At 71.5% G+C, this 57671-nt stretch carries 43 protein-coding genes and 2 pseudogenes (2 of these 45 cut by a window edge); 29 read left to right on the forward strand and 16 right to left on the reverse strand.

All coding sequences use genetic code 11. The annotated features are described in order from the left end of the window. Nucleotides 1-902 carry the 3' portion of a GTPase HflX gene (hflX, locus tag IE255_RS32910; protein ID WP_190054062.1) on the forward strand. Its footprint begins 592 nt before the window's first position, so the window shows 902 of its 1494 coding nt (coding positions 593-1494); its start codon lies off the left edge, out of view; its stop codon occupies nt 900-902. Between the two features lie 62 nt (nt 903-964). Here the strand turns inward: hflX and IE255_RS32915 are convergent, their stop codons facing one another. Then, complete coding sequence (locus IE255_RS32915) at nt 965-2170, reverse strand: trypsin-like serine peptidase (protein WP_190054063.1); 1206 nt, start codon at nt 2168-2170, stop codon at nt 965-967. 401 nt (nt 2171-2571) lie between these two features. Continuing rightward, entirely contained in the window at nt 2572-3795 is a 1224-nt protein-coding gene (locus IE255_RS32920; protein ID WP_190054064.1) for a trypsin-like serine peptidase, read from the reverse strand. Between the two features lie 339 nt (nt 3796-4134). On the opposite strand from IE255_RS32920, the gene IE255_RS32925 reads away from it, so the two are divergent. From IE255_RS32925 to IE255_RS32940, 4 genes are all read left to right on the forward strand, one after another. Continuing rightward, a complete protein-coding gene (locus IE255_RS32925; protein ID WP_190054162.1) occupies nt 4135-5595 on the forward strand; it encodes a diaminobutyrate--2-oxoglutarate transaminase family protein in 1461 nt (486 codons plus the stop codon). Nucleotides 5596-5730: 135 nt separating this feature from the next. Then, entirely contained in the window at nt 5731-7731 is a 2001-nt protein-coding gene (locus IE255_RS32930; protein WP_372487613.1) for an IucA/IucC family protein, read from the forward strand. Between the two features lie 82 nt (nt 7732-7813). Next, entirely contained in the window at nt 7814-8809 is a 996-nt protein-coding gene (locus IE255_RS32935; protein ID WP_229906691.1) for a GNAT family N-acetyltransferase, read from the forward strand. Nucleotides 8810-9071: 262 nt separating this feature from the next. Further along, a complete protein-coding gene (locus IE255_RS32940; RefSeq protein ID WP_190054065.1) occupies nt 9072-11048 on the forward strand; it encodes an ATP-dependent DNA helicase in 1977 nt (658 codons plus the stop codon). Nucleotides 11049-11229: 181 nt separating this feature from the next. Here the strand turns inward: IE255_RS32940 and lexA are convergent, their stop codons facing one another. Beyond that, the gene (gene lexA, locus IE255_RS32945) at nt 11230-12009 is read right to left on the reverse strand and encodes a transcriptional repressor LexA (RefSeq protein ID WP_030845416.1); all 780 of its coding nucleotides are present in this window, start codon (nt 12007-12009) and stop codon (nt 11230-11232) included. 621 nt (nt 12010-12630) lie between these two features. On the opposite strand from lexA, the gene nrdR reads away from it, so the two are divergent. Further along, nucleotides 12631-13191: a transcriptional regulator NrdR gene (gene nrdR / locus IE255_RS32950; protein ID WP_190054066.1), complete on the forward strand. Its 561-nt coding sequence runs from the start codon at nt 12631-12633 to the stop codon at nt 13189-13191. A gap of 164 nt (nt 13192-13355) precedes the next feature. Further along, nucleotides 13356-16235 (forward strand): vitamin B12-dependent ribonucleotide reductase, encoded by a 2880-nt coding sequence (locus IE255_RS32955; protein ID WP_190054067.1) that lies wholly within the window; start codon nt 13356-13358, stop codon nt 16233-16235. Between the two features lie 77 nt (nt 16236-16312). Here the strand turns inward: IE255_RS32955 and IE255_RS32960 are convergent, their stop codons facing one another. After that, a complete protein-coding gene (locus IE255_RS32960; protein ID WP_190054165.1) occupies nt 16313-16846 on the reverse strand; it encodes a TerD family protein in 534 nt (177 codons plus the stop codon). A 156-nt stretch (nt 16847-17002) separates the two neighbouring features. Here IE255_RS32960 and IE255_RS32965 point away from each other — a divergent pair, with 156 nt between their 5' ends. From IE255_RS32965 to IE255_RS32975, 3 genes are all read left to right on the forward strand, one after another. Further along, nucleotides 17003-17608 carry a YdbC family protein gene (locus tag IE255_RS32965; protein ID WP_190054068.1) on the forward strand — a complete coding sequence of 202 codons (606 nt, stop codon included), beginning with the start codon at nt 17003-17005 and terminating at the stop codon, nt 17606-17608. Nucleotides 17609-17772: 164 nt separating this feature from the next. Next, complete coding sequence (locus IE255_RS32970; RefSeq protein WP_190054069.1) at nt 17773-18432, forward strand: histidine phosphatase family protein; 660 nt, start codon at nt 17773-17775, stop codon at nt 18430-18432. A gap of 12 nt (nt 18433-18444) precedes the next feature. Then, nucleotides 18445-19350, forward strand: a complete 906-nt coding sequence (locus IE255_RS32975) for an ADP-ribosylglycohydrolase family protein (protein WP_190054070.1) — start codon at nt 18445-18447, stop codon at nt 19348-19350. 345 nt (nt 19351-19695) lie between these two features. Here the strand turns inward: IE255_RS32975 and IE255_RS32980 are convergent, their stop codons facing one another. Then, a complete protein-coding gene (locus IE255_RS32980; protein ID WP_190054071.1) occupies nt 19696-21243 on the reverse strand; it encodes an MFS transporter in 1548 nt (515 codons plus the stop codon). Between the two features lie 187 nt (nt 21244-21430). Here IE255_RS32980 and IE255_RS32985 point away from each other — a divergent pair, with 187 nt between their 5' ends. The 3 genes from IE255_RS32985 (at nt 21431) to IE255_RS32995 (ending at nt 23521) form a co-directional block, all read left to right on the forward strand. Beyond that, nucleotides 21431-22051, forward strand: coding sequence for a TetR/AcrR family transcriptional regulator (locus IE255_RS32985; RefSeq protein ID WP_190054072.1), 621 nt, complete (start codon nt 21431-21433; stop codon nt 22049-22051). Between the two features lie 82 nt (nt 22052-22133). Then, nucleotides 22134-22835 (forward strand): ribonuclease HII, encoded by a 702-nt coding sequence (rnhB, locus tag IE255_RS32990; protein ID WP_031116907.1) that lies wholly within the window; start codon nt 22134-22136, stop codon nt 22833-22835. Nucleotides 22836-22903: 68 nt separating this feature from the next. Beyond that, a complete protein-coding gene (locus IE255_RS32995) occupies nt 22904-23521 on the forward strand; it encodes a hypothetical protein (RefSeq protein WP_190054073.1) in 618 nt (205 codons plus the stop codon). A gap of 296 nt (nt 23522-23817) precedes the next feature. On the opposite strand, the gene IE255_RS33000 is transcribed toward IE255_RS32995, so the two are convergent. Both IE255_RS33000 and IE255_RS33005 read right to left on the reverse strand, forming a co-directional pair. Next, a complete protein-coding gene (locus IE255_RS33000) occupies nt 23818-24432 on the reverse strand; it encodes a hypothetical protein (RefSeq protein WP_190054074.1) in 615 nt (204 codons plus the stop codon). A 383-nt stretch (nt 24433-24815) separates the two neighbouring features. Beyond that, nucleotides 24816-26981 carry a RecQ family ATP-dependent DNA helicase gene (locus IE255_RS33005; RefSeq protein ID WP_190054075.1) on the reverse strand — a complete coding sequence of 722 codons (2166 nt, stop codon included), beginning with the start codon at nt 26979-26981 and terminating at the stop codon, nt 24816-24818. A 143-nt stretch (nt 26982-27124) separates the two neighbouring features. On the opposite strand from IE255_RS33005, the gene IE255_RS33010 reads away from it, so the two are divergent. The 7 genes from IE255_RS33010 (at nt 27125) to IE255_RS33040 (ending at nt 38989) form a co-directional block, all read left to right on the forward strand. Beyond that, nucleotides 27125-29161, forward strand: a complete 2037-nt coding sequence (locus tag IE255_RS33010) for a DUF4192 domain-containing protein (RefSeq protein WP_190054076.1) — start codon at nt 27125-27127, stop codon at nt 29159-29161. A 623-nt stretch (nt 29162-29784) separates the two neighbouring features. Then, on the forward strand, nt 29785-31701 hold the full coding sequence (locus IE255_RS33015) for a glycogen debranching N-terminal domain-containing protein (RefSeq protein WP_190054166.1): 1917 nt from the start codon (nt 29785-29787) through the stop codon (nt 31699-31701). A 131-nt stretch (nt 31702-31832) separates the two neighbouring features. Then, nucleotides 31833-32591, forward strand: coding sequence for an NUDIX hydrolase (locus tag IE255_RS33020; protein WP_190054077.1), 759 nt, complete (start codon nt 31833-31835; stop codon nt 32589-32591). 127 nt (nt 32592-32718) lie between these two features. Further along, entirely contained in the window at nt 32719-35001 is a 2283-nt protein-coding gene (locus IE255_RS33025) for an ABC transporter ATP-binding protein (RefSeq protein WP_190054078.1), read from the forward strand. 161 nt (nt 35002-35162) lie between these two features. Further along, complete coding sequence (locus IE255_RS33030; protein WP_190054079.1) at nt 35163-36050, forward strand: FadR/GntR family transcriptional regulator; 888 nt, start codon at nt 35163-35165, stop codon at nt 36048-36050. Nucleotides 36051-36477: 427 nt separating this feature from the next. Then, nucleotides 36478-38016, forward strand: a complete 1539-nt coding sequence (locus tag IE255_RS33035) for an RNA polymerase sigma factor (protein ID WP_190054080.1) — start codon at nt 36478-36480, stop codon at nt 38014-38016. A gap of 136 nt (nt 38017-38152) precedes the next feature. Beyond that, on the forward strand, nt 38153-38989 hold the full coding sequence (locus IE255_RS33040) for a S1 family serine peptidase (protein ID WP_190054081.1): 837 nt from the start codon (nt 38153-38155) through the stop codon (nt 38987-38989). A gap of 133 nt (nt 38990-39122) precedes the next feature. On the opposite strand, the gene IE255_RS33045 is transcribed toward IE255_RS33040, so the two are convergent. Further along, complete coding sequence (locus IE255_RS33045; protein ID WP_010034922.1) at nt 39123-39353, reverse strand: DUF7455 domain-containing protein; 231 nt, start codon at nt 39351-39353, stop codon at nt 39123-39125. 442 nt (nt 39354-39795) lie between these two features. On the opposite strand from IE255_RS33045, the gene IE255_RS33050 reads away from it, so the two are divergent. The 6 genes from IE255_RS33050 to IE255_RS33075 all read left to right on the forward strand — a co-directional run bounded on the left by IE255_RS33050 (nt 39796) and on the right by IE255_RS33075 (nt 46924). Continuing rightward, nucleotides 39796-41919: a DNA gyrase/topoisomerase IV subunit B gene (locus tag IE255_RS33050; protein WP_190054082.1), complete on the forward strand. Its 2124-nt coding sequence runs from the start codon at nt 39796-39798 to the stop codon at nt 41917-41919. Nucleotides 41920-42352: 433 nt separating this feature from the next. After that, complete coding sequence (locus tag IE255_RS33055) at nt 42353-42877, forward strand: DUF1453 domain-containing protein (protein ID WP_190054083.1); 525 nt, start codon at nt 42353-42355, stop codon at nt 42875-42877. Further along, nucleotides 42874-44025, forward strand: a complete 1152-nt coding sequence (locus IE255_RS33060) for a sensor histidine kinase (RefSeq protein WP_190054084.1) — start codon at nt 42874-42876, stop codon at nt 44023-44025. The genes IE255_RS33055 and IE255_RS33060 overlap by 4 nt, the downstream gene beginning before the upstream one ends. Next, nucleotides 44022-44705, forward strand: coding sequence for a response regulator transcription factor (locus tag IE255_RS33065; RefSeq protein ID WP_190054085.1), 684 nt, complete (start codon nt 44022-44024; stop codon nt 44703-44705). The genes IE255_RS33060 and IE255_RS33065 overlap by 4 nt, the downstream gene beginning before the upstream one ends. A gap of 69 nt (nt 44706-44774) precedes the next feature. Next, nucleotides 44775-45335, forward strand: coding sequence for a DUF485 domain-containing protein (locus IE255_RS33070; RefSeq protein ID WP_190054086.1), 561 nt, complete (start codon nt 44775-44777; stop codon nt 45333-45335). After that, the gene (locus IE255_RS33075) at nt 45332-46924 is read left to right on the forward strand and encodes a monocarboxylic acid transporter (RefSeq protein ID WP_190054087.1); all 1593 of its coding nucleotides are present in this window, start codon (nt 45332-45334) and stop codon (nt 46922-46924) included. The genes IE255_RS33070 and IE255_RS33075 overlap by 4 nt, the downstream gene beginning before the upstream one ends. 43 nt (nt 46925-46967) lie before the next feature. Here the strand turns inward: IE255_RS33075 and IE255_RS33080 are convergent. Further along, nucleotides 46968-47135 (reverse strand): annotated as a pseudogene (locus IE255_RS33080) (two-component system response regulator); the annotation flags it as partial. A 1-nt stretch (nt 47136) separates the two neighbouring features. Between IE255_RS33080 and IE255_RS39570 the strand changes: the two are divergent. Beyond that, nucleotides 47137-47262 (forward strand): annotated as a pseudogene (locus IE255_RS39570) (ABC transporter substrate-binding protein); the annotation flags it as partial. Nucleotides 47263-47395: 133 nt separating this feature from the next. Here IE255_RS39570 and IE255_RS33085 read toward each other — a convergent pair. The 4 genes from IE255_RS33085 to IE255_RS33100 all read right to left on the reverse strand — a co-directional run bounded on the left by IE255_RS33085 (nt 47396) and on the right by IE255_RS33100 (nt 52156). Further along, nucleotides 47396-48076 (reverse strand): response regulator, encoded by a 681-nt coding sequence (locus tag IE255_RS33085; RefSeq protein ID WP_190054088.1) that lies wholly within the window; start codon nt 48074-48076, stop codon nt 47396-47398. Then, nucleotides 48076-49746, reverse strand: a complete 1671-nt coding sequence (locus IE255_RS33090; protein WP_190054089.1) for a sensor histidine kinase — start codon at nt 49744-49746, stop codon at nt 48076-48078. The genes IE255_RS33085 and IE255_RS33090 overlap by 1 nt, the downstream gene beginning before the upstream one ends. A gap of 155 nt (nt 49747-49901) precedes the next feature. Beyond that, nucleotides 49902-50846 (reverse strand): ferredoxin family protein, encoded by a 945-nt coding sequence (locus tag IE255_RS33095; protein WP_190054090.1) that lies wholly within the window; start codon nt 50844-50846, stop codon nt 49902-49904. Nucleotides 50847-50899: 53 nt separating this feature from the next. Continuing rightward, entirely contained in the window at nt 50900-52156 is a 1257-nt protein-coding gene (locus IE255_RS33100) for a citrate synthase (RefSeq protein WP_190054091.1), read from the reverse strand. A gap of 110 nt (nt 52157-52266) precedes the next feature. Here IE255_RS33100 and IE255_RS33105 point away from each other — a divergent pair, with 110 nt between their 5' ends. Beyond that, entirely contained in the window at nt 52267-53427 is a 1161-nt protein-coding gene (locus IE255_RS33105) for a citrate synthase/methylcitrate synthase (protein ID WP_190054092.1), read from the forward strand. 81 nt (nt 53428-53508) lie between these two features. On the opposite strand, the gene IE255_RS33110 is transcribed toward IE255_RS33105, so the two are convergent. Together IE255_RS33110 and IE255_RS33115 are read right to left on the reverse strand one after the other, a co-directional pair. Continuing rightward, nucleotides 53509-53748 carry a hypothetical protein gene (locus tag IE255_RS33110; protein ID WP_190054093.1) on the reverse strand — a complete coding sequence of 80 codons (240 nt, stop codon included), beginning with the start codon at nt 53746-53748 and terminating at the stop codon, nt 53509-53511. Nucleotides 53749-54109: 361 nt separating this feature from the next. Next, nucleotides 54110-54646 carry a DUF6082 family protein gene (locus tag IE255_RS33115; protein ID WP_308280912.1) on the reverse strand — a complete coding sequence of 179 codons (537 nt, stop codon included), beginning with the start codon at nt 54644-54646 and terminating at the stop codon, nt 54110-54112. 341 nt (nt 54647-54987) lie between these two features. On the opposite strand from IE255_RS33115, the gene IE255_RS33120 reads away from it, so the two are divergent. Beyond that, complete coding sequence (locus IE255_RS33120; RefSeq protein WP_190054095.1) at nt 54988-56046, forward strand: CobW family GTP-binding protein; 1059 nt, start codon at nt 54988-54990, stop codon at nt 56044-56046. 66 nt (nt 56047-56112) lie between these two features. On the opposite strand, the gene IE255_RS33125 is transcribed toward IE255_RS33120, so the two are convergent. Then, nucleotides 56113-57671: the 3' portion of a DNA gyrase/topoisomerase IV subunit A gene (locus IE255_RS33125; protein WP_190054096.1), read on the reverse strand. Its footprint extends 898 nt past the window's final position; the window shows 1559 of its 2457 coding nt (coding positions 899-2457); its start codon lies beyond the right edge, outside the window — the gene reads right to left on this strand; its stop codon occupies nt 56113-56115.

Consider the following 57671-nt stretch of genomic DNA (forward strand, 5'->3'; position numbering starts at 1 on the left):
TCGCGCAGATGCAGTACATGCTGCCGCGGCTGCGCGGCTGGGGTCAGTCGCTGTCCCGGCAGATGGGCGGTGGCAAGGGCGGCGGCCTGGCCACCCGTGGTCCCGGTGAGACCAAGATCGAGACGGACCGGCGGCGGATCCGCGAGAAGATGGCGAAGATGCGCCGGGAGATCGCGGAGATGAAGACCGGCCGCGAGATCAAGCGCCAGGAGCGCAAGCGCCACAAGGTGCCCTCGGTCGCCATCGCGGGCTACACCAACGCCGGCAAGTCCTCGCTGCTCAACCGCCTCACGGGCGCGGGCGTGCTGGTCGAGAACGCCCTGTTCGCGACCCTCGACCCGACCGTGCGCCGGGCCGAGACCCCGAGCGGACGGCTGTACACGCTGGCCGACACGGTCGGCTTCGTCCGCCACCTGCCCCACCACCTGGTCGAGGCGTTCCGCTCCACGATGGAGGAGGTCGGCGAGTCCGACCTGATCCTGCACGTGGTGGACGGTTCGCACCCGAACCCGGAGGAGCAGCTGGCCGCGGTCCGCGAGGTGATCAGGGACGTCGGCGCCACCGACGTGCCCGAGATCGTCGTGATCAACAAGGCCGACGCGGCCGACCCGCTGACGCTCCAGCGGCTGCTGCGCGTCGAGAAGCGGTCCCTGGCCGTCTCGGCCCGCACCGGCCAGGGCATCGCGGAACTGCTCGCGCTCATCGACAACGAGCTGCCGCGCCCGTCGGTCGAGATCGAGGCGCTCGTGCCGTACACGCACGGCAAGCTGGTCGCCCGCGCTCACGCCGAGGGCGAGGTGATCTCCGAGGAGCACACCCCGGAGGGCACCCTGCTCAAGGTGCGGGTGCACGAGGAACTGGCGGCGGAGCTCACGCCGTACGTTCCGGCGCCGCTCGCCTGACCGGCCACCTAAGAGGCCCGCCCCCGAGCTGATCGGGGACGGGCCTTCTTGGTGTGCGCGGGTCAGCGGCCGCCGTACGTCCTGCTCATGTTCTGGTAGAGCGCCTCGGCGTCCCGGCCCAGCTGCGGGCCCGCCAGCCAGCTGTTGTCGGCCGGGCCGATCGACGTGTTGGAGACCAGCACGGACTTGCCGTTCAGCACCCGGAACCAGCCGCCGCCGGACGAGCCGCCGGTCATGGTGCAGCCGATGCGGTACATCGTCGGCAGGGCCGGGGAGAGCGAGAACCGGCCGGGGACGTCGACGCACTTGAACATCTTCAGGCCGTTGTAGGGCGGCGCGGCCGGGTAGCCCCAGGCGCCCATCTTGGCCGCCTCGGCCGCGCTCGGGGCGGAGAAGTCGACGTCCAGCGCGGCGCCGACCGTCTCCTCCAGGGACTTCGCGCCCTGCTCCGGCTTCACATGCAGCACGGCGTAGTCGTACGCGGCCCCGTCGCCGCCGGTCTCCGAGCCGCCCTGGATCCACTGGTTCGAGGTCGAGGCCCAGTCCGCCCACCAGTTGCCGTACGGGGCGATCTCGGTCGGGTTCGCGTTGCTCAGCTCCGCCTCGGACTTGCCGAGGTCGTTGTAGGCCGGGACGAACACGATGTTGCGGTACCAGCCGCCGTTGCCGCCGGCGTGCACGCAGTGGCCCGCCGTCCACACCAGGTTGGACTTGCCCGGGTGGTTGACGTCCTTGACGACCGTGCCCGAGCAGACGGCCGGGCCGTCGGGGGAGTCGAAGAACACCTTGCCGACCGGCGCCGCGTTGCGGTGGTACGGCGTCTTCTCGGCCTGCGCCTGGACGGGCGCCGGGTCCGGGTCGCTGACGCCCTGGCCGGCCGACGCGTCCTTCGTCGTGACCGTCTTGTTCGCCTCCTCGGCGGACTGCATCCGCTCCGGCTTCCAGAGGCCCTCGATCACCGGGTTGACGAAGTCCTTGGCCTCACTGAGCCACTTGTCCCGGTCCCAGTCCTTCCAGCCGCCGTCCTTCCACCGGTCGACGTCGATCCCGTGCTCCTTGAGCTTGCCCGCGAGGTCGGCCGGGATCTCCACCTTGCCGCCGCCGTCCGCGGCGGCCTGGGAGGTGGAGGCGTCGGGCTTGTCGCTCTCCGAGTCCGCCGAACCGCCACAGGCGGTCGCGGTGAGCGCCAGAGCGGCGACGAGCCCGGTCGCGGCGAGCGCGGTACGCCACCCGCGCCGAGGTGCTGCGGGCGTACGTGTGGAACGCATGGTGCGATGACCCCCGTTGGTGCGTACGAATGTGGTGCTGGTGTGTATGCCATGGGCGTGGGCGCCGGAGCCAGCCCCGGCGCGACACCCCACTATGCCGGTGGAGTTGAGGGCGTACCGGGGTGGGGTGGTGAAGGTTTCCGTGAGCCCGGGGGCCGGTGCGCTGGGTACTTCGCCGGGGCGCCGGGCGCGTTCGGGGGCGCGTTCCGGGGCGCGCTGTGGGGCGCCTTTCGGGGGCGTTCGGAGGGCGGCAGGCTTGGTGGCGGTGCGTGGGCGCCGGGCGTGGTGGCGGTGGGTGGGCGCCGGGCGTGGGGCGCCGGGCGCGTTGCCGGTGCGAGGGGCGCCAGGCGCGTGGCCGATGCGCCGGGCGCCGCCCCACCGCCGAGCTGCTCAGCCGACGCTCACCGGCCCGCGAACTTCTCGCTGACCGAGTCGTACACGCCCTTCGCGACCTCACCCAGGCGCGGTCCGGCCAGCCAGCCCGACGTCACCGGGCCTATCGAGGTGTTGGACACCAGGGCCGGCTCGCCGTCCGAGCCCGTCGCGACCCAGCCGCCGCCCGACGAACCGCCGGTCATGGTGCAGCCGATGCGGTACATCGTCGGATCCGACGCGGTGACCGACAGCCGCCCGGGCCGGTCCTGGCACCGGTACAGCTTCTGCCCGTCGTACGGCGGCGCGGCCGGGTAGCCGATCGCCGTGATGCCGGCGACCTTCGGTACGGCCGGAGCCTTGAAGTCCACCGGCAGCGCCGAACCGACCGTCTCCTCCAGCGACTTCCCGCCGCTGCCCTTCTCCGGCGTCACATGGATGACCGCGAAGTCGTACGGCGCGCCGTCGCCGCCCGTCGAGCCGCCCTGCTCGATCCACTGGTCCGAGGTCTGCGCCCAGTCGCCCCACCAGACACCGTAGGGGGCGACGTCCTCGCGGGTGGCGTTCTCCAGCTCCTGCACCGGCTTGCCGTCGTCGTTGTACGACGGCACGAACGCGATGTTGCGGTACCAGCCGCCCTTCTTGCCCGCGTGCACGCAGTGGCCCGCCGTCCACACCAGGTTGGACTTGCCCGGGTGGGCCGGGTCCTTCACCACCGTCGCCGAGCAGACGGCCGACCCCTTGGGGGAGTCGAAGAACACCTTCCCGGCCGTGGGAACGGCGGCGTGGTACGACGGCGGCACGGCCTGCGCCTCGACCGGCTCGGGCGTGGGGTCGGTGACGCCCTGGTCACCGGAGAGGTCGCTGTCGTCGACGCCCTGGTCGGGCTCCTCGGCCTCCCGCATGCGGTCCGGGTCCCAGAGCCCCTCGATGATGGGGTTGATGTACTCGTTGGCTTCGCGCAGCCAGTCGTCCCGGTCCCAGTTCTTCCAGGCGCCGTTCTTCCACTTGTCGATGTCGATCCCGCGCTCGCGGAGCCGGTCCCTGATGTCGTCCGGGATCCTGAGCTTGCCGTCGTCGGAGGCGGTGGCGGACGCGGAGGCCTCGCCGCCCGCCGCGGCGTTCCCCGACTCGCAGGCGGTGGCGGTCAGCGCGAGCGCCGAGGCGAGGGCCATGGCGGCCAGCGCGGGGGAGTTCCTGCGGCGCGCCCTCCCCCCTCGGCTGGCGGTGGACGACGGCCGTGTGGATCGCATGATCTGACTCCCCCTGATGGTGACGAACATGGACGAAACCGGTGCTTCGGCCGTGGATTTCCGCTGTCTCACGGGGACTTGGGGCCGACTCACCGCGTCGGGAACGGCACCACACACTATGCGGTGGCTGTGGGGGAGGCCCGACGGAACAGCAACAGTTCCGTCACGGAAAGGATCTTGAGACAACCCGTAACCGCGTGAGCGGTCCGGGGTTGGTAGCGGTGGGGGGCCTGCTGTCTGTACGCGGTCCTCTGTGCCCGTGCCCAGTGGGAGGTCAGGGAAGTCGTGGCGGAATCCACCCATGGGGGATGTGCGTCAGAGGAGGCCGCTGTGGGGCGTATGCCGGTGAAGGACCTCCCAGGCGGTGCCGTCGGCGACAACGGATCAGGTACGCGCGCCGCGCACGAGGGGATCCAGCGCCGCCAGTCCGCGCGCGAGTCCGCGGCCCGGACCTACGCCCGGGCCCTGCCGATCGTGCCGGTGCGCGCGCGGGGGCTGACCATCGAGGGCGCGGACGGCCGCCGCTACCTGGACTGCCTCTCGGGCGCCGGCGCGCTCGCCCTCGGGCACAACCATCCGGTCGTCCTGGAGGCCATCCGCAAGGTCCTCGACTCCGGCGCGCCGCTGAACGTCCTCGACCTGGCGACCCCCGTCCGGGACGCCTTCATCACCGAGCTGTTCCACACCCTGCCACCAGGGCTCGCCGACCGGGCACGTGTGCGGTTCTGCGGGCCGGCCGGCAGCGACGCCGTGGAGACCGCCTGCGCACTCGTACGCGCGGCGACCGGCCGGACCGGCATCGTCACGTTCACCGGCGCCTGCCACGGGAGCACCACCGGGCCGCTCGACGCGCCCGCCGGTGCCCACGAACAGGTCGTCCGTCTGCCCTACCCGCGCGACTACCGCTGCCCGTTCGGCGTCGGCGGCGCACGCGGGGCCGACCTCGCCGCCCGCTGGACCGAATCCCTGCTCGACGACCCCGGGCCGGGCCTCCCGCTCCCCGCCGGGATGATCGTCGAGCCCGTCCAGAGCGAGGGCGGGGTGATCCCCGCACCGGACGCCTGGCTGCGCCGCATGCGGCAGCTCACGGCCGACCGGTCCGTCCCGCTGATCGCCGACGAGATCCACACGGGCGTCGGACGGACCGGCGCCTTCTGGGCCGTGGAGCACAGCGGCGTGACCCCCGACGTGATGGTCCTCTCCCAGGCCATCGGGGGCAGCCTGCCGCTGGCCGTCGTGGTCTACCGCGACGACCTCGACGCCTGGGAACCCGGCGCCCACGCCGGCACCTTCCGCGGCAACCAGCTCGCCATGGCCGCCGGCACGGCCACCCTCGCCCACGTCCGGGAGAACCGCCTGGCCGAGCGCGCGGCGACTCTGGGCGCGCGGATGCTCGGCCGGCTCCAGGAGCTGGCCAGGGAGCTTCCGTGCGTGGGGGATGTGCGCGGGAGGGGGCTGATGATCGGCGTCGAGCTGGTGGATCCGGAGGCGGAGCCGGGAGTCGGGCGGGCGCCGGGGCACGCGGGCGACGGTGAAGCGGAGTCGACGGTGACGCCGGACAGCGTGCGCCGTCCGCATCCCGTCGCCCCCGAACTGGCAGCCGCGGTCCAGCGGGAATGCCTGCGGCGTGGCCTCATCGTCGGACTCGGCGGCCGTCACGCCGGCGTCGTACGGCTGCTGCCGCCTCTGACGATCACCGACGAACAGGCGGCCGCCGTGCTGGACCGTCTGGCCGAGGCGGTCCGGGCGGCGGCCCGGTGCCGCGAGGCGACCCGGCAGCAGCGCCGTACCCGCGAGTGAGCCTCGCCGGAGCGCGAGTTCGTGGCATGAGCGCTCACGCCGCGAGTCTTCGCGCTCCCCCAGCCCGCCGAGCCGGACTCCACCGCTCGCGGACCCCGACCGTACGACCAGGAACCACCCCACGAGGTAGCCGTCTTGAACGCCATGCCCGAGCCCGACGCCCACGCCGCGACGCCGGGAGGAGGCTCCCTCGACGTCCGCATGCCGGAGGCGCCGGTGACATCCTCGGTGCCCCGCCAGGGGTATGCGGAGCAGCCCGTCGAGGGGTTGGGCGCCGGTCCGACCCCCGACCTCCTGGAACATCCCGACCCGGACGTCGCCGCCCGGGCGGCAGCCGTGGAGACCCTGCTGCGCTGCTGGGTCCGCGAGACCGGCCGGCCTCGCCCCGCCGACGGCGTCCTGCGCATCCCCCTTCCCGCTAGCGGCACGGCCCTGCTCGCCCCGGTCCGCTACTGGTCCCCGACGGGCTGGCACCGCTTCGGCCTTCCGCGCCTGGCCGACGCCTCCGACCACGCCGCACCGGCCGACGCCGTCATGGTCGCCGCCTTGCTCAGCAGGGAGACTCACACGGACACCTCCGGCACCTGCCGCGCCCACGACTCCGGTCTCACGGCCGCCCCCGACTCGGCCGCCGGCGACGGCACCGGCCTCGTCGCGGGTGTTGCCGACTCCCTCCGCCGCGTCGCCATGTTCGTCAGCGACCGCCGGGCCCACCCGGCCGACACCCCCGACCTCTTCCTGGCCGCGGAACAGTCACTCGTCCTCGGCCACCCCCTGCACCCGGCCCCGAAGAGCCGCGAAGGTCTGTCCGACGCCGAAGCCCGGCTGTACTCGCCCGAATTGCGCGGCTCCTTTCCCTTGCACTGGATGGCTGTCGCTCCTTCCGCCCTCGCCACCGACTCCTCCTGGACCGAACGCGGCCGCCCCGTCGCAGCGCCCCGGCTCACCGCACGCCTGGCCGGGGCGGGGCTGCCGCTGCCGGACGGCTACGCCTTGCTGCCCCTGCACCCCTGGCAGGCGCGCGAGGTCCGGCACCGTCCGGAGACCGCCGCCCTGCTGGACAGCGGACTGCTCCGCGACCTCGGCCCGCACGGCACTCCCTGGTACCCCACCTCCTCCTTGCGCACCGTCTACCGAACCGGCGCCCCCGCGATGCTCAAGCTGTCGCTGGGCCTGCGCATCACCAACTCCCGCCGCGAGAACCTCCGCAAGGAACTCCACCGCGGCGTCGAGGTCCACCGCCTGCTCCGCAGCGGCCTCTCCCAGCAGTGGCGGGCCGCGCACCCGGGCTTCGACATCGTCCGCGACCCGGCCTGGCTCGCCGTCGACGGCCCCGGCGGCGCCCCGTTGCCCGGACTGGACGTGGTGATCCGCCACAACCCGTTCGGCCCCTCGGACGACGTCTCCTGCGTCGCCGGACTCGTCTCGCCGCGCCCTTGCCCCCCGACCGGCCCGGGAACGACCCGATCGGGAACCGTCCCCGACGGCCCGGAGACACGAGGCCCGGTCCCGGTCCTGCGGTCCCGGCTGGCCGAGGTCGTCACCGGCCTCGCCCGCCGGACCGGTCGTCCCAGCGGAGCCGTCGCCGCCGAGTGGTTCCTGCGCTACCTCGAGCACGTCGTCCGCCCCGTCCTGTGGCTGGACGGCGCGGCCGGCATCGCCCTGGAGGCGCACCAGCAGAACACCCTGCTCCTGCTGAACGCCGACGGCTGGCCCACGGGCGGCCGCTACCGCGACAACCAGGGCTACTACTTCCGCGAGTCCCGGCGCGCGGACCTCGACGCCCGGCTGCCCGGGGTCGGAGAGCGCAGCGACACGTTCGTCTGCGACGAGGTCACCGACGAGCGCCTGGCGTACTACCTGGCCGTCAACAACGTGTTCGGCCTCATCGGCGCCTTCGGATCCCAGCACCTGGCCGACGAGCGGCTGCTGCTCGCCGCCTTCCGCCGCTTCCTCGGAAACGTCGCCTCCGGCCCGGCCCGGCTGCGCACCTCGTTGCCCGCGCTGCTGCTCGACTCACCCGTCCTGCGCTGCAAGGCCAACCTGCTGACCCGGCTGCACGGCCTGGACGAACTCGTCGGCCCGGTCGACACCCAGTCCGTCTACGTCACCATCGCCAACCCCCTGCACTGCTGATCACCCTGACCCTTCCTGACCACAACCGACCTCCTTCACCGCTGAGGACATGCCCCACCCGCCTTTCTGAGAGGAGCGTTTGGTGCTTCCCGCCGAGCCGACCGCCGATACCGGTACCTCTGCCCCTGCCCTGGCCGGCGCCGAGACCGCGCCCGAGGTCACGGCCGCCGCCGAATCCGGTGCCGAGTGCGGTGCCGAGTCCGGTGTTGGCCCCCGTCGCGGCTCGGACCTCGACTCCAGCATCGGAACCGAGGCGGACTCAGGGGCGGTTCCCGGTGCGGGCCTCGGCACGGATCCCGGCACGGATTGCGGGGCGGATCCCCGTGTGGGCGGGCACGGCGAGGACACCATGGATCTGCGGCTCCCGGACGAACTCATCGCCCTTGTCGCGGGGGAGGAGCCGGACGGCCACGGAACACGGCGATGGGACCAGGACACGGCACAGCCCTCCGCCTCCGTCACCGCGAGCCGAGACACGCCCGTCCGTTCGGTCCTCCCGCACGATGACGACCTCCTCGACCGCGTCGCCGACTGGGGCCCGGCCGACACGCCCGCGGGCGTCTTCCACCTCGTCCCCGTGCGCGTCGAACGCGATCTGCCGCTCATCAGCCGCTGGATGAACGACCCGGCCGCCGCGGCGTTCTGGGAGCTGTCCGGACCCCGGAACGTGACCGAGGACCACCTGCGGGCCCAGCTCGCCGGCGACGGACGCAGCGTGCCGTGCGTCGGCGTGCTGGACGGAACGCCGATGAGCTACTGGGAGATCTACCGGGCGGACCTGGACCCGCTGGCCCGTCACTATCCCGCCCGGCCTCATGACACGGGAGTCCACCTCCTTGTCGGCGCAGTCGCCGACCGAGGGCGTGGTCTCGGCGGTCTGCTGCTCAGAGCCGTAGCGGATCTCGTTCTCGCGCAGCGGCCCTCCTGCGCACGCGTCATCGCGGAACCCGACATTCGCAACACCCCCTCCATCGCCGCTTTCCTGACCGCCGGCTTCCGGTTCTCCGCCGAGGTCGACCTGCCCGCCAAGCGGGCCGCCCTCATGGTCCGAGACCGGTCCCTACGGCACCTTCTGTAGCGCTGTGTCACCGCGTCATCACTCATTGAACGCAGGCCGGGCCGCCGCAGTTCCCACCCGCCGCAAAGATTTCCCGGACTGCTCGCCCTGTCCCCCGCGCGGCGACAACGGACGGCCCGCACCTTCCGATCCCCCTTGCCCGTCAGCCCACCCGGCCCACACCCTCCGAGGAATCCAAGGTCTTGATCCCAGTCCCTTCCCTCCCCTCCGCTCCCGCCTTGATCACCCGTTTGTCAGTGCTGGGTCGTAGGGTGGTCGCGCTATGACGAAGCCCTCACTCCCCGAACTCCTGCACGCTGCCGTCACTGCCGTCGGCGGCACGGAGCGCCCCGGCCAGGTGACCATGGCCGAAGCCGTCGCGGAGGCGATCGACGACGGCTCCCACCTGCTGGTCCAGGCCGGCACCGGCACCGGCAAGTCGCTGGGGTACCTGGTGCCCGCGCTCGCGCACGGGGAGCGTGTGATCGTCGCGACCGCCACCCTGGCCCTCCAGCGCCAGCTGGTGGAGCGCGACCTGCCGAGAACGGTCGAGTCGCTGCATCCCCTGCTGCGCCGCCGCCCGGAGTTCGCGATGCTCAAGGGCCGGTCGAACTACCTGTGCCTGCACCGTCTGCACGAGGGCGTCCCGCAGGACGAGGAGGAGGGCCTCTTCGACCAGTTCGAGGCGGCCGCGCCCACCAGCAAACTGGGTCAGGACCTGCTGCGGGTGCGCGACTGGGCCGACGAGACCGAGACCGGCGACCGTGACGACCTCACGCCCGGTATCTCGGACCGCGCCTGGGCCCAGGTGTCGGTGTCGTCGAGGGAGTGCCTGGGTGCCTCGAAGTGTGCCTACGGCGCGGAGTGCTTCGCCGAGATGGCCCGCGAGCGGGCCAAGCTCTCCGATGTCGTCGTCACGAACCACGCGCTGCTCGCGATCGACGCCATCGAGGGCGCCCCGGTCCTTCCGCAGCACGAGGTGCTGATCGTCGACGAGGCCCATGAACTCGTCTCCCGCGTCACCGGGGTCGCCACCGGTGAGCTCACCCCCGGCCAGGTGAACCGCGCGGTGCGCCGCGCCGCGAAACTCGTCAACGAGAAGGCCGCCGACCAGCTCCAGACCGCCGCCGAGGGTTTCGAGCGGCTGATGGAGCTCGCGCTGCCGGGCCGTCTGGAGGAGATCCCCGAGGATCTCTCGTACGCGCTCATGGCGCTGCGCGACGCGTGCCGCACCGTCATCTCCGCGATCGGCACGACCCGCGACAAGTCCGTCCAGGACGAGGACGCGGTCCGCAAACAGGCCCTGGCCGCCGTGGAGAACGTGCACGACGTGGCGGAGCGGATCACCAACGGCTCCGAATGGGACGTGGTCTGGTATGAGCGCCATGACCGCTTCGGTGCCTCCCTGCGCGTCGCCCCCATGTCCGTCTCGGGGCTCCTTCGGGAGAAGCTCTTCGCGGACCGCTCAGTGGTCCTGACGTCCGCGACGCTGAAACTGGGCGGCGACTTCAACGGCGTCGGCGCCTCCCTGGGCCTCGCCCCCGAGGGCACCGAGGGCGACGGCTTCCCGAAGTGGAAGGGCATCGACGTCGGCTCGCCCTTCGACTACCGCAAGCAGGGCATCCTGTATGTCGCCAAGCACCTGGCGCGCCCCGCCCGGGACGGCGATCGCGCGGACATGCTCGACGAGCTCACGGAGCTGATCCAGGCGGCCGGCGGCCGCACCCTGGGCCTGTTCTCCTCCATGCGCGGCGCCCAGCTGGCCGCCGAGGAGCTGCGTTCCAGGATCCCCGAGTTCCCGATCCTCCTCCAGGGGGAGGAGACGCTCGGCGAGCTCATCAAGAACTTCGCGGCCGACCCGAAGACCTGCCTCTTCGGCACGCTGTCGCTGTGGCAGGGCGTGGACGTCCCCGGGCCCAGCTGCCAGCTGGTCGTCATGGACAAGATCCCGTTCCCGCGTCCGGACGACCCCCTGATGAGCGCCCGCCAGAAGGCCGTGGAGGACGCGGGCGGCAACGGCTTCATGGCGGTCGCCGCCACCCATGCCGCGCTCCTCATGGCCCAGGGCGCCGGCCGCCTGGTAAGGGCGTCGGGCGATCGCGGTGTGGTCGCCGTCCTGGACCAGCGTCTGGCCACGGCCCGCTACGGCGGTTATCTCAAGGCGTCACTGCCCGACTTCTGGTACACGACGGACCGTAACCAGGTGCGGAAGTCGCTGGCGGCGATCGACGCGGCGGCGAAGCAGGCGGAAGCCGGATAGCCACGGGGGCCGGTCTGCGACGGCGAGCCACAGACCGGCCCCCGAGCGCGGCGCGGCACCCGGGCGACGGGCCCGGACAGCGCAGGACCCCGGAACCGGCGCAGGGGTTCCGGGGCCCGGTCAGAGGGCGGGCCGACTGGGCCCACCCGACGCGGTGCGCGGTGTCAGGACCGCGCCGGCGTCAGACGCGGCGCAGTACGGCGACCACCTTGCCGAGGATGGTCGCGTCGTCGCCGGGGATCGGCTCGTACGCCGCGTTGTGCGGCAGGAGCCAGACATGGCCGTCCTCGCGCTTGAAGCGCTTGACGGTGGCTTCTCCGTCGAGCATCGCGGCCACGATGTCGCCGTTCTCGGCGACCGGCTGGCGGCGCACCGTGACCCAGTCGCCGTCGCAGATCGCGGCCTCGATCATCGAGTCGCCGACGACCTTCAGGACGAACAGCTCACCGTCGCCGACGAGCTGGCGGGGGAGGGGGAACACGTCCTCGACGGATTCCTCGGCGAGGATCGGGCCACCGGCGGCGATGCGGCCGACCAGCGGGACGTAGGACGCGGCCGGCTTGCCCGCGGTGTCCGTGGGCTGCACCGAGGCGGCCTGGTCGGAACCCCGCACCTCGTACGCGCGCGGGCGGTGCGGGTCCCGGCGCAGGAACCCCTTGCGCTCCAGCGCCATCAGCTGGTGTGCCACGGAAGAAGTGCTGGAGAGGCCGACGGCCTGACCGATCTCCCGCATGGACGGCGGGTAGCCGCGCCGCTGCACGGAGTCCCTGATGACCTCGATCACGCGGCGCTGGCGATCGGTGAGTCCCGAGCTGTCCGCCCGGATGCCGGGAGGTCGGCCCGGCAGGGAGCGCTTGTGCCCCTCAGGGTTCGTGGCTTCGTTCATCGCATGCACCGGCTCCAGTCGGCCCTGGGAGCGGTCCTGGGCAGTGATGGCGGCACTGTCTGCGGTGGTGGTCACGTCGGCCCCTCTCGATGGTCTCCCTGCTAGCCAACGGTAGTTGCTTTCGAAAGGTTGCGCCAAACACACGTTCGAGTGAAAAATCGCGAATCGCCGGACGCGATCATGTGTCCGGGTGTATTGGCAGCCGTGCCACCTGGCGGGCAAAAGGGTCCATTGCTGTACTCTTCACCGCCGGGGTGATCGCCTCGTGGACTGTTGCCCAGTCTGCCATCCGGCATTCCCCTGCCCCGGGGCCAGCCCTCATCTGTGCGGGAGTCCCACGTCCCCTCCTCGCGGCGCCCACGGTATCTCCGCATGTGCCGTAGCGATACTGCTGTGCACCGAAGGGATGCGGCAGCAGGCGGATGGTGCCGTGAACAGCGGTGCCGCCGAGGGCTGTGCGAGGGCGGCGCGACTCCGTCCGTAGCCAGTCACCTGCGCCGACGCGCGCGACACGCGCGCACTGCCTGGATGTATGAGCCAACCCCCCATATCTAGTGGTTGGATTGCGTCAGCAGCCCAGAAGTTGTGGTCCCCGAGGTCTTCGGGCCCATGGTCATCGCCTATGCTTGGGGCTGCTTCGTGGGGCGCAAGAGGCCCGCGAGGCTATTGAGTCTGCTGTGAGGAGGGTTGGAGTTCATGCACTGCCCCTTCTGCAGGCACCCCGACAGCCGTGTCGTCGACAGTCGAACGACCGACGACGGCACGTCGATCCGCAGGCGCCGCCAGTGCCCTGACTGCTCCCGTCGTTTCACGACCGTGGAGACGTGCTCGCTCATGGTGGTGAAGCGGTCCGGAGTCACTGAGCCCTTCAGCCGTACGAAGGTCATCAACGGGGTGCGCAAGGCGTGCCAGGGTCGCCCCGTCACCGAGGACGCGCTCGCCCAGCTCGGCCAGCGGGTCGAGGAGGCGGTGCGGGCCACCGGGAGCGCCGAGCTGACCACCCACGACGTGGGGCTCGCCATACTCGGCCCGTTGCAGGAGCTCGACCTCGTCGCCTATCTGCGCTTCGCCTCCGTCTACCGGGCGTTCGACTCGCTCGAGGACTTCGAGGCGGCCATCGCGGAGCTCAGAGAAGAGACGGGGCGCCCCGACGCGGACGACGGCGACCGCGAGGGCACGGCCGCGGGGGGCCAGGAAGACGACCGCGGGTGCGGAGGGACGGCACAGGTCCCCGAGCCCGCAGGCGCCGCCGACTGACCGGCGGGCCGGACCCGGACGGCAGCTCCGGGCCCGGCCGGGCGGCGGCGATGTGAAGACCTGTTGCGGGCGATGTGAGTGGGTGCCCGCAATACCAGACAGAACACCGTGCCACGGGAACAACGGGGCACTTCAGGGCGTTTTCGCCCGTACAGGGAGGCGGCATGACAGAGACGGCGAGCGGTCCGGCACGGAGTTCCCGCGCCAAGAGCGCCAAGGCGAGCAAGGGCCTGCGTATCGAGCGCATCCACACCACCCCTGGGGTCCACCCCTACGACGAGGTGGCCTGGGAGCGCCGTGACGTCGTCATGACCAACTGGCGCGACGGCTCGGTCAACTTCGAGCAGCGCGGCGTCGAGTTCCCCGACTTCTGGTCGGTGAACGCGGTCAACATCGTCACCAGCAAGTACTTCCGCGGTGCCGTCGGCACCCCGCAGCGCGAGACCAGCCTCAGGCAGCTGATCGACCGCATCGTGAAGACGTACCGGAAGGCCGGAGAGGACCACAAGTACTTCGCCTCGCCCGCCGACGCCGAGATCTTCGAGCACGAGCTGGCGTACGCCCTCCTGCACCAGATCTTCAGCTTCAACAGCCCCGTCTGGTTCAACGTGGGCACGCCGCAGCCCCAGCAGGTCTCCGCCTGCTTCATCCTGTCCGTCGACGACTCCATGGAGTCGATCCTCGACTGGTACAAGGAAGAGGGCATGATTTTCAAGGGCGGCTCCGGCGCCGGCCTCAACCTCTCCCGGATCCGCTCCTCCAAGGAGCTGCTGTCCTCCGGTGGTAACGCCTCCGGCCCGGTCTCCTTCATGCGCGGCGCCGACGCCTCCGCAGGAACGATCAAGTCCGGTGGCGCCACCCGTCGCGCCGCCAAGATGGTCGTGCTCGACGTCGACCACCCGGACATCGAGGACTTCATCGAGACCAAGGTCAAGGAAGAGGAGAAGATCCGCGTCCTGCGCGACGCGGGCTTCGACATGGACCTGGGCGGGGACGACATCACCTCCGTCCAGTACCAGAACGCCAACAACTCGGTCCGTGTCAACGACGAGTTCATGAAGGCGGTCGAGCAGGGCGGCCGGTTCGGACTGCGCGGCCGGATGGCCGGTGAGGTCATCGAGGAGGTCGACGCCAAGGCGCTCTTCCGCAAGATCGCCCAGGCCGCCTGGGCCTGCGCCGACCCCGGCATCCAGTACGACGACACCATCAACAACTGGCACACCTGCCCCGAGTCCGGCCGGATCACCGCGTCGAACCCGTGCAGCGAGTACATGCACCTGGACAACACGTCCTGCAACCTGGCCTCGCTGAACCTGATGAAGTTCCTGAAGGACGACGGCAAGGGCAACCAGTCCTTCGAGGCCGAGCGCTTCCAGAAGGTCGTCGAGCTGGTCATCACCGCGATGGACATCTCGATCTGCTTCGCGGACTTCCCGACCCAGAAGATCGGCGAGAACACGCGCGCGTTCCGCCAGCTCGGCATCGGCTACGCCAACCTCGGCGCCCTGCTGATGGCCACCGGCCACGCCTACGACTCCGACGGCGGCCGCGCCCTCGCCGGCGCCATCACCTCCCTGATGACGGGTACGGCGTACCGCCGGTCCGCCGAACTGGCCGCGGTCGTCGGCCCGTACGACGGCTACGCCCGCAACGCCGACGCCCACAAGCGCGTCATGAAGCAGCACTCGGACGCCAACGACAAGGCCGTCCGCATGGACGACCTGGACACCCCGGTGTGGGCCGCCGCCAGCGAGGCCTGGGGAGACGTCCTGCGCCTCGGCGAGAAGAACGGTTTCCGTAACTCCCAGGCCTCCGTGCTCGCCCCGACCGGCACCATCGGTCTCGCGATGTCCTGCGACACCACCGGTGTCGAGCCCGACCTCGCGCTGGTCAAGTTCAAGAAGCTGGTCGGCGGCGGCTCGATGCAGATCGTCAACGGCACCGTCCCGCAGGCCCTGCGCCGCCTCGGCTACCTCGAAGAGCAGATCGAGGCGATCGTCGCCCACATCGCCGAGCACGGCAACGTGATCGACGCCCCGGGCCTCAAGCCCGAGCACTACGAGGTGTTCGACTGCGCCATGGGCGAGCGGGCCATCTCCCCGATGGGCCACGTCCGCATGATGGCCGCGATCCAGCCGTGGATCTCCGGCGCCATCTCCAAGACGGTCAACATGCCGGAGACGGCGACCGTCGAGGAGGTCGAGGAGATCTACTTCGAGGCCTGGAAGCTGGGCGTCAAGGCGCTCGCGATCTACCGCGACAACTGCAAGGTCGGCCAGCCGCTCTCCGCCAAGAAGAAGGAGGAGAAGAAGGCCGAGGAGCCCGCGGTCGTCGAGACCAAGGTCGAGAAGGTCGTCGAGTACCGTCCGGTCCGCAAGCGCCTCCCGAAGGGACGTCCCGGCATCACCACGTCCTTCACCGTCGGCGGTGCCGAGGGCTACATGACCGCCAACTCCTACCCGGACGACGGTCTCGGCGAGGTCTTCCTGAAGATGTCCAAGCAGGGCTCGACCCTCGCGGGCATGATGGACGCCTTCTCCATCGCGGTCTCCGTCGGCCTCCAGTACGGCGTGCCCCTGGAGACGTATGTCTCGAAGTTCACGAACATGCGCTTCGAGCCGGCCGGTATGACGGACGACCCGGACGTGCGGATGGCCCAGTCGATCGTCGACTACATCTTCCGCCGCCTGGCGCTGGACTTCCTGCCCTTCGAGACGCGTTCCGCGCTCGGCATCCACTCCGCCGAGGAGCGCCAGCGTCACCTGGAGACCGGTTCGTACGAGCCGTCCGAGGACGAGGTCGACGTCGAGGGCCTGGCCCAGTCGGCGCCGCGGGCCCAGGAGCTGAAGGCCGTCACCGCGCCGAAGAACGACGAGGCGGCCCAGCCCGCCCCGCAGCAGGCCCACACCAGTGCCGAACTGGTCGAGATGCAGCTGGGCATCCAGGCCGACGCCCCGCTGTGCTTCTCCTGCGGCACGAAGATGCAGCGCGCCGGTTCCTGCTACATCTGCGAGGGCTGCGGCTCGACCAGCGGTTGCAGCTGATACCGAGCGTCTGAGGAGATGACAGAGGGGCACCGTCCACGGGACGGTGCCCCTCTCGTCGTTCCGCAGCGCAGGGCTTACGGACGGTGTGCCGCGCCCATCGTCCTGGCGAAGGACACCGGGTCGCCCTCGAAGCCACGGATGCCGGGATGGAAGCTCCACGGGCCGGAGCCGTCCCGCGTGAACTCCGCGACCGTCGCCGCCGTCGCTCCCAGGACGCCGCCGAAGTCGTCCTCGGCGAGGACGTCGTACCCCTCGCGGATGCGCAGGCCGGGGTTGACCACGCTGACGAAGGTCCGTTCCGCCGGCCGCTGCTGGATGACGACACCGACCACCACGCGCGCGTACCGGCTGTCGAGCCGGTCGAGTTCCAGCGTCATGACCTCGTCGTAGCCGAAGCCCTGGCCGTCCTTGCTGTCCCGGTTGAGATAGATGGTGCCGTCGGGAGAGCGGCTGTCGAAGTGCACCACGTAGGCGGGATCGCCGTGCGGATCGTCCGCGGGATAGGTCGCCGCGACGAGATCCAGGTCGGTGGACGGCTGCCCCGCCGGACTGGGATCCCACCGCACCGCGATCTCGACCTTGCGAAGTCCCTTGTTGAGCCCGTCCACCAGAGTCCCCTTCCCCGTACCGGCCCGCCCGTTCGCCCCCAACTGCCGGGCGCTCACGACTGTTTGTCCATCCTGCCACGCGCGCGGGTGCGCGCGTGGCGGAGCGGTCCAGCCGAGAGTGACCGGCGCCACGCCCGGTGGCCTTACCATGGCGCGGTGCTGGTCAAGTGGATTCGCTGCACCGTGGTGGACCGCCGCGGTTTCGAGCGGGGGCAGCGGAAGTGGGCGGGGCTTCTGGGGGAGCCGGGGTTTCGCGGGCAGGGGGGTGGCTGGAGCCGGATGCGGCCGGACGTGGCGCACATCTTCGCGTTCTGGGAGAGCCGTGCCTTCTACGACTCCTTCATGGCACGGTCCCACGACCGGCTCGCGTCGGCCCAGTCGGGCACCTTCAAGGACGCGCAGGTCAGACTGTTCGACTACCGCTTCGATGTGAAGACGGGCTTCGAACCGCGCTTCACGGACGCCGACCTGCTGCGGGTGGCGCTGTGCCGGGTCCACGAGGAGCGGGCCGAGCACTTCGTGCTGATGCAGGAGAAGGTCTGGAACCCGGCCATGGCCGGCTCGCCCGGCATGGTGCGGGGGCTGTTCGGCGAGGCGCCCGGGCACGAGTACCTCGTGCTGTCGATGTGGCGGTCGGCCGCCGAGCACGGCAAGTACCGCACCGAACGCGTGGAACGCCTCGCCCTGCGGGCCCAGACGGAGGCGGATGTGGCGGCGCTCACCGGGGACGTCGTGGACATGGAGCCGAGCTGGACGGTGTGACTCCGGGCGCCCTGGGCGGTGTGGTCCCGAAGGGTCTGGACGGACGGGTTCCGATCGGGCAGACGTGCGACCTGTGTGATCTGCAGTGCAGAATCTGTGTGACCTACGCTGTATGAGTACGGTACGTGTGCTCGACGAGCCCTCACCCGATCTAGGGTTTTGGCATGGCACGACCACGGCGCATCGTCCTTGTCCGGCACGGCGAGTCAACGGGCAATGTTGATGACTCCGTGTACGAGCGTGAACCCGACCACGCCCTGGCGCTGACCGAGCGGGGCCGGCGGCAGGCGGAGGCGACCGGTGACCACCTGCGCGAGCTGTTCGGCGGCGAGCGCGTCAGCGTCTACGTCTCCCCGTACCGCCGTACGCACGAGACGTTGCGGGCCTTCCGCCTCGACCCCGGGCTGATACGGGTACGCGAGGAGCCCCGGCTGCGCGAGCAGGACTGGGGCAACTGGCAGGACCGGGACGAGGTCCGCCTGCAGAAGGCCTACCGTGACGCCTACGGCCACTTCTTCTACCGCTTCGCCCAGGGCGAGTCCGGCGCCGACGTCTACGACCGGGTCGGCGGCTTCCTGGAGAGCCTGTTCCGGAGTTTCGAGGACCCCGACCACCCGCCGAACGTCCTGATCGTGACCCACGGCCTGGCCATGCGGCTGTTCTGCATGCGGTGGTTCCACTGGACGGTCGCGGAGTTCGAGTCGCTGTCGAACCCGGGGAACGGCGAGGTGCGGATGCTCGTTCTGGGAGACGACGGCAAGTACACGCTCGACCGGCCGTTCGACCGCTGGCGTGATCCCGAACCGTACGGGATCACCGGATAGAGTGGCAGGGCGATGACCGCTGACTCCGCCCCCGATGTGCGCCTGGACCGCGCCCTGGCCGCGCTGCGCGGACTTTCCGTGGGGGACGCCCTGGGCTCCCAGTACTTCGTGCCGGTGAACTACCCGCTGCTGAAGCGTCGCGAGGTGCCGTCCGGGCCGTGGCAGTGGACCGACGACACGGAGATGGCCGCTTCCGTCGTCGCCGTCCTGGCCGTACACCACCGCATCGACCAGGACGCTCTGGCCCGCTCCTTCGCCGAGCACCACGATTTCGACCGGGGCTACGGTCCCTCGGTCAACCGCCTCCTGCGGCTCGTCGGGGAGGGCGGCGACTGGCGCGAACTCGCCGCCGGGCTCTTCAACGGACAGGGGTCCTGGGGCAACGGCGCCGCGATGCGGATCGCCCCGCTGGGCGCCTGGTACGCGGACGACCCGGAGCAGGCGACCCACCAGGCGGAGATCTCGGCCTACACCACCCACCAGCACCGCGAGGCCGTCGTCGGAGCCATGGCCGTCGCCGCGGCCGCCGCGTTCGCCGCCGCGCCGGGCGGGCCGCCCGGCGCCGAGGCTCTCCTCGACGGGGTCATCGACCTGGTGCCGAAGAGCGCGGTCGGCGCGGGGCTGCGCCGGGCCCGGGACATGCTCGACTACGGCGACGCGACCACGGTCGCGGCGGTGCTGGGATGCGGGCGGCGGACGACCGCCCATGACACCGTGCCCTTCGCTCTGTGGTCGGCCGCGAGAAGCCTCGGCGACTATGAGCAGGCCTTCTGGACGACCGCCCAGGCCGGCGGGGACGTCGACACCACCTGCGCCATCGTCGGTGGCGTGCTCGCTTCGGGGAAGGCGGGGACGCCGCCTGCCGAGTGGGTGGGGCTGACGGAGCCGCTCCCGGACTGGGTGCCCACATCGGGCTAGCGATCAGAACTCTCCGTGCATCTCGGGAACTCTCCGTGACCGACCGCTCGTTGTCCTGACAACCGCTGTGCGAGCCATCAGGGGCGCGTACACGTCGGAGGTCCGTTCGGGAGCGCAAGGGGGGTGGGCATGGAGGTCCTGCTCGCTGTTCTCATCCGTTGCTGGGGCGCGTTCGCACGTCGCCTGGGAAGGCGCGCGCGGGTGGCCGGACCGCTGCCCTCGCCGTTCGTCCCCCGGGCCCGGTCCGGCCACCCGCGGCCGGTGGCGAACCGGCCCGGCAGCCGCCGGCAGGCATACGTCACGCCCGCCGGTGAGCCGCCGACGCCGGCTCGCGGTGCCTCTTTGTCAGCCGAGCCCCGGCCCGGCCGATCCGGACAGCGCCTCCAGGTCGCTCTTGCGGACCCGGATCACCAGCCAGGCGGTGGCCAGGGCGAGGACGGCCATCGCGGCGGCCGGGATGAAGGCCGTGGCGATGCCCTGGGCCAGCACCTCGTGCCCCCACGGCGCCGGCAGCTGCTGGGTCCTGGCGAACTCCGCCTTCTGCTCCGCCGAGCTCTCGGCCATGAACTGCGGAATCTGCTTCTCCGCCTCGTCCCTGGTCGCGGTGCCGAAGACCGTCGTCAGGATGGACAGACCCAGCGATCCGCCCACCTGCTGCGTGGTGTTGAGCAGCCCGGAGGCGGCACCGGCCTCATGCTGGGCGACACCGGAGACGGCGGTGAGCGTCAGCGTCACGAAGTTCAGGCCCATGCCGAAGCCGAACACCAGCATCGGCCCGAGGACCCCGCTGACGTACGAGCTGTCGGAGCTGATGAGCGCCTGCCAGGCCAGGCCGATCATCGCGAGTGCCGAGCCCACGACCATGAACGGCTTGGGTCCCAGCACCGGGAGGAGCCGCTGCGACAGCCCCGCCCCGAGAGCGATCACGACCGTCACCGGCAGGAAGGCGAGCCCCGCCTCGATCGGGCCGTACCCGAGCACGTTCTGCACGAACAGCACGATGTAGAAGAACATGCCGAACATCGCGGCGGCCAGGCTCAGCATGATCACGTAGGTGCCCGAGCGGTTCCGGTCGGCGAACATCCGCAGCGGGGTGATCGGCTCCTTGGCCCGCGACTCGATGAACCCGAAGGCGAGCAGCAGGACCACAGCGGCGCCGAAGGACCCGATGGTGAGGCTGTCCCGCCACCCCTCGTCCGCGGCCCGGATGAAGCCGTAGACGAGGGACGCCATGCCGGCTGTCGAGGTCACCGCCCCCGCGATGTCGAAGCGGCCGGAGTGCCGTTCGGACTCGCCTATGTAGAGCGGTGTGAGCACGGCGATCAGCACGCCGATCGGCACGTTCACGAAGAGCACCCAGCGCCAGTCGAGCCACTCGGTGAGCATGCCGCCCGCGAGCAGGCCGATGGCGCCGCCCCCCGCGGACACCGCGGCGAAGACGCCGAAGGCCCGGTTGCGTTCCGGCCCCTCGGGGAACGTGGTGGTGATGAGCGCCAGCGAGGTGGGCGACGCGATCGCGCCTCCCACGCCCTGGAGGACCCGCGCGGCCAGCAACTGCCAGGGCTCCTGGGCGAGCCCGCCGAGCAGCGAGGCGACGGTGAACAGCAGGATGCCGGTCATGAAGACCCGGCGGCGACCGAGGATGTCACCGGCGCGTCCGCCCAGGAGCAGCAGTCCGCCGAAGGTGAGTGTGTACGAGCTGACGACCCAGGTGAGGTCGGTCGTGCTGAACCGGAGCGCGTCTTGAATGTGCGGGAGCGCGATGTTCACAATCGTCGCGTCGAGTACCACCATGAGTTGGCAGGCCGCGATGACGGTGAGCGCGATGCCGGGGCGCCCCTCCCGGCGGGCCGCACCTGGCTTCTGGTCCTGGAGCAATGGAGAGGTTGTCACTATGGGTCCCCCACGAGTGCATTAGTGAACGCTCGCGTTCACTGTCGCGTCAACCGTAGTGAGTCCCGGACAGTGAACGCAAGCGTTCACTTACTGCGTCGTCGTTCGGCACGTCCCCCGTCGGTGCCGTCCGGCGCTTTCCCCATCCCCGGAATCCCCGCTTCCTCTGCTTCTTGGAGAGAGTCCGATGGTTACCCCGAGCTGGGCGGATACCCCCGCTCAGACCGGCGCCCGCCGCCGCGGCGCGGTGCTCGAGCGCGCGATCCTCGACGCCGCGCTGGACCAACTCAGCACGGTCGGCTGGAACGGCCTGACGATGGAGGGCGTCGCCGCCGGTGCCCAGACCGGCAAGGCCGCGGTCTACCGGCGGTGGCCGTCCAAGGAGGACCTCGTCGCCGACGCCCTGCGCGCCGGACTGCCGCACTTCGACGCGACACCCGATGAGGGGAGCGTGCGCGAGGACCTCTTGGCGCTGTGCCTGAGGGCGCGCGACGCGATGTTCTCCCGTCCGGGTTTCGCGCTTCGCTCGGTGATTCACGAATGTGACACCACGCAGGCCGAGCGGTTCCATGCCGTGATCTTCGAAGGAGTCGTGGAGCCCACCATCAGGATGCTCCGGGAGGTCGTCGAGCGCGGGATCGAGCGAGGTGAGGTACGTCCGGACGCCGCGAACGGGTACGTCTTCGACGCCATCCCGGCGATGATGATGTACCGCTCCAAGATGTGCGGCAGTGAATGGCAGGACCAGGAAGTCGAAGAGATGATCGACCAGTTGATGGTTCCGCTGCTGCGGCCGAGGGGCGCCTGACAGGGGTCGGTGAGGGTCATGGCACCGCCCGTCGAGACCGGGGTGTCGCGGGTGGTTCCGGGCGGCGTAATCTAGGGGCGCCATGCCGTACGAACCGCCTACTCACACCGTCGAGCGCTCCCTTCGAGCCACGACCGGAGCGAAGATCGTTGCAGGTGTCGACGAGGTGGGGCGCGGCGCGTGGGCCGGCCCTGTCACCGTCTGCGCGGCGATCACCGGACTGCGCCGGCCGCCCGAGGGCCTGACGGACTCGAAGCTGCTCACCATCAAGCGACGCACCGAACTCGCCGAGGAACTGCGGAAGTGGGTCACGTCGTATGCCCTGGGGCATGCCTCCCCGGAGGAGATAGACGACCTGGGGATGACGGCCGCGCTGCGGCTCGCGGCGGGGCGTGCCCTGGATGCCCTGCCGGTCCGGCCCGACGCGGTCATCCTCGACGGCAAGCACGACTATCTCGGTGCGCCCTGGCGGGTCCGTACGGTGATCAAGGGCGATCAGTCGTGCGTGGCGGTCGCCGCGGCGTCGGTGATCGCCAAGGTCCAGCGCGACAAAATGATGGCCGAACTGGGTATCGACCATGCAGACTTCGGTTTTGCGGACAACGCCGGGTATCCCTCACCCGTGCACAAGGCCGCACTGGCGGAGCGGGGGCCCACCCCCTACCACCGGTTGTCGTGGGCGTATCTTGATGCGCTGCCCCAGTGGCGGCACCTCAAGAAGGTCCGCAGCTGTACGGACGGGAGCGTTCCGGAAATCGAGGGTCAGCTGGGCTTCGATTTCTGACGGTTTCGTTCGCACGCATGCGCCACCCGCCGACGCGGGTCGTACCAACGTTTGATAAACATCAACCCATGCCTCTCATTCCCGAGGAGCCTCAGATTCACGAGAGTGCCCAGGGTCCCCGCGCCACTCCGGCCAGCGGCCGTACCGCGCCGACCCCTCGTCCCGTACCCGGCCCCCGCCCCGCGGCTCCGTCGCGTCCCGGTCGTCCCGGCCCTCTCCGGCCCGCGCCGCCGGTGCAACGTACGCCGCGTGACGGGGCCGCGAAGCCCGCTCCGGCGGGTCCCGCCGCTCCGGCCACCCCGCAGATCCAGCTGATCCCGGCTTCCGTCGAGGGCGCGCTCGACGCCGCCGAGGAGGCCGTGGACCTGCTGCTGGACTCCGGTCGCGCCCCCGGCGACGTCCTGGTGATCACGACCGGGGAACAGCACCCGTGGGCCGCCCACGAGCTGTCCTTCGGCGAGACCTCCTACTGGGCCCAGCACGACGCCGGTGACGACGTCTTCTACACGGACGCCACCGTGGCGGCACGCGCCGCCTCGCGCCCGGTGGTCGTGGTCGCCGTCAACGGCGGTTCCGAGGCCGCAGTCGCGAGCGCCCTGCCCCTGGCCCACTCGCGGGCCGACGCCCTGCTGATCGTCTGCGGTGATCCGCAGCGGATCAACTCGGTGCTGGGTGCGGGTGTCTGAGCCGGTTCCGTAGCGTCCGGCAGGGCGCTGGGGGCTGACTTCAGGCGCCGGTTCGGCTGTTTCGCACGGCGGGTGGTTCGGCGTGCCCGGGGGCTGGTGCCACCGGTGCGTGCCGACCTTGTGCGGTTCGGGCGCGCCTTCTGCGGCCCTACGCGGCCTGTGGCGGGGCGGCGTATGCGTGGGCTCGCTTCAGGTGGCCGCCGCTCTGAAGTGGGTTGTCTCGGACGTTGATGGTGGCGCCGGTCTGTGCGGCGGGGGCGCTGCCCCAGGCCGTCTGGAACGGTCTGGCCGGGGCCTCAGCGTGCCGCCGCTGCGCGGCGCAGTATCTCGGAGGCGGCGCCGCCGGTGCGCGGCAGCGGCGGCGGTGCCTCCGACGTGTCGAACGGCTCCGGCGCCGAGCCCGAGTGAGGGCGCCGTCCGCCGCGGCCCTCGCCGAGGACCTGCCAGCCGTCACGGGTCAGCGTGATGTACGCCCCGCAGCGCAGCCCGTGCAGGGTGCAGGCGTCGCGCAGCCCCCACATCCAGGCGCCGTCCTCCTCGGTCCAACGGGCGTCGCCCTCACGGCAGTAGAGCAGCACCGCGGTGCGTACCGGTGTGCGGCGTCGCAGATCGTGCGGGATGACCCGGCGGAGCTGCGCCAGCAGTACGTTGCGGAACATCCAGCCGTCGGCCGGGGCCGGGCGCCGGACGAACGAGGCGCTCGCCCGCAGCCGCTCGTCCGGGTCGAGCACGGCGATGACAGCGGTCGCCGGCTGCGGATGGTGCCGGGCGTGGAGTCCGCTCACCACCTCACGGGGATTGCGCAGCAGCGGGATCCCGGCGGCGGCCCATTCCGCGGGTTCGAGCAAGCGGTTGGCGGAAGCGGCGGACGTCGACGCCGCTGCCGAGGCCGGAGCGAATCCGAAGGTCACGGTCCTCCCTTCGGCTACGCGCCCACACTGCGGGCGGATCGGATTCCTGGGAGCGCGCACCGCAGGGAAGCCCTACCGGAGCGGCGGACGTGCCGTGCGGGAGCGGACCTCAATTCTTCCTGTCGAACTTGAATGCGGCAACGAGCAATTGAGGCAGCCGACCGTTATCAGATGATCCGCGGCTAATATCCCCACCCCGTGCGTTGCCGGGCCACCCAGGGGCGTTCGAGCACGACACGTTCGTACGCCACGGGTGCGTGCGGCGTCCAGAGGCGTGCGTGATCGGCCGGATGGCAGGCGCTTTCCACCGCAGCGGGCACCGTGTGCCCCAGGGGCGTCGGCGGGTGGGGGCGAGACAGACGGCCGCGGCCCCGGGCACGCCGTCAGCCCTGCACGGCCAGCACCAGCGGCAACACCCCCTGCGCACCGGACCGTCGGAGCATGCGGGCCGCGACCGCGAGGGTCCAACCGGTCTCCGTGTAGTCGTCCACGAGGAGGACCGGCCCCCGGGCCTCGGCGAGGGCGGAGGCCAGGGCGGGCGGCACGACCAGCGCCCCGTCGAGCGCCTTGAGCCGCTGGGCGCTGTTGCTCCGGGAACCCGGATGCGCGTCGCCCGTGTACGCGACGGTGCCCAGCAGCGGCAGCCGGCCGACTTCCGCGATACGCGCTCCGAGGGAGTGGATCAGCCGGGGCCGGCTGCGGGAGGCGACGGTGACGACGCCGACCGGGCGCGGCTGGGCGTCCGCCCCGCCCGCCGCCCAGCCTCCGGGGCCCTTGGCCCAGTCGGCCAGCACGTCGACCACGGCCTTGGCCACGTCGTCCGGCACGGATTCGTCGGGGGCGTGGGGTGTGAACAGGGGCCGCAGCCGGTTGCCCCAGCCGATGTCCGACAGGCGTCCCAAGGCGCGTCCCGGTGCGGCCTGTTCGCCGGCCGGGATACGTCCCTTGAGGTCCACTCCGATCGCCGGCAGTCCGGTGGGCCACATCCGGCGGGGCTCCACCTCGACACCTGCCCGGCCCAGGTCCACGCGCGCGGCGTCGAGTGCCTCCTCGGACGTGTCCGCCGCGAAGCGCGGGCCCGCACAGTTGTCGCAGCGGCCGCACGGCTTGGCGGCCTCGTCGTCCAGCTGGCGCTGGAGGAACTCCATGCGGCAGTCCGTGGTCGAGGCGTACGCGCGCATGGCCTGCTGCTCGGCCTCGCGCTGACGCGCCACCCGGGCGTATCGCTCGGCGTCGTACGCCCACGGCCGGCCGGTCGCGATCCAGCCGCCCTTGACCCGCTTGACCGCCCCGTCCACGTCGAGGACCTTGAGCATGGTCTCCAGGCGGGAACGGCGCAGCTCCACCAGGGGCTCCAGGGCGGGCAGGGACAGAGGTTTCTCCGCGTGCGCGAGGATGTCGAGCGTGCGGCGTACCAGGTCTTCCGAGGGGAAGGCGAGCGACGCGAAGTACTTCCAGATCGCCTCGTCCTCCTTCCCAGGGAGCAGGAGCACCTCGGCGTGCTCCACACCGCGTCCGGCACGGCCCACCTGCTGGTAGTAGGCGATGGGGGAGGAGGGCGAGCCGAGGTGCACCACGAACCCCAGATCGGGCTTGTCGAAGCCCATGCCGAGCGCGGACGTGGCGACCAGCGCCTTCACCTTGTTGGCGAGCAGGTCCTCCTCGGCCTGCTGACGGTCGGCGTTCTCCGTCTTGCCCGTGTACGACGCGACCGTGTGCCCGCGCTGCCGGAGGAAGGCGGTGACCTCCTCGGCGGCGGCCACCGTGAGCGTGTAGATGATCCCGGAGCCCGGCAGCTCGTCCAGGTGCTCGGCGAGCCAGGCCATCCGGTGCGCGGCGTCCGGCAGCCGCAGCACGCTCAGACTCAGGCTGTCCCGGTGCAGCGGCCCCCGCAGCACGAGGGCGTCCGAGCTGCCGCCGGTGCCGAGCTGTTCCGCGACATCGGCCGTCACTCGCGCGTTGGCCGTGGCAGTGGTCGCCAGCACGGGCACACCGGGCGGGAGATCGGCGAGCATCGTGCGCAGCCGGCGGTAGTCGGGCCGGAAGTCGTGGCCCCAGTCGGAGATGCAGTGGGCCTCGTCCACCACCAGGAGCCCGGTCGCGGCCGCCAGCCGGGGCAGCACCTGGTCCCGGAAGTCCGGGTTGTTGAGCCGCTCGGGGCTCACCAGCAGCACATCGACCTCGCCCGCGGCGATCTCGCCTTGAACGGCCTCCCACTCCTCGGTGTTGGAGGAGTTGATCGTCCTGGCGTGGATGCCGGCCCGGGCCGCTGCCTCGACCTGGTTCCGCATGAGCGCGAGCAGCGGGGACACGATCACGGTCGGACCGCTGCCCTGCGCCCGCAGCAGCGAGGTCGCCACGAAGTACACCGCGGACTTGCCCCAGCCCGTGCGCTGGACGACCAGGGCACGGCGTCTGTCGGCGACCAGCGCCTCGATCGCCCGCCACTGGTCCTCGCGCAGCCGGGCCGCTCCCGAGACGTCCCCGACGAGACGGGCGAGGACCGCGTCGGCCGCCGCCCTGAGATCCGCGTTGCTCGTGTGCTCCATGCGTCCCATACAACAGGACGCCACTGACAGCGGGAGCGGCGGACCGGGTGAGCGGATGCCGTGCCGACCTCGAGTGACGTGTTCCTGACCGGAGTTATCCACAGGGTCAAGCGGAGGTTTGGATTCCGCGAGATCGTCTCCGCATGACGAACCACAGCGAAGCGACTGGATCCTCCGAAAACGGCGACATCACCGGGCCTCAGGCTCGTGGCGGGCACGCGGAAAGTGGGGGTGCGAAGCCGGGGAGCGACGGGGCCGGGCTGCACGCCCCCAGCCCCGCGTACGACGGCCACGGTGGCGAGCACCAGGTCACCCTGCGCACCCCGGCCGAACTGGCCGACGCCCTGCCGTATCTGCTCGGGTACCGCCCCGAGGACAGCATCGTCCTGGTCGCGCTGCACGACAGGGACGGACGCGGGCGGTTCGGGGGCCGGGCCCGGCTCGGCATCCCCGCGAGCGCCGACGACTGGCCGTCCGCGGCCCGGCAACTGGCCCACGGCCTGGTGAAAGGCAGCGAGCGCCGAGGGGCCCGCCCCGAGTCGATGGTCGCCTTCCTGTGCCAGGAGCCGGAGAAGGGCCAGACCGGGCAGCAGGTGATGGAGCGACTGAGGCCGCTGGCCCACAAGCTGCGCGTCGAGTGCGGTTCCCTTGACGTGGTGGTGGTCGAGGCGCTGTGCATCTCGGAGGGGCGCTATTGGTCGTACTGCTGTGACAACGACGTGTGCTGTCCGCGCGAAGGAGCTCCGATGGGCCTGCCCGGCACATCGGTACTGGCCGCCGCGGCCACCTACGCCGGAATCCAGGTGCGCGGCACGCTGCGAGAGCTGAGGGCCCGGCTGCTGCCCTGGGAGAACGCCGCCGCCTTGGAGCAGGAAACCGCCCTGGACACCGCCAGCATGGCTCTGGTCCCGAGGATCCTGGACGACGCGGGCCGCGCCGAGGTGGCCGACGAAACGCTGGACCTGGCCGGGAAGATCCTGGACCGCTTCGCCGAGGCGCGGCCCGTCTCGGGCATGCTCCTGGCGGATCTCCGCGACGACGAACTTCTCGGGCACGACGAGGCCGCCCGGCTGATCCTGGGCCTCCAGGACCGCGCGACGCGCGACCGAGCGGCCGAGTGGATGGAGGGCGACGAGGCCGCATGCGCCCTTCGCCTCTGGCGGACGCTGGCCCGCCGCTGCGTCGGGCCGTACGGCGAGCATGCCGCCGCACCGCTCACTCTCGCCGGCTGGGTCGCGTGGTCCACCGGCGACGAACTGGAGGCCCGGGAAGCCCTCGCCATGGCCCTGGGCGCGGATCCCGACTACCTCTTCGCCCGTCTGTTGCACCAGGCCTGCAACGAGGGCCTCGACCCGGAGTCGATCCGCACGTGCCTGCGAGCGGAGCGCGAAGGACGTGGGCGAGCGGGGGCCGACGGGTCGGGCACTCGGGCCGTGGGTGTGGGACCACGGGTGGACGGCGCGGAGCCGCGGGTGGACGGTGCGGGGGCAGGGGTGGACGGCGCGGAGCCACGGGTGGAGGGCGCGGAGCCACGGGTGGACGGTGCGGCGGCATGGGTGGACGGCGCGAGGGTACGGATGGATGGCGCTGAGCCACAGGTAAACGGCGTGGGACCACGGCTGGACGGTTCCGAACCGCGGGCGGACGGCTCGGAACGTCGGGGGAACGGCACGGCCGCTCTGGCGGCTGACACCGCCACCGGGGCGGCCGACACCGCCACCGGAGCGGCCGACACAGCCGCTCGGGCCGGCGCCGATCATGCCGCCGGTCGCGGGCCGACCGAGCCCGGGCTCGAACCACATCCCGAGCAGTCCGGGATCAAGACACAGCCCGAGCCTTCCATGCCCGAACCCTCACCGACGGCGGCGCCCTCGCGTCGTCGACGCCGCTCCCGTCCCGCCGGTGCGTCCGGCGGCGCCCCTGGCCGGGCCCGCGCGGCAGACCGTGACCCGAGCCCGCGCACTTCGCACCGGCGTACGCCGACGGGCACCACGCGCCCTGCCGGTGCTGCGGAAGCCGACACGCGCCCGGGCCGGGCGACGGCGGCGGGTCCTGCGCGGTCCGGGAGTGCGCGCACGGGCGGCACGCGTGCGCGTGCGGCGCGCCAGGCGGCCGTGCCCTGCCAGGACACGGGTCGGAAAGACGTACAGCCCGGCCACAGCACGGAGGGGGAGGAGTGAGTGTCCGCCTGGCGGACTCGGCGTGCAGGGGGCCGGCTCACGGGCGTGACTCGGAGGACGTCCACGCCGTTCACCTGAGTGGCGGAACGCCTGGACGGGCCGTGACGCCGCACTGCCCCTGCCCCGTCGGAGCCCTCCGGCACCGGCGCCGAACTCGATCGAGGCGCACAGAGCGCAGAGGAAGCCTTCCCATGCAACAGCCGACTCCGCCCTCCTCCGCCGCAGACGACCGCCGCACCCCGGACGAACCCCCGCCGCCCCTCCGGTCAAGCCGCGGCCTGACCGGGGCCGGTGCCCCGAGGCAGGGGGACCAGGACGTCCCTCCCCGACCAGCGGCACGGGTCGACGGTTACGGTCCCAGGTTCCCCGGAGCTGCCTCACCCGCCTCACCGCCTCCGGGCCCGGACTCGTGCCCGCCCGCACCATCCGGCCCGGGCCGTTCGTCCGGCCGATGGGCGGGCCAGAGCCGTCGCCCCGGTTCCACGCCGGGGCACGGTTCCCCCTCTCTGCCTCCTGCCCAAGGCCGGCCTCCGTCGCCCTCGGGGCAGGCACCCCCGCCCCGGGGTGCCACGATTCCCGGGCTGCGCTGGTCCGCAGACCTGCCGCCCGCCCACACGGTGCTGATCTGTGTCGCCCTTCCCGGCCTGGCCATCTCGACGGAGGAAGGGCAGATGACCGGCCGAGGGCTGGAAGGGTTCTATCGCGGCGGCCGGCGCGTGCTCTCCCGGTGCGAGGTCCGGGTGGCAGGGTGGGAACCCCTCGCGGTCCAGGCCCGGATGGCAGCGGCCGACCGCGCCAGATTCGTGGGCACGCTCCGTGTGTCCCCGCAGGCGGGCCCCGACCCGGACGTCCTGGTGGAACGGAACCGGTACGCGGACGGCACGGAGCGGATCACCCTGCACAGCGCGGCTCCCCGCCCGCTGCGGCTGCCGGTGGAGGTGGCCCTGGGCACGGACCTGGCCGACCTCGGGGCAATCGCCTCCGGCAGCGCGGGACCCGAGCTGCCCGCCAGCGTGCACGACTCCGGCCTGCGCTGGTCCTGCGCCACCGGCAACGCGTCCGTCACGGCCGCACCGCCTCCCTCGGACGCTCTGGCCTCGGCCGGACTGCTGCGGTGGGAGCTCGACCTGCCGCCGGGAGGGAGCAGAAGCGTCGAACTACGGGTGCGGCCGGACGGCGCGGGGCCCCTGCGAGCCGTGGGCCGCGCGGCGACCAGCCCTCTCGCCGCGGCACACGCGGAAGGCGACGACCCCAGGGTCCCTGTGCTCCTGCGGACGAGCATCGAGGACCTCCAGGCCCTTCTGTTGCGGGACTCCGCCCACCCCGCCGACACCCACCTCGCGGCAGGGGCACCCTGGCGCTGCGGTCTGGCCCCCGCCGACGCGCTCGTCGCCGCCCGGATGGCCCTGCCTCTCGGCACCGGCCTGGCCGCGGGGACGCTGCGCATCCTCGCCCGGACCCAACTCACGAGACCAGGAGCGCAGTCCGGGATGATCCCCGGCCCGAGACGGGACGCCGGGCCGCACCTTCCGCCGCAGTGCACCGGCACGGAGGCCACGCTGCTCTTCCCCGCACTGCTCGCCGAGGCCCGCCGCTGGGGCCTCTCCGAACAGGAGACGGAGGAGCTGCTGCCCGCCGCCGAGCGCTGCCTGACGTGGCTGCGGACCACCGCGGGCGACGATACGTACCTGCGCGACCCGCACTCAGGCGGCCTGGTCCGCTGCGAGACGCAAGCCCACGCACACCGCGCCGCAGTGCTCGGCGCCGATCTGCTCGACGCGTGCGGCCGCACGGGCGGGGCGGCACTCCGGCAGTGGGCCCAGGCGTTACGCACCGCCTTCCGGAGGGACTTCTGGGTCGACGACCTCGGCGGCGGCCGGCCTGCCGTGGCTCGTGCCCCGGACGGCCGGCTCGTGCCTCACCTGGGCGCGGCCGCTGTCCACCTCCTCGACACCGGCCTGCTGGGAGGAGGCGCACTGGCACCCAGCCTGCTCGACAAGGTCCAGACCGAGAACCTCGCCCGGCTGCTCGGCAGCCCGGTCATGGACTCGGGCTGGGGCCTGCGTGGTCTGGGTGCGAAGGAACCGGGCTTCAACCCGTTCGGCCACCGCGCCGGAGCCGTACGGATCCAGGAGACGGCACTCGCCGTCGCGGGTCTGGCCGCCACCGGCTACGAAAAGGAGGCGAGCTCGCTGCTGCGCGGCGTCCTCGCGGCCGCTGAGACCTTCGGCCACCGCCTGCCCGAGATGTACGCGGGGGAACAGCGCACGGAGGGCAGCGCCCCCCTCCCGCACCCGGCGGCCTGCCGCCCTGCGGCCACTCCGGCGGCCGCCGGAGTCCTGCTGCTGACCACGCTCGCAGGCATCCGCCCCGACGCCCCGGCCGGGACGATCACCCTGCGCCCCCTTCGCAGCGCTCCCCTGGGCGAGATCGGCCTCATGGGGCTGCGGGTGGCGGGCGCACCCTTCTCCGTGCGGGTCAGCCGGCTCGGCCTCGCCATGGTCGAGGAGGCGGCCGACGGACTGCAACTGGGGGTGTGACCTCGTACGACCTACCACCGCCGGACCATCGGGAACAGACAGTGGACCCCATAGCGCACAGAAGTGGATCAGTAGGCGAAGCGACCGCCGAAGGGAGTGCTTATCGTCAGGCAGACGACTATGATCGCCGCATGCCCTACGACCCGTCAGCCTTTCCTCCCTTCGCCGTCACCGTGGACCTGGTCGTGCTGACCGTGCGCCGCCATGCCCTGTGCGCGCTGGCGGTACGCCGGGGGGAACCGCCGTTCCAGGGGCGTTGGGCGCTCCCCGGCGGCTTCGTACGGGCCGATGAGGACCTGGCGCAGGCCGCGGCGCGCGAGCTGGCCGAGGAGACCGGGCTGCGGGTGCACGACCCCTCCGTCCCCGCTCAGGACCACGGCGCGCATCTGGAGCAGCTCGCCACCTACGGAGACCCAAAGCGCGATCCCAGGATGCGGGTCGTCAGTGTCGCCCACCTCGCCCTCGCTCCGGACCTGCCCGCGCCCAGGGCGGGCGGTGATGCCAGCAACGCGCGCTGGGCTCCGGTCGAGGAGCTGCTCCAGCAGGGCGGGTACGGGCGGGACACCGAGCCGGTCGCGCCGCTCGCCTTCGACCACGCGCAGATCCTGGCGGACGGAGTGGAGCGCGCTCGCTCCAAGATCGAGTACTCGTCGCTGGCCACGGCCTTCTGCCCGCCCGAGTTCACCGTCGGAGAACTGCGCCGCGTCTACGAGGCGGTCTGGGGCGTGGCGCTCGACCCGCGCAACTTCCATCGCAAGGTCACCGGCACACCGGGCTTCCTCGTCCCCACCGGCGGGACGACCACCCGCCAGGGCGGCCGCCCGGCACAGCTCTTCCGTGCCGGCGGCGCGACTCTGCTCAACCCACCGATGCTGCGCCCCGAGGTGTGACCGACGGCGCGAGCGCCGCCGGACCCGGAACGCGACCCGCCCGCAGCCTCGACAAGGGCCGTCGCCGTGCGCGAGGCAGGCCTCGTGATGCCCGAAAAACCGGACATAGCGCGCTATCTTGCTGCGAGTGATCCAGGCCTTCGGACTGACCAGCAACCCTCGCAAAGAGCTTCCGCCCGCAGCCGACGACGTCTCGTTCGAAGCGCGAGCGGGCCGCGTCACCGCGCTGCTCGGAGCACCGGGCGCCGGCAAGACGACGGTGCTCAGGCTCATGCTCGAACTCCAACAGGGCCGTGGCATCACCTACTTCCGGGGTCGCCCTCTGCACCGCATCGCCCACCCGTCGCGCGAGGTCGGGGTGCTGCTGGGCGACGTGCCGGGCCACCCGGCCCGCACCGTCCGTGGCCATCTGCGCATGCTGTGTGCCGCGGCAGGGGTTCCCGTCCGGCGCGCCGACGAAGTCCTGGAAGCGGTGGGGCCCCTGGGCCTGCGCGACGAACGTCTCGGCACCCTCTCGCGCGGCATGGACCGCCGCCTCGGCCTGGCTTGCATCCTCCTGGCCGACCCGCACACTCTCGTCCTCGACGATCCCGCCGACGGGCTCTCCGCCCGCGAGAGCAACTGGCTGCACGGCATGCTGCGCGCACACGCCGCCCAGGGCGGCACGGTCCTGTTCACCACAGCCGACCCCAAAGAGGCCGCCCGCACCGCCGACCGGGTCGTCACGCTGGAGCAGGGCAGGCTGGTGGCCGACCAGGAGGCCGCCGAGTTCTCCCGCACCCGGCTGCGTCCCCGTGTCGCCGTCCGCAGCCCGCACGCGGCCCGTCTCGCGGCTCTCCTGGCCAAGCAGGCCCGCACCGCGCAGCGCTCCGTCGAAGTGGTACGAGAGGGCGGCAACCGCCTCTCCGTGTACGGCAGTACCTGTGCGGACATCGGCGAGACCGCGTTCCGCCACGGCATCGTCGTCCACCAACTCGCGGACGAGATCGGAGACATGGGGCCCGGTGCGGGCGCCGATCCGGCAGCCGAGGCGTCGCGAGTCTCCGCCGACAAGCTGGAACGCGTCGGTCTCGAGCCTGAGTGCGTCCGCGTCGAGCCTGAGTGCGTCCGCAGCGATCCTGAGCGCGTCGGCGGCGATCCTGAGCGCGCTGTGGTCGAGCCTGAGCGCGCCGGTGTCAGGACGGAGCGCACCACTGACACGCACCCGACACCCCCGGCGCCCCGGGCCTGCGAGCCGGAACCGTCCGTCGGCGAGTCACTGCCGGCCACCGGCAACGCCATGGCCGCCACTACCGACCCCATCGCCGCCACTACCGACCCCATGGCCTGCACCGCCGACCCCATGGCCTCCACCGCCGAGCTGCGACCCACACTTGAGCCGCGACCCACCGCCGAGGCCCCGGAGCCGGCCTCCGACGAGACGTCGCCCTCCTCCGGTCAAGCCCAGCCCGCCACCGAGCCGCACGCGTCCTCCCACGCCCTCACAACTGGCGGCGCCCCGTGCGACGCCGCCGCCCCACCTCAGGAGGCGACGGCCACGCCCTCGTCGCCGCCCCGTGTGCTTCACCCCGTCGGCGCCCGCACAGCCCGCGCCCTCGACGCTCTGCCCCCTCTGCCGCCCCCCATCTCCGTCCGCCCCGCCCCCAGCCCCCTCCGCCCGCTCCGCTACGAGATCCGCCGCGCCACCGGCATCGGCACCGGGTTCCTCACCGGGGCCGTGGTGCTCGTCGTGTCCGCCGTGACCGCCGTCGTGCTCGCCCGCATCGGGCACACCCCGCAGCCGCGCCTGCTGGCCGCATGGCCGCAGGAGCTGCCCCTGCCGCCCGCGGCACTCGGGGCGGGACTGCTCGGCGCACTGGCCTTCGGCGACGAGTTCCGCCACCCCGCCCTGGCCGCGGACCGCGGCACCGTGCCCCGTCGGCTGGGGCTGCTGGCCGCGAAACTGCTCGTCGCCTCGGTCACCGCGCTGGTGCTCGCCGTCCTCACCGTCGGCTGCGACGCCGAAGTGCTCTATCTCGTCTACGGACGGGAGCTCGCCCAGGTTCCCGCCGACTGGCTCGCGCTGAGTGCGAGTTGGATCGGGCTCGTGGTCGGCTGCGCCTGGGCGGGCGTACTGGCCGCGGGGGTCTTCCGGTCCACCACGGCCGGGCTCGCCGCGGTGGCCGCCGTGCCCCTCCTCGTCGTACCCGTCGTGCACAAGCTCCTGGACGGGCCGTCCGTGCGGACCACGGCCGGGCTTCCGCTGCGGCTGCGGGAGGCCCTCCTGCCGCGGTGGCCCTTCGGCGGGGAGCGTTACCTGGAGGCCGCGCTCGCCATGATCTCCCAACCGGTCGGCGGCGCACTGACGTTGTCGCTGACCGCGCTGCTCTGCGCGTACCTGCTTACGACACTGCGGAGCAGATTCCGGTGACGACTGTCCGTGACGCTTCGTCCGGCCATGCGCACAACTCCCCGCAGAGCGCCCATTTCTTTCCGATAAGGCGTCAATTGCGACGGGGTGAGCGATCACCCTTTCGTGTGCTTTTCACCAAAGACCTCAAGGGAGTTGGAGACGGCGCCGACAAAGGATGCGTGAGTACCCTTGCGCACACCATGATGACCGCCGCCCGCTCCGCTGACTCCGGCCTCGCGAGCCCGGGCGAACTCGACCGCTACCCCTACGCCGAGGCGCCCGCCGTCGACCGTGTCGGCGCCCCTGCCTGGGACGGCGCGGACCCCGAGCTGGGCCGTGTGGGCCGACGCGCCGCGGGCAGCCGCGGACGCGGGCTGCACGGCCAACTCGTCCAGCAGCTGGGGCAGATGATCGTCTCCGGCGACCTGGGCGCCGACCGCCCGCTGGTGCCCGAGGAGATCGGCCAGCGCTTCGAGGTCTCCCGCACCGTCGTCCGTGAGTCGCTCCGCGTCCTGGAGGCCAAGGGGCTGGTGAGCGCCCGCCCGAACGTCGGCACGCGCGTGCGCCCCGTCAGTGACTGGAACCTCCTCGATCCGGACATCATCGAGTGGCGGGCCTTCGGGCCGCAGCGCGACGACCAGCGCCGCGAGCTGAGCGAGCTGCGCTGGATGATCGAGCCGCTCGCCGCCCGCCTCGCCGCCGGGCACGGACGCGAGGACGTCCAGCAGCGCCTCGTGGACATGGTCGAGATCATGGGGCACGCGATGGCCCAGGGTGACGCGCTCACCTTCTCCCGCGCCGACTCCGAGTTCCACTCGCAGCTCATCCAGATCGCGGGCAACCGCATGCTGGAGCACCTCTCTGGGATCGTGTCCGCGGCCCTCCAGGTCTCCGGTGGCCCGGTCACGGGCTGTGACCGGCCGAACGAGGCATCGCTCGCGCACCACGGCCGCATCTGTGACGCCCTCGCCACCGGTGACGGAGCCGCGGCCGAGGCGGCGATGCGCCAACTGCTCACGGTCCACCCCGAGGTGGAACGGGTGGTGCCCGCCCCGCGCGAGCACTGACCACGTTCCGCGGGCGGCGCGGCCGGGTCTGCCACCCCCCTCCTGTGGCACGGCCCGTCCGGTGAACCGCCTCCCGTCGGACCCCGTGGGATCGATCGCGATCCCGCGGGGTCCGACGGCGCGAAGGGGCCGCAGATCCGCCGAAGCGGCCGGTCGCAACCAGAGGTGACCGCCTCTGCCCGCGTCTGACCGTTTTTATTCGCTTACGGGGTGTGACTCGGGCCACGTAGATTGGGCGTAACGCTCGCGGGGAGAACGCGATGACCTAAGAGGTGACAGCCGCGGAGGGAATACGGACGCCGTTCACGGCGCTGTGCATCTTCCCGGCCCCCGCCCGCGCCGTCGGCCCACCACCAAGCCGGCGGTCGGCTCCTGTCCTCCATGGATGGGGCCGGAAGCCGTTTTCCAACGTTCCGAGAGGTTGTTCGTGTCGGCCAGCACATCCCGTACGCTCCCGCCGGAGATCGCCGAGTCCGTCTCTGTCATGGCGCTCATTGAGCGGGGAAAGGCTGAGGGGCAGATCGCCGGCGATGACGTGCGTCGGGCCTTCGAAGCTGACCAGATTCCGGCCACTCAGTGGAAGAACGTACTGCGCAGCCTCAACCAGATCCTCGAGGAAGAGGGTGTGACGCTGATGGTCAGTGCCGCAGAGCCCAAGCGCACCCGAAAGAGCGTCGCAGCGAAGAGTCCCGCCAAGCGCACCGCCACCAAGACGGTCGCGGCCAAGGCGGTGACCACCAGGAAGGCAACCGCCACCGCCACGCCGGCGGAGCCCGCCGCCGAGCCCGCCGTCGAGGAAGAGGCGCCCGCCAAGAAGGCGGCTGCCAAGAAGACGACCGCCAAGAAGGCGGCCGCGAAGAAGACCGTCGCAAAGAAGACGGCGGCCAAGAAGACCAGCGCCAAGAAGGACGACGTCGAGCTCCTCGAAGAGGAGGTGCTCGAGGAAGCAGCCCCCGGCAAGGCCGGTGAGGAGCCCGAGGGCACCGAGAACGCGGGCTTCGTGCTCTCCGACGAGGACGAGGACGACGCGCCCGCCCAGCAGGTCGCGGCCGCCGGTGCCACCGCCGACCCGGTCAAGGACTACCTCAAGCAGATCGGCAAGGTCCCCCTGCTCAACGCCGAGCAGGAGGTCGAGCTCGCCAAGCGCATCGAGGCGGGTCTGTTCGCCGAGGACAAGCTGGCCAACGCCGACAAGCTGGCGCCGAAGCTGAAGCGCGAGCTGGAGATCATCGCCGAGGACGGCCGCCGCGCCAAGAACCACCTCCTGGAGGCCAACCTCCGACTGGTGGTCTCCCTGGCCAAGCGCTACACCGGCCGCGGCATGCTCTTCCTGGACCTCATCCAGGAGGGCAACCTCGGTCTGATCCGCGCGGTCGAGAAGTTCGACTACACCAAGGGCTACAAGTTCTCCACGTACGCCACCTGGTGGATCCGTCAGGCGATCACCCGCGCCATGGCCGACCAGGCCCGCACCATCCGTATTCCGGTGCACATGGTCGAGGTCATCAACAAGCTCGCGCGCGTGCAGCGCCAGATGCTCCAGGACCTGGGCCGCGAGCCCACCCCGGAGGAGCTGGCCAAGGAGCTCGACATGACCCCCGAGAAGGTCATCGAGGTCCAGAAGTACGGCCGCGAGCCCATCTCGCTGCACACCCCGCTGGGCGAGGACGGCGACAGCGAGTTCGGCGACCTCATCGAGGACTCCGAGGCGGTCGTCCCGGCCGACGCGGTCAGCTTCACGCTCCTCCAGGAGCAGCTGCACTCCGTGCTCGACACCCTGTCCGAGCGCGAGGCAGGCGTCGTCTCCATGCGCTTCGGTCTCACCGACGGTCAGCCGAAGACCCTCGACGAGATCGGCAAGGTGTACGGCGTCACGCGTGAGCGCATCCGCCAGATCGAGTCCAAGACCATGTCGAAGCTGCGCCACCCGTCCCGTTCGCAGGTGCTGCGCGACTACCTCGACTAGTCACAGCCGTACGACGCGCAAGGCCCGGTTCCCCGAGGGGACCGGGCCTTCGTGGTGCTGTCTCTGCGCGGGTGCGCGGTGCCGCGCGGTGAATCACCCTGGGTGTCTCACCGACACCACGGAGTGAGGAGTGTGTATGCGTCGTCGCCTGGCCCGAGCCCTGGCCCGCCCCCTGGTCCTGGCAGCCGCGGCATCCGCGATATCCATGGCTTCCGCCGCCCCTGCGGCCGCCGACAGCGTGGTCATAGGCGGCTTCCCCGTCGACGCGTCGGAGAGTCCCTGGACGGTGGCCCTGTCCAGTCGTGACCGGTTCGGGGGTACGCGCGCGGGGCAGTTCTGCGGCGGTGTGGCGGTCGGCCGCAGCACCGTGCTCACCGCGGCTCACTGCATGGACAGGGAGGTCCTGGGCGGGCCGCCGGAGCGGGTGCGTGACCTCAAGGTCATAGCGGGACGCACAGACCTGCTCTCGGACCGCGACGGTCGGGAGATCGCCGTGCGAGCCGCCTGGGTGAACCCGGCGTACGACGGGGTCAGCAACTTCGGGGACTTCGCCGTCCTCAGCCTGGCCGAACGTCTCCCCGCCGACTCGTTGATCGACATGGCGGCGGGCGGTGACCCCGCGTACGGAGTGGGCGGGGTGGCGACGGTGTACGGGTGGGGCGACACCTCGGGCGCCGGCGAGTATCCGGGCAGACTGCGGGCGGCACGCGTGCGCGTGCTCCCCGACGCTCTCTGCGAGAAGGCCTATCCGGGCGGTACCGACGGCACCTACGACGCCAGGAGCATGCTGTGCGCGGGGGAGACCGAGGGAGGCCGGGACGCCTGCCAGGGCGACAGCGGAGGACCACTGGTGGCCCAGGGGCGGTTGATCGGGCTCGTGTCCTGGGGGATCGGCTGCGGACGGGCCGGCAGCCCGGGGGTGTACATGCGTGTGTCGGACATCATGCGGACGCTCGGCTGGACACGAGTGTGAGAGCGGGCACGCGGCGTCCGACGGGCCCGCTGAGGGGCTTGTGGGGACGAGGACGGGCGGCTGCCCCTGGATGGAGAGGCAGCCGCCCGTTCACCGGCCTGTGCCGGGCTGGCTCGTCGTCGGACGCGAGGTGTCAGCGCTCTTCTTCGGAGGCGGTCGCGGGAGCGGACGTCAGCCGCTCCGTCTCGTCCTGTATCTCAGCGGCGATCTTCTTGAGTTCCGGCTCGAACTTGCGCCCGTGGTGGGCACAGAAGAGCAGCTCTCCGCCGCTGAGCAGGACGACGCGCAGGTACGCCTGGGCGCCGCAGCGGTCGCAGCGATCAGCGGCCGTCAACTGGCTCGCAGGGGTCAGAACAGTAGTCACGTCGCCTCTTCTCTAGCTCGACGAGCTGTCGTACCAGGGTCAACATCCAACCAGCCCCAAAACGTTCCCGCTCGTGGCTTCTCCTCGAAAAAATCTTTGCGAGGCGGCTGTCTGCTGCCGGTTGGCGGCGAATGTGCCGTATTGCGTGTCTATGTGTCTTACGGAGCTTCGCGTTGTATCGGTGGTCGGTCCTCCCGGCTGGGTTGCCGGTTGTTCATGAGGACGTGCCCGGAGCCTAAATGGTTCATGCCTGGAAGGGAACGTGATGTGTGCTTCACTCCATCGAGGGATCGAACAGGCATGCGAGCCTGGACTAGTGTGAGTTTCCGGCGAGGGTGGCGTTACAACGGCTCTACCAGGCCTCGGTACCCTCTCACCGGTGACTGAAGCCGCGCCCTTACCCATGAGGGCCCCATCTGAAATTCAGCGAGGAGCGAACCGCGTGACCGCCGACACGTCCGTGCCGTCCACAGCTCTGCTGGCAGGAGCAGACCGGGACGGTTCCAACTACACCGCGCGGCACCTGCTCGTCCTCGAGGGGCTCGAGGCCGTGCGCAAGCGTCCGGGCATGTACATCGGGTCGACCGACAGCCGCGGTCTGATGCACTGCCTCTGGGAGATCATCGACAACTCCGTCGACGAGGCTCTCGGGGGCTACTGCGACCACATCGAGGTGATCCTCCAGGACGACGGTTCCGTGGAGGTGCGGGACAACGGCCGGGGCATCCCGGTCGACGTCGAGCCCAAGACCGGCCTCTCCGGTGTCGAGGTCGTCATGACCAAGCTGCACGCCGGCGGCAAGTTCGGCGGCGGCTCCTACGCCGCCTCGGGTGGTCTGCACGGCGTCGGAGCCTCCGTGGTGAACGCCCTGTCCGCCCGCCTGGACGTCGAGGTGGACCGCGGCGGGCACACCCACGCCATCAGCTTCCGGCGCGGTGTTCCCGGCGCCTTCGCCGGGAACGGCCCGGACGCGAGGTTCGAGGCCAAGAGCGGCCTGCGCAAGGCCAAGAGGATCCCGAAGACCCGCACCGGCACGCGCGTGCGGTACTGGGCCGACCGCCAGATCTTCCTCAAGGACGCCAAGCTCTCCCTGGAGACGCTGCACCAGCGCGCCCGCCAGACCGCGTTCCTGGTCCCCGGCCTGACCATCGTCGTCCGCGACGAGTTCGGCCTCGGCGAGGGCGGCAGCAAGGGCGAGGAGTCCTTCCGCTTCGACGGCGGAATCAGCGAGTTCTGCGAGTACCTGGCCACCGACAAGCCGGTCTGCGACGTCCTCCGGTTCTCCGGCCAGGGCACCTTCAGGGAGACCGTCCCGGTCCTGGACGAGCACGGCCAGATGACCCCCACCCAGGTCACCCGTGAGCTGGACGTCGACGTCGCCCTGAGGTGGGGCACGGGGTACGACACGACCCTGAGGTCGTTCGTGAACATCATCGCCACCCCCAAGGGCGGTACCCACGTCGCCGGCTTCGAGCAGGCCGTGGCCAGCACGATGAACGAGGTGCTGCGGGCCAAGAAGCTCCTGCGCGTCGCCGAGGACGACATCGTCAAGGACGACGCCCTGGAGGGCCTGACCGCGGTCGTCACCGTGCGCCTGGCCGAGCCCCAGTTCGAAGGCCAGACCAAGGAGGTCCTCGGGACCTCGGCGGCCCGCCGCATCGTGAGCAACGTGGTCGCCAAGGAACTCAAGGCGTTCCTGACGTCCACCAAGCGCGACGCCGCCCAGCAGGCCCGTGTCGTGCTGGAGAAGGCCGTCGCCGCGGCCCGTACGCGTATCGCCGCCCGGCAGCACAAGGACGCGCAGCGCCGCAAGACGGCCCTGGAGTCCTCCTCCCTGCCGGCCAAGCTCGCCGACTGCCGGAGCGACGACGTCGACCGCAGCGAGCTCTTCATCGTCGAGGGCGACTCCGCGCTCGGTACGGCGAAGCTCGCCCGGAACTCCGAGTTCCAGGCGTTGCTGCCGATCCGAGGCAAGATCCTCAACGTCCAGAAGTCGTCCGTGACGGACATGCTGAAGAACGCCGAGTGCGGGGCGATCATCCAGGTCATAGGAGCAGGCTCGGGCCGGACCTTCGACATCGACACCGCCCGCTACGGCAAGATCATCATGATGACCGACGCCGACGTCGACGGCTCGCACATCCGCACCCTGCTCCTGACCCTGTTCCACCGGTACATGCGGCCCATGGTCGAGGCAGGCCGGGTCTTCGCGGCGGTGCCGCCGCTGCACCGGATCGAGATCGTCCAGCCGAAGAAGGGCCAGGACAAGTACGTCTATACGTACTCGGACCGTGAGCTGCGCGACAAGCTCATGGAGTTCCAGAGCAAGGGCATCCGCTACAAGGACTCGATCCAGCGCTACAAGGGCCTCGGTGAGATGGACGCCGACCAGCTGGCCGAGACGACGATGGACCCGCGCCACCGCACCCTGCGCCGGATCAACCTCTCCGACCTGGAGGCGGCCGAGCAGGTCTTCGACCTGCTGATGGGCAACGACGTCGCTCCGCGCAAGGAGTTCATCTCCAACTCGGCGGCGACGCTGGATCGGTCGCGGATCGACGCGTAGCCGCCGGTGCCGGGCCGGGGGCGTCGGACCTGGTCGTAGCCTGCTGTGACCGTGTGGTGCACGCACACAGTCCGAACCGCTCGTGGACACCGCCGGTGCTGCCCTGACTGGGGCGGGCACCGGCGGTGTCCGTGTGAGGGCTTCCCGCACGGCACGGGCAGGTCCGGGAGCGAGGGACGGTTTCGGAACGTGCCCGAGCCCGCCGGGAGTGAGGAGTGCGGATCCGGCCGTGCCCCTGGCTCACCCGCGGCGGCGCCGCTGTTCACGGCGCCATCCGCATGCCCTCTCCACCCCTGGGTGGAGACGTGCCCGGTCGGGGATCCACCCATGATCCACCCGGGCTCCGATCCTGTGACCTGGTCATTTTCCGTAGCGTCGAAGGCGTCGGCGGCACCGGCTGCCGGCACTCCCTCTCTCGCTCACGGAGGCTGTGATGTCCGGGCTCGTCGACGCGTTGGTGATCGCGGCCGTTGCCGTCCTGGTGATCACCCGGCAGTTCCGCGCAAGCCGGATCGACGGTGATCGCCGCTGGTGGCTCCTGCCCGCGATACTCGTCGTCGTCGCGCTGCGCGAGCCCGGCATACTCGACGCCCACCACCCCACGGCCTCGGCGCTGCTGCTCGGCGCCGAACTGCTCGTCGGCCTGGCCACCGGCGCCGGCTGGGCCTGGACCAGCCGCATCTGGTCGGCCCCGGACGGCTCGGTGTGGTGCAAGAGCAGCACGGCGAGTGCCGCCGTCTGGGGCGTCGGCATCGGACTGCGCGTCAGCCTCCTCGCCCTCGGCGCGGCGGTGGGCGTTCACCAGGACAGCTCCGCCCTGCTGCTGGGACTGGCCGGCACCCTGCTCGTCCGGTCCGGAATCCTGGCCCGGCGAGCTCAATCCCTGCGCGCCACCGCGCCCTTGAGCGGAGCGTACGGTGACAGCACGACACGGCCCGCGGGGAAGGAGCGTGTGTGAAGGAGAAAGCCTGGACACGCTGGCCTTCCCGGGAGGCACTGAGCCGCGAGGGGCTCTCTCGCTCCCGGTGCCTGCTGGCCTGGACGGTGCGGGCCCTGGTTCTCGGCGTGCTGCTGTGGGGTGCCTTCGCCGACAGCAAGGTGGGCGGCTGGAAGGCGGCGGCCGGTGCCGGAGGAGTGCTTCTGGCGGCACTGCTCGCCTGGTCGTTCTTCCGGACCACGCTCCAGCACCGGCTGTGGTCGTCGCTGGCGTCGCTCGCGCTGCTCCAGGGCGTCGCCGTCGCGGCCCAGATGTCGGGATTCACAGTGGCGGCCCTCGTCATGTGGTGCGGGTGCGCCGTCTCGGCACTGGAGCGCCTGCCACCCGCCATCGCCCTCACCACAGCGGGCGTGGCATTCGGTTGCTACGGGTTCGTCAACGACAGCGATCCCCTGACGACGGTGGTCACCGGCGTCGGCCTCGCCCTGGCCGGCTACACACTGCGCCTCGACGCCGAGGCGCGTGCCGGCGCCCAGCGGCTGCTCGCCCAGGAGCGGGCCGCGCGCGCGGCCGAGGCGGAGACGGCGGCGCTCGCCGAGCGGGCCCGCATAGCGCGGGAGATTCACGACGTGCTGGCCCACAGCCTCTCGGCCCAGCTCGTACACCTGGAGGCGGCCCGGCTGCTGATCGAGCGAGGCGGGAAACGAGAGCGCGTGCTCGAACGAGTGGTTGCGGCACGGGAGATGGCGCGCGGCGGGCTGGCCGAGACCCGTCAGGCGCTCTCCGCCCTGCGCGGGGACATGACCCCGCTGGAGGACTTTCTCAACCAGCTGGTGGGGACGGCCGACGGCGCCGAGATCACCATCACGGGTGAACGCAGGACACTGCCGGCCGAGGCCTCGCAGACCGTGCGCAGAGCGGCCCAGGAGGCCCTGACGAACGCCCGCAAGCACGCCCCGGGCGCCAAGGTGCGCCTTCGGCTCGACTACCGCCCGCACGAAGTGACCCTGGACGTACGGGACTCGGGCGGCTCGCCGGGCGAGCTGACCGGGACGGGCGCCGGGTACGGTCTGCTGGGCATGCGGGAGCGTGCCGAGCTGCTGGGCGGCTCGCTCGAGGCAGGCCCGGGCGAGGAGGGGTTCGTGGTGACGTTGAAGGTGCCGGTATGACGGAGGAGGCCGAGCGGAAGACCGCTCGGGTGGTGGTCGCGGACGACCAGACCGTGGTGCGGGAGGGCATCGTGATGCTGCTCGGCCTGCTGCCCGGGATCGAGGTCATCGGTGCCGCGGGAGACGGGGAGGAGGCGGTGCGGCTGGTCGGCGAACTAGCCCCGGACGTGGTGCTGATGGACCTGCGTATGCCCCGCTGCGACGGAGTGGAGGCGACCCGCAGGATCCGTGCGGAGCATTCCGGGACGCAGGTCGTGGTGCTCACGACGTACGCCGACGACGAGTCGCTGTTCCCGGCGCTGGCAGCGGGAGCGCGCGGCTACCTCACCAAGGACGCGGACGGAGACGAGATCGTGCGGGCCGTGCACAGCGTGCTGTCCGGGGACGCGGGACTCTCGCCGAGCATCCAGCGGCGGCTCCTGGAGCGCCTGACCGAGGCCGAACTCAGACCGGCCCCGCCCCGGGAGGCGCCGGACGGGCTCACCGCGCGGGAGACGGAGGTGCTGGTCCTCATCGCCGAGGGGCTCAGCAACCAGGAGATCGCCCGCCGACTGCATGTCTCGACCGCCACCGTGAAGACCCACATCAACAACATGTTCACGAAGACGGGGCTCAAGGACCGTGCGCAGGCGGTGCGTTACGCGTACGGGAAGGGGCTGGTGCGGCCACCAGCGGGTTGAGTCACCTGATGGGGTGAAGAGCGAGGGGAAGAAGAGTCGGGGATCTTCCCGTTCTGTCCATCCTTGGGCATGCAGCCACGCAAGGGCCGTCCCCGAGGAGTCGGGGCTGGTCAGGAGAGTTCGGTCGAGCATCTCGACCGTCAAGGCCCGGTACCGGCCGAGGAGGCCGGACAGCTGAGGTACGACGACCCCTGGTACGACGCTCTCGCCTCCGGCTGGGGTGAGTCGGCCGGTGCCGGGGTGCCCACTCCGGCGGTGGTGCCGTCGGCGCGCGGGGAGGGCGAGAGCGGGGTCGCGACGGCCGACGTGTACCTGGAAGTCCAGCGCAGCGAGGCCTTCCAGGAGGTGCGGCGGCGGTACCGGAGGTTCGTGGTTCCGGCCTTCGTGGCCCTCTTCGCCTGGTACGTGGGCTACGTCGTCGCTGCTACGACCGCACCGGAGCTGATGGCCCGGCCCGTGGCGGGAGCGGTGAACGTGGCGATGGTGGCCGGGCTCGGGCAGTTTCTGACCACCTTCCTGTTCACCTGGGCGTACGCGCGGCACGCGCGGCTGCGCCGGGACCGGGCGGCGCTCGAGCTGCGGTGGGACACGCAGGAGCTGACGCGTGGCGTGAACGGCGGTGTCTCGTGACGGGTGAACACCAGACGCTGGCGCTGTTGCTGTTCAGCGCGTTCGTCGCGGTCACGCTGGGGATCACGACGTGGGTGAGTCGCAACCGGCGCGGTTCGGCGGAGGAGTTCTACGCGGGCGGGCGGCTCTTCTCACCCATGGAGAATGGTTTTGCCATCGCGGGCGACTACATGTCGGCCGCCTCCTTCCTGGGAGTCACGGGGCTCATCGCGCTGTTCGGCTACGACGGGTTGCTGTATGTCGTCGGCTTCCTCGTGGCCTGGCTGGTGGTGCTGTTCCTCGTCGCCGAACTGGTCCGCAACTGCGGCCGGTTCACGCTCGCCGACGTCGTGGCGGCGCGGATGAGGGAGCGGCCGGTACGGATCGCGGCGGGAACCTCCTCGGTCACCGTGTCCGTTCTGTATCTGGTGGCACAGATGGTCGGCGCGGGCAGCCTGGTGGCGCTGCTGCTCGGTGGGACGAGCGGGGCGGCGCGGGCGTGGACCGTCATCGGTGTCGGGGCGCTCATGGTGATCTATGTGTCGCTGGGAGGGATGCGTGCGACGACCTGGATTCAGATCGTGAAGGCCGTTCTGCTGCTCGGCGGCACCATCGCGCTGACGGTGCTCGTCCTGATGCGCTTCCACGGCGACCTGAACCGGCTGCTGCTCACGGCGGCCGAGCGCAGTGGCCACGGGGAGGCGTTCCTGGCTCCCGGGCTGAAGTACGGCGGGGACTGGACCGCCCGTTTCGACTTCATCAGTCTGGGGCTGGCCCTGGTGCTGGGGACGGCGGGACTCCCGCACATCCTGTCCCGCTTCTACACCGTGCCCACCGCGCGCGCCGCACGCCGCTCGGTCGTCTGGGCAGTGGGGCTCATCGGCGGCTTCTATCTGATGACGATCGTGCTCGGATTCGGCGCGGCCGCCATCGTGGGGCCGGACGCCGTGCGCGGGTCGAACGCCGCCGGGAACACGGCGGTTCCGTTGCTGGCGCTCGATCTGGGCGGTGGTGCCGGGTCCACGGGTGGAACGGCTCTCTTCGCGATCGTCGCCGCGGTCGCCTTCGCGACGATCCTCGCCGTGGTCGCCGGGATCACGCTGGCGTCCTCGGCGTCCGTGGCCCACGACCTGTACGCGTCCCTGCGGCGCCGGGGCGGCAAGCCGCGCAGCGAGGTGGCCGTGGCGCGTGTCGCGGCCGTCGGCGTCGGCGTGGTTGCGATCGCCCTCGGGCTGCTGGCCCGGGACCTCAACGTCGCGTTTCTGGTGGGTCTCGCCTTCGCCGTCGCCGCGTCGGCGAACCTTCCGGTGCTGCTCTACTCCCTCTTCTGGCGCGGCTTCACCACGCGCGGCGCCGTGTGGGCCGTCTACGGCGGTCTTGTTCCGGCCCTGGTGCTCGTGGTGCTGTCCCCGGTGGTCTCGGGCAGCCCCGACTCGCTGTTCCCGGGCCTCGACCTCCAGTACTTCCCGCTTCAGAACCCGGGTCTGGTGTCGATCCCGCTGGGCTTCCTCGCGGGCTGGCTGGGCACGGTCACCTCGGCGGAGGTCCCGGACGAGGCCCGGCACGCGGAGACCGAGGTGCGGTCGCTGACCGGGGCGGGAGCGGCGTAGGGGCTCTGCCCTCGCCGCCGTGGGGCTACGGTGCCACCCGGGGCGGAGCCTGGGTGGTACGCAGGGCGCTGAAGATCCGGACGACCTGTTCCTGGGCGGCGATGCCACGGCCGCTGCCGACCCGCTCGACGGTGCGGCGCAGGGCGGCATAGGAGTCGAGGCGGGTGTGCAGCGCGGCGAACGTGAAGGGCTTGACCAGGTAGTGCAGGGCGCAGCTGGTCTCCGACCAGGCGGCGGGCGACATCACCTCGCCCAAGGACTGCACGGGCAAGAAGCTCGGCATCACCGGCCTCGGATCCTCGACCGACTTCCTCAGCAAGTACCTCGCCGTCAAGAACAGGACGCTCCGGTGGATGTCCACCCGCAGCGCGTCCCAGATCACCAAGGACGGCGGGATGCCGGCGGACGGGCCCGAGGCGGGCGAGAAGGTGCTCAAGGCGGCTGACAGCCGGGGGGCCTCAGACCGGTCGCCTAGCCGCGGGTCGCCCACACGTAACGGTGTTCCGGGCGGCCCGCGTCGCCGTACTTGAGGGTCAGTCTGGCCCGCCCCGTGCGCTCCAGGAGCTTCAGATAGCGCTGGGCGGTCTGGCGGCTCACCCCGGTGCGTTCGGCGATCTCCTGGGCGGACAGGGGGCCGTCGGCGTGCATCAGCGCCTGACGGACCAGCTCCGCGGTGGTGGGGGAGTGCCCTTTGGGCAGATCGGGCTCCGACGGTGCCGACAGCGCACCGAAGATGCGGTCCACCTCGGCCTGCTCCGCCTCCCCGCCGCCGTCCAGAGTGCGGCGCAGCTCCGCGTAGGCCTCCAGCTTGGCGCGCAGGCCGGCGAAGGCGAACGGCTTGACCAGGTACTGGAGCGCGCCGTGCCGCATCGCCGCCTGCACGGTGGACACGTCCCGGGCCGCCGTCACCATGATCACGTCGGTCTGGTGGCCGCGTCGCCGCATCTCCTGGACGACCGCGATTCCCGTCTCGTCGGGCAGGTAGTGGTCCATGAGCACCAGATCCAGCCGGGGCAGCGCCTCCATCTGGTTCAGCGCCTCCGCGGCGCTGTGGGCCTCGCCCGCGACATGGAAGCCGGGCACCTTCTCGACGTAGGCGGCGTTGACCCGCGCGACCCTGGTGTCGTCGTCCACGACCAGCACCTCGATCATCACGACTCCTCTTCGGCGGTCTGCGGAGCTGACGGCGCGGTCAGGGCCGGCTCGGGGCCCGGCTCGGCCAGCGCCTCGGGCAGGACGACGGTGAACTCCGCGCCTCCGCCGTGCGCCTCGCCGACGGTCGCGCTGCCCCCCTGCCGTTCGGCGAGCCTGCGCACCAGAGAGAGCCCGATGCCCCGCTCGCGGTGCGCGGGCGGCTTCTTCGTGGACCAGCCCTCGGTGAAGATCAACTCCCGGTGCTCCGGCGGGATTCCCGGGCCCGTGTCCCGCACCCGGAGGATCGCCGTACGCCCCTCGGCGCGCAGTTCGACCTCCACGCGCGCGTGCGGCTTGCCCGCGACGGCGTCGAGGGCGTTGTCCACCAGGTTGCCGACGACGGTGACGAGCCCCTGGGGGTCGACCAGTCGGTCGGGCAGGCGGGTCCGGTCCGACACCCACAGGGCGACGCCCCGCTCGGCCGCGACGGTCGCCTTGCCGACCAGCAGGGCGGCGAGCAGCGGGTCCTCGATCCGCTCGGTGACCTGTTCCGCGGTGGCCCGGTGGTCACCGACCACCTCGCCGACGAACTCGACGGCGTCGTCGTACATCTCCAGTTCCAGCAGTCCCAGGAGCGTGTGCATACGGTTGGCGTGTTCGTGGTCCTGGGCGCGCAGGGCGTCGATCAGACCGTGGGTGGAGTCGAGTTCACGGCCGAGCTGCTCCAGCTCGGTGCGGTCGCGCAGGGTGGCCACGGCGCCGCCGTCGTCGGTGGGCATGCGGTTGGCGACCAGTACGCGCTGGCCGCGGACGGTGAGCAGGTCCGTGCCGGTGACGCGGCCGGCCAGCACGTCGGCCGTACGGCCCGCGCCGAGCGCCTCGTCGGGGGTTCGGCCCACCACCGCTTCCCCGAGGCCCAGCAGGCGCTGCGCCTCGTCGTTGACGAGGCGGATGCGGCCGGTGCGGTCCAGGGCGACGACGCCCTCCCGGATGCCGTGCAGCATCGCCTCGCGTTCCGACAGCAGCGCCGCGATGTCCGAGAAGGCCAGGTCCCTGGTCTGCCGGTGGACCCGCCGGGAGATGAGCCACGCCGCCAGCGCGCCGACGGCCAGGGCGCCGCCGGCGTACGCGAGCAGCCCCGGGATCGCGTGGATCAGCCGGGCCCGGACGCTGTCGTAGGCGATGCCGACCGAGACCGCGCCGACGACGGTGCCGTCGCTGTCGCGCAGCGGCACCTTGCCCCGGGCGGAGCGGCCCAGGGTGCCGCTGTCGATCTCCATGACCTCCTTGCCGGCCAGGGCCTGCCCGGGGTCGGTCGAGACGATGCCGCCGATCTGCTTCGGATCCGTGTGCGACCAGCGCACGCCGCGCCAGTCCATCACCACGACGTACTCGGCCTTGGTGGCCTTCCGGATCCGCTCCGCCTCCTGCTGCACCGGGCCGTCCGGCGAGGGCGGCGTGTCCCTCAGGTCCTTCACGAGCTCCGGCTGCTGCGCGGTCGTCTGGGCGATCGCGAGGGCGCGGCGCATCGCCTGGTCGTCCAGCTGGTCACTGAGGGGCGCGAGGAACAACCCGGTCGCGAGGACCGCGACTCCCGCGGCGATCGCCACCTGCATCAGCAGCACCTGCGAGAACACCCGCCGCGGCAGGCCGAGGCGCAGGCGGCGTGCGGGGGGAGTGGGGCTCATACCCAAGACGGTACGTGCGGCTGCCTACCTGCCGTAACGGGTGTGGCGTGGATCTCTTGATCAATGCGTGGAGAGGCTGCGTCAACGTCCGCGGAGTCGCATCAATGCTTGACGGGGCGCTGCCTCCCCGGATGCCGGATGCCGGATGCCGGGCGTCAGCTCGCCAGTGCCGCCGTCAGCCTCACCTCGCGCACCGCCACCACGTCCATCCGCGCGGGTGAACCGAGGACCGCCGCCCCGCAGCTCTCCGGGCGGGGCGGCAGGCCCGGGGACTGGGCCACGTCGACGTGCCAGCGGCGGCCGTCGGTGTGGGCGACGGTCACCTCCCAGCACGGAGCCGCACCGGCCGTGCGGACGACGCTCAGCGCCTCCGCCGCGTCTTCCCCGATCCTGGCGCGCACAGCGAGTTCGGCCGCCTGGCCCGGCCGCTCCCAGGCCGAGTTGCCCCGGCACCCCTCCACGACGATCCGCCCCTCCCGAGCACCGTGCAGGACTTCCTTGAGGGTGTGCGCCTCGGCACGGCCGTACGCGTATCCGTACGGCAGCACGAGCGCCGTCGGGGAGAAGCGGTGACCACCCAGATGGGTGACCTCCCAGACGCCCTCCACTCCGGACGTGGCGAGTTCGGCCGCGAGGGGCCGGCCGAGGAGGGCGCAGCAGCGGTCGCGCTTGCCGTTGGTGCAGACAAGGGCGAGCGGATCACCGTCGTGGGGTCGTCCGCCGAGCACCGCGTCGAAGGTGGCGTGGTCGCCCCGGCCGAGTGCGGCGAAGTCGAGATCGAGCAGCTGCCCGGGGTCCGAGGTCGTGGCGCCGTGCAGCCACACGTTCCCCGGAACGGTGTGGGCCGCGTACACCCGGCGCGTGGCGGGCATACGGCGGTCCGCGTGGCGCCCGGGGCGGCGGATGAGCACGATCCGTACGCCCGTGTCCTTCGCGGCCGCCTCCAGGGCACGTCCCAGCGCGGGGTCCAGGTGGCTCGAAGTGAGCGCCTTGGCACCCCACGGACCGGGCTGTTCCAGCAACAGCCAGGTCCTCGCGGTGGCCGCGGTTCCCGAAACGGGCTCGTCGAGGTCTCGGGAGACGCTTGAGCACGTACTCACAGAGGTGAGCCTAACCTGAGTTGGGCCGCGACGACTTCCGGCCCCGCCCCGGCCTACTCCGGCAGTGGCTGAGGCGGCTTCGGACCCGTGTAGAGACCGCTCGGGCGCATGCGCATCGGGCGTTCGCCGTACTCCTCCAGGGCGTGGGCGATCCAGCCCGCCGTACGGGCCACGGCGAAGATGGTCTCGCCCGCGGTCGGGGGCATGCCGCAGGACGTGGTGAGTACGGCGAGCGCCAGGTCGACGTTGGCGTGCAGCGGGGCGTGGCGGGCGGTGGTCTCGACGATGTCGCGGGCCGCGAGGAGGGAGGGTTCGGCGGCGGGGATGTCCTCCAGGACGGTGAACAGGGCACGCGCGCGTGGGTCCTCGCCCGGATAGAGCCGGTGCCCGAGCCCCGGGATACGGCGGCCGGCACGCAGCTCGTCCGCGATCACAGGGGCCGAATCGCCCTGGTCGAGTACGTCCTGGAGCAGCCGGTGGGCGAGTCCGCTGGCCGCGCCGTGCAGCGGCCCCTCGATGACGCCGAGCCCGGCGGAGACCGCCGCGTAGGCGTGGGCACGGGCCGAGGCGGCGACGCGCACCGCGAGCGTGGAGGCGGCCAGGTCGTGATCGATCAGGAGGGCGAGGGCGGTGTTCAGGGCGCGCAGGGACGCCTCGTCGGGGTCCCTGCGGCAGAGCCGGGTCCACAGGCGGTGTGCCAGCGGGCCTGTGTCGCGGCGGTCGCGCCCGGCGTGCGGCAGGGCTGCGACGAGCGTGGGGATGAGGGTGCGCGCGGTACCGAGGACGGCGTCCTCGGACAGGTCGAAGCGCAGCGGGTCGGCGGTCGCGGCGGCGATCGTCGCGACCCGCAGCAGGTCGGTGGGAGCGGCGTGTTCGGGCAGGGTGCCGACGGCGCGGCGGGCGACGGCCACGGAGGCGGCGGGCGCGGTGAACGTGCTCCCCGGGCGCATCCGGCCGGTCCACAGCCACTCGGCGACCTCCTCGTAGGTGTGCCGGGTGGCCAGATCGACCGCGTCGACGCCGCGGTAGTAGTAGCGGTCGCTCTCGATGAGCGTGACGCGGGTCCGTACGGAGAGCTCGCCGCCGGAGCCGGAACCGCCCGCGCTCTCCCGCCGGTTGCGCCGGGCGAGCGCCTCCACCTCCCTGGCGTCGAAGGTGCTGCCCCGGCCGCCGGACACGCGGCGGCTGCCGAGCTGGCCGCGGCTCACGTATGCGTACACGGTCTCCGGTTTCACGCCGAGCAGCTCGGCGGCCTCCTTGGTGCTCAGCCGCCGTTCCGGGTCAAGGGGAGCGGGTTCTTGATCGCGCATGGGGGTCACCGTATCCGCCTAGCGGCCCATTGACTGGCATATTGATCGAATCAATATTGACACAGCTCAAGTCAAGCATGGACAGTCGAATCAAGTCCAGGGAGGAAGACATGTCCGTCAACAGGTCCGCAACCGCTCTCGTCGACGCACCGCGAGGACTCGCCGGGGTCGTCGTCACCGACACCCGGATCGGCGACGTCCGCGGTCTCGAGGGCTTCTACCACTACCGCCAGTACTCGGCCGTCGACCTCGCGCGGACCCGCGGGTTCGAGGACGTCTGGCACCTGCTCGTGCACGGCGAACTGCCGGACGCCGGGCGGAGCGCGGCCTTCGCGGCCAAGACCGCCGCGCTGCGGCGGCTGCCCGACGAGGTGCGGGCGGCCCTGCCGGCCATCGCCGCGGCCGGCGGACGCTCCGGCCCGCTCGCCGGGATGCGCACGGCCCTGTCGCTGCTGGGTGCGGCCAAGGGCTTTCGCCCCGTGTACGACATCGACTCCGACCAGCGCCGCCAGGACACGCTCGAGGCAGCCGCGGCCGTACCCACGCTGCTCACCGCACTGCACCGGCTGGGGAACGGACTGGAGCCGGTCGAGCCGCGCGAGGACCTGTCGTACGCGGCGAACTACCTCTACATGCTGACCGGCTCGGTACCGGCCGAACAGCACGCACGGGCGATCGAGCAATACCTGATCTCAACCATTGATCACGGATTCAATGCATCAACATTCACGGCCCGGGTGATCGCCTCCACGGGCGCGGACGTGGCGGCGTGCCTCGCCGGAGCGGTGGCGGCGCTGTCGGGGCCGCTGCACGGGGGTGCGCCCAGTCGTGCGCTGGACACCCTGGACGCGATCGGCAGCCCGGACCGCATCGACTCCTGGGTGCGTCAGCGGGTGCTCGCCGGTGAGCGCATCATGGGCTTCGGGCATGCGATCTACCGCACGGAGGACCCCCGGTCCCGGATGCTGCGCGAGGTCGCCCAGAAGTTCGGCGGGCCCCGGGTGGACTTCGCCGTGGAGGTCGAGCGGCACGTCGAGGCGATCCTGGCGGAGCTGAAGCCCGGCCGGGAACTCCACACCAACGTCGAGTACTACGCGGGCGTGGTCATGGAACTCTGCGGCCTGCCCCGCGAGATGTTCACGCCGACGTTCGCCGCCGCGCGCGTGGTGGGCTGGAGCGCCAACATCCTGGAGCAGGCGGAGGACACGAAGATCATCCGGCCGGTGGCGCGCTATGTGGGGCCGGAGGCGCCGGCACCCGTGCCTGCCTGAGAGAAGACACCGCAGCAGCGGAGCGGCCCGGCACCAGGAGGTGCCGGGCCGCAGTGCCGGTACGGGAGGTGACCGACGGCATCAGGCGTCAGGGATGTCCGCCTTGGCGTCGATGAGGGTCTTGCGCGTGACCACGACGATGCGCTCGTAGTCGGCCCGGGAGGCGTCGGCGGGGAGCTTTCCGTCGAGTTCTTCGGTGAGGTCCGTGCCGATCACTGCGAACCTGCCGTCGGACAGCTCGAAGATATCGGGGCAATTGGCACCTGTCGCACTTCCCCGCGCAGTGGGAGGGGTGCCAATCCGACGGATGATGTAGCTCACTGTTCTGGCGTTCCTTTTGATCTCGAGGCTTGGTGCGCACTGTAGCCTGCGGTGCGATGCGGCCCTGTGGGGCCGCGGCCTCGACAACCGGGCGGCGTGGAGCGGCGGTTCGGCGGTGGTCGACCCGGTTCGCGGGATGCGCAGTAGTCAACCTTGTTGGCACCTGGGCAAACGCCTCGGTTTATGGGTTCGTTACCGCCCAGCCGTGTGATGCGTTCAGGAGAGTGATCCACAAGGTGCGGCGCTTACGGCCGGGCTCCGAAACGCGGCCGGCGCGGCCGGCGTGGCCGTGGCCAAGGCGGCGCGACGATCCGCCCCTCGCCGCACCCGAGCCCGAGCCCCCAGGGCCGGCGGTACCCGCCTACTCGGCCGGCGGCTCCCCGACCACCCACCACTCGTCGATGTCCGCCTCCTCCAGCTGCACGAGGAGATCGTCGACCATGCGTCCGAGCCGCGCCTCCTCGGACGTGCCGACGAGGGTCGCCCGATGCGGGCGGGAGGCGTACCAGTACTCCCGGAAGACCGGGTTCTGGAGCATGCTCCGGGCGAAGCCGAAGAACTCCTCCCGGGTCATGTTGCCCATGCGGTAGTAGCACAGGGCGTTGGTGTAGAGGGCGTTGGCGAAGAGGAACTGGCGCTGCTTCCGGGGCGGGACGGTCCCGTCGTAGGCGTCCAGCACCTCGGCCAGCTCCGGGTCGTCCATCGCCTTGCTCAGCAACTCCCAGTGCAGGCGCTGCTGGTGGGCGAAGTTCGTCCGGTGCTGGGACTGCGCGGCCTGCTCCAGGTGCTCGATCCGGGCGCGCAACGCGTGGAGCCTGGGCCACTGGAGGGCCAGGGCGACGGCGGTGCTGGCCGCCAGGCCGATTCCGGCCGAGGCGGTGGCCCTCAGCCCTCGCAACGCAAAATTCTGTGTGGCCATGTCAACCCCCGGTTCAGACGGCCGTCCGCCGGTCGTCGGGGTGCGGGTCGACTGGAGGGGACCGGCGCGCGGTGGGCGGCGCTTGCCGTCTCCCAGAGTGCCGAGCGGCTCTGATCGGCGGGGAGGCGGAGAGGAGGCGCACGGAGGGAAGCGAGGGTCGCACAAACCGGCGCCATGCCCAACGTCTGCCCCGCGAGTGCTGCTAACAATCGTTCACTTCATGGTGATTCTGGGGCTCGTATCCTGGGGCGGTATCCCCTTTTCCTCCGTGTGCCGGGAACGCGAGCCGGTGCACGCGTCGGCGTGAGAGAGGTCGCACGGTGAGTCAGCCGAGCCCGAAACCGCAGCAGATGCCGGTCGTCGTCCTGGCCGGATTCCTCGGCTCGGGAAAGACCACGCTGCTCAACCACCTCCTCCACCGCAGCGGTGGCAGCCGGATCGGTGCCATCGTCAACGACTTCGGTGCCATCGAGATCGACGCGATGGCCGTGGCGGGAGCGCTCGGCGACTCGACGGTCTCGCTGGGCAACGGGTGTCTGTGCTGTGCCGTCGACGCGAGCGAGCTGGACCAGTACCTGGAACGGCTCGCGGAGCCCTCGCTCGGCATCGACGTCATCGTCATCGAGGCCAGCGGCCTCGCCGAGCCGCAGGAACTGGTGCGGATGGTGCTCGCCAGCGAGCATCCGGGGATCGTGTACGGCGGGCTCGTCGAAGTCGTCGACGCCGCCGAGTTCGACGACACCCGGTCGCGGCATCCGGAGATCGACCGGCATCTCGCGCTGGCCGACCTCGTCGTGGTCAACAAGCTGGACCGGGCGGCGGACGGCGAACGCGTCCTCGGGCTCGTCCGGACCCTCGTCGACCGCGCCGCCGTCGTCCCGGCCTCCTACGGCCGGATCGACCCGGAGTTCCTCTTCGACTGCCGACCGAGCGAGGAACGCATCGGGCAGCTGTCCTTCGACGACCTGCACGAGCACGGCGAGGACGAGCACGCCGGTCACCTGCACACCGCCTACGACAGCCTGTCGTTCGTCTCGCGGCAGCCCCTCGACCCGTGCCGGCTGATGGAGTTCCTCGACAGCCGGCCCGATGGGCTCTACCGGATCAAGGGATACGTCGACTTCGGCCCGTACGACGTCCAGAACCGTTACGCCGTGCATGCCGTCGGGCGGTTCCTGCGCTTCTACCCCGAGCCCTGGCCGGCCGGCGACGAGCGCCTGACCCAGCTGGTCCTCATCGGCTCCGGGATCGACGCCCCCGCCCTCGACAAGGAACTCGACGCGTGCCGGAGCGACGCCCCGCACGCCGACGAGCACGGCATGTGGGGCGTCCTGCGGTACGTACGCGACCCCGACGAGGATCCCGCCGGGCCGCTCTAGGCGACCCCGGCCAGGATCCCGCCGGGCGGCTCTAGACCAGCCCGACCAGGATCCCGCCGGCCAGGTCTAGACCGGCCCGGCCACCACCGCCACCGTCTTCGCCAGCGACACACCCGAGCCGTCACGCCGCGGGTCGATCTCCGGCAGATCGGCCGGGCTGCCATTCTTCTGGGCGGCGAGGGCGGGGGCGGGGCCCGCCCAGGCCAGGGCGAGGCAGTCCTCGCCCTTCAGGAACCGCTGGCAGCGGACGCCGCCGGTGGCGCGGCCCTTGCGCGGGTACTGGTCGAACGGGGTCAGCTTGGCCGTCGTCTGGACGGAGTCGTCCAGTGTGCCCCGCGAGCCCGCGACGGTGAAGACGACGGCGTCCGCCGCCGGGTCCACCGCCGTGAAGGAGATGACCTTCGCGCCCTCGGCGAGCTTGACGCCGGCCACGCCGCCGGCCGGGCGGCCCTGCGGGCGGACCTGGGACGCCTGGAAGCGGAGCAGCTGGGCGTCGTCGGTGATGAAGACCAGGTCCTCCTCGCCGGTGCGCAGCTCGACCGCGCCGACGATCCGGTCGCCCTCCTTGAGGGTGATCACCTCCAGCTCCTCCTTGTTGGCCGGGTAGTCCGGCACGACGCGCTTGACGACGCCCTGGGCCGTGCCGAGCGCCAGGCCGGGCGAGGACTCGTCGAACGTGGTCAGGCAGATCACCGTCTCGTCGTCCTCCAGGGAGACGAACTCGGCCAGCGGGGCGCCCCCGGCGAGGTTCGGCGTCGACATCGACTCCGGGAGCTGCGGCAGGTCGACCACGTTGAGCCGCAGCAGCCGGCCCGCCGACGTGACCGCGCCGACCTCGCCGCGCGCGGTCGCCGGCACCGCCGAGATGATCACGTCGTGCTTCACGCGCTTGGCGTTGGCGTCCTCCGGGAACGGCTCGCCGTTCGCCGTACGGGCCAGCAGCCCCGTCGAGGACAGCAGCACCCGGCACGGGTCGTCGGCCACCTGCAGCGGCACGGCCGCGACCGGGGCGCCGCCCGACTCCAGCAGGACCGTACGCCGGTCTGTGCCGAACTTCTTGGCGACCGTGGCCAGTTCGGTTGAGACCAGCTTGCGCAGCTCCGTGTCCGAGTCGAGGATCCGGGTCAGTTCCTCGATCTCCGTGTTGAGCCGGTCCTTCTCCGTCTCCAGCTCGATGCGGTCGTACTTGGTCAGGCGGCGCAGCGGCGTGTCGAGGATGTACTGCGTCTGCACCTCGCTCAGCGAGAACTGCTCCATCAGGCGCTGCTTGGCCTGCGCGGAGTTCTCGCTGGAGCGGATGACGCGGATGACCTCGTCGATGTCAAGCAGGGCCGTCAGCAGACCCTCGACCAGATGCAGCCGGTCGCGCTTCTTGCCGCGGCGGAACTCCGAACGCCGCCGTACGACGTCGAAGCGGTGGTCGAGATAGACCTCCAGCAGCTCCTTCAGGCCCAGCGTGAGCGGCTGGCCGTCGACCAGGGCCACGTTGTTGATCCCGAAGGACTCCTCCATCGGCGTCAGCTTGTACAGCTGCTCCAGGACGGCCTCCGGCACGAAGCCGTTCTTGATCTCGATGACCAGGCGCAGGCCGTGCTCGCGGTCGGTGAGGTCCTTGACGTCGGCGA

The organism is Streptomyces lomondensis (assembly GCF_014651035.1).
Lineage (GTDB): Bacteria > Actinomycetota > Actinomycetes > Streptomycetales > Streptomycetaceae > Streptomyces > Streptomyces lomondensis.

Bases quoted from the DNA above. Each gene is read 5' to 3' on its own strand.
- IE255_RS32915 (WP_190054063.1), bottom strand. From the start codon at position 2,170: ATGCGTTCCACACGTACGCCCGCAGCACCTCGGCGCGGGTGGCGTACC.
- IE255_RS32920 (WP_190054064.1), bottom strand. From the start codon at position 3,795: ATGCGATCCACACGGCCGTCGTCCACCGCCAGCCGAGGGGGGAGGGCG.
- IE255_RS32925 (WP_190054162.1), top strand. From the start codon at position 4,135: ATGCCGGTGAAGGACCTCCCAGGCGGTGCCGTCGGCGACAACGGATCA.
- IE255_RS32940 (WP_190054065.1), top strand. From the start codon at position 9,072: ATGACGAAGCCCTCACTCCCCGAACTCCTGCACGCTGCCGTCACTGCC.
- nrdR (WP_190054066.1), top strand. From the start codon at position 12,631: ATGCACTGCCCCTTCTGCAGGCACCCCGACAGCCGTGTCGTCGACAGT.
- IE255_RS32955 (WP_190054067.1), top strand. From the start codon at position 13,356: ATGACAGAGACGGCGAGCGGTCCGGCACGGAGTTCCCGCGCCAAGAGC.
- IE255_RS32970 (WP_190054069.1), top strand. From the start codon at position 17,773: ATGGCACGACCACGGCGCATCGTCCTTGTCCGGCACGGCGAGTCAACG.
- IE255_RS32975 (WP_190054070.1), top strand. From the start codon at position 18,445: ATGACCGCTGACTCCGCCCCCGATGTGCGCCTGGACCGCGCCCTGGCC.
- IE255_RS32985 (WP_190054072.1), top strand. From the start codon at position 21,431: ATGGTTACCCCGAGCTGGGCGGATACCCCCGCTCAGACCGGCGCCCGC.
- rnhB (WP_031116907.1), top strand. From the start codon at position 22,134: ATGCCGTACGAACCGCCTACTCACACCGTCGAGCGCTCCCTTCGAGCC.
- IE255_RS32995 (WP_190054073.1), top strand. From the start codon at position 22,904: ATGCCTCTCATTCCCGAGGAGCCTCAGATTCACGAGAGTGCCCAGGGT.
- IE255_RS33005 (WP_190054075.1), bottom strand. From the start codon at position 26,981: ATGGAGCACACGAGCAACGCGGATCTCAGGGCGGCGGCCGACGCGGTC.
- IE255_RS33010 (WP_190054076.1), top strand. From the start codon at position 27,125: ATGACGAACCACAGCGAAGCGACTGGATCCTCCGAAAACGGCGACATC.
- IE255_RS33020 (WP_190054077.1), top strand. From the start codon at position 31,833: ATGCCCTACGACCCGTCAGCCTTTCCTCCCTTCGCCGTCACCGTGGAC.
- IE255_RS33040 (WP_190054081.1), top strand. From the start codon at position 38,153: ATGCGTCGTCGCCTGGCCCGAGCCCTGGCCCGCCCCCTGGTCCTGGCA.
- IE255_RS33055 (WP_190054083.1), top strand. From the start codon at position 42,353: ATGTCCGGGCTCGTCGACGCGTTGGTGATCGCGGCCGTTGCCGTCCTG.
- IE255_RS33065 (WP_190054085.1), top strand. From the start codon at position 44,022: ATGACGGAGGAGGCCGAGCGGAAGACCGCTCGGGTGGTGGTCGCGGAC.
- IE255_RS33070 (WP_190054086.1), top strand. From the start codon at position 44,775: ATGCAGCCACGCAAGGGCCGTCCCCGAGGAGTCGGGGCTGGTCAGGAG.
- IE255_RS33085 (WP_190054088.1), bottom strand. From the start codon at position 48,076: ATGATCGAGGTGCTGGTCGTGGACGACGACACCAGGGTCGCGCGGGTC.
- IE255_RS33090 (WP_190054089.1), bottom strand. From the start codon at position 49,746: ATGAGCCCCACTCCCCCCGCACGCCGCCTGCGCCTCGGCCTGCCGCGG.
- IE255_RS33100 (WP_190054091.1), bottom strand. From the start codon at position 52,156: ATGCGCGATCAAGAACCCGCTCCCCTTGACCCGGAACGGCGGCTGAGC.
- IE255_RS33105 (WP_190054092.1), top strand. From the start codon at position 52,267: ATGTCCGTCAACAGGTCCGCAACCGCTCTCGTCGACGCACCGCGAGGA.